Origin of the sequence: Rhodococcus sp. BP-261 (assembly GCF_019835205.1) — a bacterium.
Taxonomy (GTDB): domain Bacteria; phylum Actinomycetota; class Actinomycetes; order Mycobacteriales; family Mycobacteriaceae; genus Rhodococcoides; species Rhodococcoides kyotonensis_B.
Genome location: NZ_JABUCO010000001.1, coordinates 230,687 through 287,395 on the forward strand (window position 1 = coordinate 230,687; position 56,709 = coordinate 287,395).

Here is a 56,709-nt window from a genome sequence, read left to right on the forward strand (position 1 = left end):
GGAGTGGCGCATCCAGGGTCCGACGCTGGGGCGCGGCGGATTGAACATCGTCGTGCAGACGTGGGCGGCGCAGAGCGGCGCAATCAACGTTCAGGTGATCCAGGACCGTTCGATCGTCGACACCGTCACCATCGCCAATTGCCCCGAGGTGCGCGACGAAGCCATGCGTTCCCTCGACATCCCCGACCTCGCGTCGGGTCTGGTCGGGTTCTGACCGGTGACGCAGACGTACGCAACCGAGCTGTATCCGCCCATCGAACCGTACGACGCAGGCCACCTCGACGTCGGCGACAGTCAACGCATCTACTGGGAAACCAGCGGTAACCCGTCGGGCGCCCCGGTGGTCTTCGTCCACGGTGGTCCCGGCGGCGGCACCGGTCCGGCGCAGCGTCGATACTTCGACCCGGCGGTGTACCGGATCGTGCTGTTCGATCAGCGAGGATGCGGACAGTCGACGCCGCACATCGCCGACGGCGCGGACCTCTCGGTCAACACGACCGACCGCTTGATCGCCGACATCGAAACGCTGCGCACGCATCTCGGTGTCGAGCGGTGGCTCGTGTTCGGTGGTTCGTGGGGTTCGACGCTGTCGCTCGCATACGCGCAGAGCCACCGCGACCGCGTCGTCGGACTGATTCTCCGAGGCATCTTCCTGCTGCGGCGCAGTGAGATCGACTGGTACTACAACGGCGGCGCAGGCCACCTGTTCCCCGAGCAGTGGGAGAGGTTCCTCGCCCCGATTCCCGAGGCCGAGCGCGCCGGCGATCTGGTCGAGGTCTACCACCGGCTTCTGACGTCGGACGATCGTGACGTCGCGACGGCCGCGGCGGTCGCGTGGTCGTCCTGGGAGGCGGCGACGAGCTACCTGTTGCCTCGGCCGGAGCAGATCGCCGAGAACGAGGACCCACGGTTCGCCTCGGCGTTCGCCGGCATCGAGAACCACTACTTCGTCAACGGCGGATTCCTGCGGGAGAACCAGCTGTTGGACGACGCGCATCTGCTCGACGGCATCCCCGGCGTCATCGTTCAGGGCCGGTACGACGTGGTCTGTCCGGCGACGAGCGCATACGCCCTGCACAAGGCATGGCCCGGTGCCGAACTGATCGTCGTCGACGACGCCGGGCACTCGGCGAGCGAGCCCGGCATCGTCCACCACCTCGTGCAGGCCACGGACAGGTTCGCCTCGCTACGGTGATTCGTATCCGAACTGGATACGGCGGGAGTCGGTGTCGGCGACGGTGAGCCGTACCGTCACCTTCTCCCCCTCCGGTGGCTCACCGGTGCACTTGCCGATGACGATGGGATCGTCGAGGAACACTTCGGCATCGCGTTTGCCGTCCGCTCCCCGCAGCACGAGCGCCCCGAACTCCTCGCCGACGCGTCCGGCCAGCACCGTCGCCTCGGTCAGGTCGATGCAGGCGCGATCGACCTTCGACGCGGTCGAATCCGACGAACGCATCACGGCCGGCAGGTCCGGCAACGCCGTGCGTGCCCACACCGGAATCTCCGTGTCGCCTACGACGGCGAGACAGACCTCGGTGGCGTACCGATCCGACAGTCTCCGCAGCGGCGCGGTGACGTGCGCGTACGGCGCACCGATTCCCGCGTGCTCGGTCACGGGCGGCAACTCCCCGTCGAAGGCGGCGTAGTCCGCGCCCCGCAGCAGACCGGTCGCCTCGGTCATCATCGCCAGGGTCTCCGGTGCGTCACGCGGCAGACCCGCGAGAACTGCGCCTGCCGACGCACCCGCAGGCCACTCGATTCCGAGCGTGTCCGCGGTGGTCCGCAGGGTGGCCAGCGCGTCCTCCGACGCAGGCGGAAGCGTTCGCAACAACCCGACCCGCGCGTCGAGCATGATGCGTGCCGCGCACATCCCGGTCAGCAGCGACACCTCGGCGTTCCATGCGTCGACGTCGGTTCGGCCCTGCAGTTCGATACGCCAGGAATCGCCGTCGCGCACGACCTCCTGTTCGGGCAACGTGATGTCGATCGACCCACGCAGCACTGCCGCCTGAGCGCGCAGCGCCCCGAATTCCGCCAGCGCCGCGATCGACGGGTGTGGTGTGCCCGCGTCGAAATCCGCCTGCACACCGGCGTAGTCGAGTCGTGCGACCGACTTCACAAGAGCTCGGGAGACGGTCCACGCGACCGCCTCACCGTTCGAGTCCAGCTCGATGCGCCACAACGCGGCCGCCCGAGTTTCGTTCGGCAACAAGCTCGCCGATCCTTCCGAGAGCACCCTGGGGTGCAGCGGTACCGATTCGTCGGGCAAGTAGTACGTCTGGCCGCGCTCCCGCGTCTCGGCGTCCAGTGCCCCGCCGGGCGCGACGAGCGCACCGACGTCGGCGATCGCGTAATGAACCACGAATCCCGACGCCACTCTCTCGATGTGGACCGCCTGGTCGAGATCCATCGACCCTGGCGGGTCGATGGTCACCAGCGCGAGGTCGGTGCGATCGGCACGCTCGGCCGCGTGCCGATCGACGGGCGCAGCCGCCTCGGCCATGGCGTCGTCGGAGAACGCCTCTCGCAGATCGAACTCGGATCTGATTGCTCGGAAATCGAAGGTGGAGACGGGCAGTCGGATCGGAGCCACGTCGGTCAATTGTTCCAGTCGTCGTCGGCCTTGTCGGCCGCCTTGTTGCGCTCGGCCGCGATCTCGATGGCACGCTCGGCCGTCTGCCGATCGGGGTACGGTCCCATGCGGTCGAAGGCGCCTGCCTCTTTGCCCTGGGAGACGGTCTTGGTGCGGACGTCGTAGTACCAGGCTTCGTCGTCTGTGCTCATGGAACCAGTGTGCCGTACGGAGTGCGAACGAGTCGGCATGTAAGCCGGATCCTGTTTTCCCTCCCGCCGAAACGGGACGGAACGACGACCATCCATCTGGGCACACCGTCGCCGGGTACCTCGAGCAGTCCACCCGCAGGCTCGGGCGAGCAGCCCTCGAACACCTGCGCAGCCGCACCTAGAGAAGGTGCGGCCTTCGACCTTGCTCCGGGCGGGGTTTACCTAGCCACCTCAGTCACCTGAGGTGCTGGTGCGCTCTTACCGCACCGTTTCACCCTCACCCACGCACGACACCCGAGAGCGCCGCGTGTGGGCGGTCTGTTTTCTGTGGCACTGTCCCGCGAGTCACCTCGGGTTGCCGTTAGCAACCGCCCTGCTCTGTGGAGTCCGGACTTTCCTCGGCGCGAAGCTTGACGGAATCGCTCCGTCAGTTCTCCGTGCCGCAGCCGTCCAACCGACTCGTTCGCGAGAGCAGATTCTACCGGCAGTGTGGGATGGTCGTTCCGCCGGCTCCGGTCCTGTCATTACAGTTCACGTCATGGATCACGTCATTCTGCTGCGCGGAATCAACGTCGGCGGAATCAACATCAAGATGGCGGATCTGCGAGCCGCCCTGACGGAAGCCGGCTTCTCGGACGTACGGACCGTCCTGGCGACGGGCAACGTGCACCTGCGGTCCCCGATGCGAGGCGCCGAGCTGAAGTCGTCCGTGGAGAAGGTGCTGTCGGACCGCTTCGGCTACGAGGCATGGGTCATCGTGCTCGACGTGCCCACGCTGCGCGGCATCGTCGACGACTATCCGTTCGACGCCGAACGGGACGGCTGGCATCCGTACGTGATCTTCGGCAACGACGACACCCATCTCGCCGAGCTCGCGGCCATCGGCGACACCCTGGATCCCGCGCTCGAACGGATCGCGGCCGGACACGGCGTCGTGTACTGGGAGGTCGTCAAGGGCAGCACCACCGACAGCGTGGTCGGAAAGTTCACCGCGAAGGCCAAGTTCAAGCCGACCACGACGACGCGCAACCTGCGGACGCTCGCCAAGATGCTCGCGTGAGCGTCGTCGCTGCCGCACTCGTAGCGGCCGTGCTGATTTTCGCCATCGTTCGTCCGCGTGGTCTTCCGGAGATCGTGATCGCCCTCCCGGCGGCTGCGCTGACGCTTCTGCTCGGCTTGGTGTCGGTCTCGGCCGCGGCGGAGCAAGTGACCACACTGCTCCCGACGGTCGTGTTCCTGGCGTTCATCCTCGTTCTCGCTCATCTCGCCGACGCGCGCGGCGTCTTCACGTGGATGGCGTCGGCCATGGCCCGCAGCGCGCACGGCAGTCCGCATCGCTTGCTCGTGTCGGTGTTCGCGGCGGCCGCAGTGACCACCGCGATCCTGAGTCTCGACGCCACCGTCGTGCTGCTGACGCCCGCTGTCGTCGGTGCGGCCCGCGCACTGCGCATGTCCGCGAGACCGCACAGTTACGCCAGTGCGCACCTGTCCAATTCGGCGTCGACGCTCCTGCCCGTCTCCAACCTCACCAACCTTCTGGCGTTCTCGGCGACCGGGCTGACGTTCGTCCACTTCGCAGCGTTGATGGCATTGCCCTGGGTGGCGGCGGTGCTGATCGAGTTCGTGGTCTTCTGGGTGTTCTTTCGATCCGATCTGAAGCGGACCGAAGCAGTACCGCCACCCGAACGCGTCCCCGCTCCGGTCGGCACGTTGATCGTGCTCGGCGCCACGTTGGTCGGATTCGCCGTGGCCGGCTTCTTCCACGTCGAACCGTTCTGGGTCGCGGCCGCGGGCGCACTCGTGCTGGCCGTTCCGTCGCTACGCGACGGGTACACGTTCCCGACGCGTGTACTGCGGGCCGCCGACCTGACGTTCTGCGGCTTCGTCCTGTTGCTCGCGATCGTCGTCGCCGGCGTGACGGCAGGGCCCATCGGCCGGTGGCTCGCCGACATTCTGCCGACCGAACCGACCTTCGTCGGCCTGCTCGTCACCGCAGCCATCGCTGCAGTCGCATCCAACGTCGTCAACAACCTGCCCGCGACGCTGATGCTTCTCGCCGCGTTCGGCCCGTCGGCGCCACCCGGACTGTTGCTCGCGATGGTCATCGGGGTCAACCTGGGCCCCAACCTCACCTACGTCGGCTCGCTCGCGATCATGCTGTGGCGGCGGGTGGCAGCCTCGAACCACGAACCGGCCGACCTGAGGACGTTCACCGTTCTCGGTGTGATCACCACGCCGCTGACGATCGTCGGATCGGTTGCGGCGCTGTGGTTCTCGCTAGGAGCCCAGGTATGACGTCTCGTTGACCAGACGCACCGACGCTCCCCCGTCGGGATAGAACTCCGCGATGCTCAGCGATGCCAGATCGAGGTGCATGCGGTACAGAATCGACGGACCCACGTCGAGCGCCAACTGCAGCAGCATCTTGATCGGCGTCACGTGACTGACCACGACGATCGTCGAGCCCGCGTACGACGCGATCATCTTGTCCCGCGCCGCCTTGACGCGATCGAACACGACGTCGAAGCTTTCGCCGCCGGGCGCAGCGACGGACGTGTCGCCGCGCCACCGCTGGTGGATGTCCGGGTCTCGCTCCGCGGCCTCGAGGAAGGTCAGACCTTCCCAGTCGCCGAAGTCGGTCTCGGTGAGGTCGTCGAGAACGGACACCTGCAGCCCCGCCTTTCGGGCGTAGGCTTCCGCGGTCTGCTGGGCGCGACCGAGCGGACTCGACACGACGGCTGCGATGTCGTCGCGCCGCGCCAGGTAGTCCGCGGCCGCGGCGGCCTGACGCTCGCCCAACTCGGTGAGCGCCGGGTTGCCTCTGCCGGAGTATTTCCGGCCGACCGACAGCGGGGTCTGCCCGTGACGCAGCAGGAGCATCCGCGTCGGCTCACCCACGGCGCCGGTCCAGCCGGGCGCCGCGGGCTTCTCGGCGACTTCCTCGGCGGGTGCGAGGTCCTCGCCTGCGTCGGCCGCATCCATCGCCTCGTTGGCGAGGCGGTCGGCGTGCGAGTTCTGGTTACGCGGAATCCACTCGAAGCTCACCGAGTCGAAGCCGCGAACCAGTTCTGCGGCCTCCCGGTTGAGCGGAATCATGTCCGGGTGCTTGACCTTCCACCGCCCCGACATCTGCTCGACGACGAGTTTGGAATCCATGCGGACCTGCACGACACGTGCGCCGACGTCGGCAGCCGCCGTCAGCCCGGCGATCAAGCCGCGATATTCGGCGACGTTGTTGGTGGTGACACCGAGCGCCAGCCGTCGTTCTGCCAGCACCTCGGCTCGGTCCTCGGACAACACGACAGCGCCGTATCCGGCGGGACCCGGGTTGCCCCGCGAACCGCCGTCGGCCTCGACGATCACCCGCGTCGGTGCACTCACAGACCGGATTCCTTGGTACGCACCAGGATTGCGTTGCATTCCGAGCACCGGACGAGTTCGTCCGCGGGTTTGGCCGCGATACGCGAGATCTCACCGCGATCGAGTTCGATGCGGCACGCACCGCACCGACGGGCTTGGAGCAGTGCTGCGCCGCGACCGGTCAGGGCGCGCTGCTTCTCGTACAGAGCGAGCAGGTCCTCGGGGAACGTGGCAGCCAGCTCGGACCTACGGCCGGTGCTGCGCTGTTCGGCTGCGTCGATGTCGGCGACGGCATCGTCACGACGTCGGCCCGCATCGATCAGCTCTTCCTCGATCTGCGTCAGCTGTGCGCCCGCGTGGTTGTAGTCGCTTTCCGACGCCTCCCGCCGCTCCATGACCTCGAGCAATTCTTCTTCGAGGATGCTCTGACGACGCTCCAAACTGGTCAGTTCGTGCTGGATCTCGGACATCTGCTTGGCCGCGACCGTGCCGCTCTCGAGCAGCTTCTTGTCGCGGTCCTCGCGCTGGCGGACCGCGTCGACCTCGTTCTCGAGCTTCTTGATGTCGCGATCGAGGTCGTCCATCGAGATCTGGACGGCGACGGCCGCGTCCTTCCTGGCGATGCGCTCGGCTTCGAGTTTCTCGACCTCCGCCTGCTCAGGAAGGTTGGTGCGACGGTGCGCGATCTGAGTCAGTTCGGTGTCCACTGCGGCCAGTTCGAGAAGTGAGGCCTGTACTCGGGGATCGACGTTCACGCGTGATGGCTCCTGCGACTATGGAAGAAAGATTCGGTCAAGCCTACCGGCACTGTGTCAGGTGTCCGCGGCACCGAGGGTCCACGGGTCCGTTCTGGTCGTGCTCACTCGACTCTCCCACGCGTCGGTGCCCGAGAAAGCGGAATCGACGATCGCACGTGCCTGTGCGCACCACGGCCATTCCGACGCCCAGTGCGCGACGTCGATCACCGCAGGCCCCCCGGCGCGAAGATGCTCGTCGACGGGGTGATGGCGCAAGTCGGCGGTGACGTACACGTCGGCGCCGAGGGAGCCGACCGAGCTCAGGAACGAGTCTCCCGCGCCGCCGCACAGAGCGACCGTCCGGACGACGGCGTCCGGGTCGCCTGCCGTCCGCACTCCCCACGCGGTCTCCGGCAACCTGCTGCGTACGCGTTCGGCGAACGCACGCAGCGTGACGGCCTCGTCGAGCGTGCCGACGCGGCCCAGTCCCGTCGACGACGGACGCCGCACCTGCTCGAGAATGTCGAAGGCCGGCTCCTCGTAGGGATGGACCTGTCGAAGCCGTTCGAGCACCTGCGCGCGCAGCGACGCAGGCGCGACCATCTCGACGCGGTCCTCGGCCACCCGTTCGACGCGCCCGACGGTTCCGATCGCCGGATCCGCGCCCTCCTGGGGGTGGAACTGGCCCGTCCCCGCGACGGTCCAACTGCACTCGCGGTAGTCGCCGATCGCGCCAGCGCCTGCCTCGAACAGCGCGTCGCGCACGGCGTCGGACTGCTCGGTCGGCACGAACACGACCCACTTGTCGATGCGCGGTCCGTCGATCGGCTCGATCGGGCGGGTTTTCGTGACTTCCAGCAGATCCGCCAAGGCGTCGGAGACTCCCGGGTCGGCCGAGTCGGCGTTCGTGTGCGCGGTGAACAGCGCACATCCGGCCTTGACGAGGCGGTGGATCAGCGCACCCTTCGGGGTGTTCGCTGCGACGGTGTCGACGCCGCGCATCAACAGCGGATGATGCACGACCAGCAGGTCGGCGCCCCACTCGATGGCCTCGTCGACGACGCCTGCGGTGGCGTCGACAGAGAACACCACCTTGCGCACGCGGTCCACGGGATCACCCGTGACGAGCCCGACCGAGTCCCAACTCTCGGCGAGCCGGGGCGGATACGCACGGTCGAGGACGGCGATCACGTCGGCGAGGCTGACGTGGGGTTCGGACACGGATGTCTCCTTCTCTACAGAACGCGTCTCAGTGCGTCGACGAGGACGTCGACGTGCTCGGGACCACGGACGGCGACGCGCAGGTGGTGCGGCGGCAGTCCGGGGAACGTGTCGCATCGGCGCACAGCCACCCCCTCGGCGCGCAGCCGCTCGCGGACGTCGGCAGCCGACGGCACCTGGACCAGCAGGAACGGGGCATGCGCCGGCGTGTGCACGCCGACGCCCAGACCGGCCAATCGAGCGATCATCGCGTCCCGATTCTCGGCGATGCGCGACGCCTGCGTCGCCGCCAGATCGACCGCGGCCGGTTCGCTGCATGCGGTGATGGCTTCGAGCTGCAGGGTGCCGACCGGCCAGTGCGCGCGACCGTGCGCCAGCGACGCCAACAAGTCCGGCGGGCCGAGAACGTAGCCACACCGCAGGCCCGCGAGCGCCCAGGTCTTGGTCAAACTGCGCAACACCAGCACGTCCGGCAGTGCGTCACCCGCCAGCGACTGGGACTCACCCGGAACCGCGTCGGCGAACGCTTCGTCGACGACGACGATTCTCCCGGGGCGCCGCAGGGCGAGGACGGTCTCCCGTCGATGCAACACGGACGTCGGATTGGTCGGGTTGCCGACGACGACCATGTCGGCCGACGCCGGCACCAACGCCGGATCGAGCACGTACGGCGGCGGCAGGACGACCTGCACGACGTCGATGTCGGCCTCGCGCAGCGCAAGTTCGGGTTCGGTGAACGACGGATGCACGACGGCCGCCGAGCGTGGCTGCAGCCTCGGCAGCATCGCGAAGCCTTCGGCGCCTCCGGCGAGCAACAGCACCTCGTCGGGACTGCGGCCGTGCCTGCGGGCAACCGTCTCCCGCGCGCGCAGGTCCGCCGCCGCGGACGGATACGCGCCGAGTTCGCCGAGTTTGTCGGCCAGGCGGTCGCGAAGCCACAGCGGCGGGGCCACGCCTTGGACGTTGACCGCGAAATCGACGAGACCGTCGCCGACTTCGGCGTCGCCGTGATGGCGCAGCAGCGATCGTGAGAGCACTTCGAGCGGTCCTTTCGTTGCCAGTGAGCGTAGTCGGCGGCCTCACCGATATGGTTTTGTCATGACAAAGCCCCTGGAATCGACGAACGTGCAGGCCTCTGTCGTGCTGTTCGACCTGGACGGAACGCTGACCGACTCGGCGCCCGGCATTCTCGCCGGCTTCCGCCACGCTCTGGCGTCCGTCGGAGCACCCGAGCCGACCGAGAAGCAACTGGCACTGGTGATCGGACCGCCCCTCATCGACTCGTTCCGCACGATGGGCCTTGCCGAGGACGTGGCTCAGCGCGCGCTCGCCGCGTACTTCGAGCGGTACGACGCCCAGGGCTGGGCCGAGAACTCGGTGTTCGACGGCATCGAGCCGGTTCTGGCGGAGCTGCAGGCGCGTGGCATTCGGCTGGGTGTCGCGACGTCGAAGTCCGAGCGATTCGCGCACCGGATCCTCGACCACTTCGGTCTGTCGAAGTACTTCGAGTTCATCGGCGGCGCGAGCAGCGACGGCGTCCGACGCGCGAAGCCCGACGTCATCGCGCACTCGCTCCGCAATCTCGGTCTGATCCCGAAGGAGATCGCCGACGGCGGAACGCCGGGTGTGATCATGGTCGGCGACCGTGACCACGACGTGCACGGTGCCGCTCGATTCGGAATCCCCGCAGTCTACGTCGACTGGGGATACGGCATCGACGGCGAGAACGACGATGCCGCGTTCACCGTGACGACGATGGACGAGCTGACGAAGGTGCTCGGTGACAACACCGTTGCGTAAGCCCGACGTGCACATCGCCTTCGTCTGCACCGGCAACATCTGCCGCTCCCCGATGGCCGAGAAGATCTCCGCCCTGTTCCTGCTCGAAGCAGGTCTCGAGCAGAGCGTTCGGGTCTCGAGTGCAGGCATCGACGGCTGGCACGAAGGCGAGGGCGCCGATCCGCGTGCCGTCGCCGAGCTCGAGGCGCACGGATACGACGCCGACCATGTGGCAGCTCAGGTCGACGACGGCCATCTCGCGGCCGACCTCCTCGTCGCACTCGACTCGGGACATGCACGACAACTCCTGCAGTTGGGCGCGCCCGCGGACCGCATCGCACTGCTGCGGTCGTTCGACGACCACGCCGACTCGGAGTCCGTCGCCGACCCGTACTACTCGTCGGACAGCGCGTTCACGGAGGTTCGCGAGCAGATCGAAGCAGCGATGCCCGGTCTCGTGAGTTGGGCCGGCGAACGCGTCTCCGACGAGGCGTCGTAGATCACGTCGGACCAGCCGCTACGGTAGTGGTGTGCGAAGGCTGAAATTCCTGCTGCGACCGGGCTGGTTGGCGCTGGCGGTCGTCGTCGTGGCGTTCGCCTTCCTGTGCTTCTACGTGCTCGCGCCCTGGCAGCTCGGCAAGAACACCTCGACCTCACACCGCAACGACCTGATCGAGCAGTCGGTGAACGCCGATCCCGTGCCGATCTCGCAGGTCCTGAATGCCGACGGGTTCGCGCCGGACGACGAGTGGCGACGCGTCGTCGCCGAGGGGTCGTACATTCCCGACAAGGACGTGCTCGTCCGGCTTCGGGTCATCCGAGACCAGCCCGCGTACGAGGTCGTCACGCCGTTCCAGCTCCAGGACGGACCCGTCGTACTGGTGAATCGCGGGTACGTGCTGCCCGTCCAGGGCACCGCTCCCCCGGCCATCGAACCTGCGCCGACCGGGCCGATCACTCTCGACGCACGGCTTCGGGTGTCGGAAGGCAGTTCACGACAACCGATCGACGAGGCCGGGCACCTGCAGGTGTACAACATCGCTCCGGGCCAGATCGGTGAGGCCGTCGGTCTCTCACCGGTCGACGGCTACCTGCAGCTCGACGACGGACAGCCCGGCGGGCTCGGTCTCATCGACCTTCCGCAGACCGACGCGGGTCCGTACCTCTCGTACGGACTGCAGTGGCTCGCGTTCGGCATCATGGCACCGCTCGGGCTCGCGTATTTCGTGCGAGCGGAATGGCGAGAGCGCCGAAAGGCGAAGGGTCAGGACATCGTCGGCGACACGCCGCCCACCCCGACCGAGCCCGATACCGTCGACCGCGCCTCCGAGCCGGTCGCCGCAGAGCCCGAGTCGGCGGCTGTCGAACCGGAATTCACGCTGCCGACCCGCAAGGAACGTCGCGCCGCGAAGAAGGAGAAGGAACGGTCAGCCGAGCGCACGGCGAACGACGTGCGTCTGGCCGACCGCTACGGCAAGAACCGCTGACGCGAGGGTTGCGGCACCCTGCACGAGCGTCGACAAGCGCGCCGCCCGTCCGATGTCCGACGCCGTCGGCTCCCGGCCCGTTCCCAGCGTCGCGCGGATCTCGACGCCGTGGGCGTATTCCGTGCGCCCACCGAGGCGGACACCGAGCGCCCCTGCCGCTGTTGCTTCGGCGACGCCCGCATTCGGGCTCGGATGGCGAGACGCGTCGTGACGCCAGGCGCGGATCGCGTCGGGCGCCCGACCACCGACGGCGGGCGACAGGAGAACGGTCAGCGCACCGGTCAGCCGGGCGGGTGCGAGGTTGACGCCATCGTCGAGTCTCGCCGCGAACCAGCCGAAACGTCGGTACCTCGGCGACCTGTACCCGATCATCGCGTCCAGGGTATTGACGGCGCGATAGCCGAGAATGCCGGGCACGCCTGCGGTTGCACCCCAGAACAGCACGCCGACGGTGGCGTCCGAGGTGTTCTCCGCGACCGACTCCACCGACGCCCGCGCCAGACCCGCCTCGTCGAGCACGCTCGGGTCGCGACCACAGAGCGACGGCAGCAGAGCGCGCGCGGCGGCGACGTCACCGTCGTCGAGGCTCCGGGCCATCCGAGTTCCCGTCCGCGCGAGCGACGTTCCACCGAGTGCAGCCCACGTCGAGGCTGCCACGAGAGTGATCTCTCCGACCGCGCCCCATCGTCGGGCTGTCTCGGTCGCCGCGGCCCCGAGGCCGACGCAGCCACCGACGAGAACAGACGTGTGCACGACGCCGGCAACTCGGCTGTCTCGGTAGATCCACCGCTCGAGCCCCGCGGCGCATCGACCGAAACCGGCGACCGGGTGAAACCGACGGGGATCGCCGAGTGCTCGGTCGAGTGCGTATCCCAGCAGTAGGCCGGTGGCACGCGATCGATTGTGCCGCTTGTTCATACGCTCGAACATAGCGAACTCGTCCGATGGACCGATCGGGCGCGCGGCGCCCGCCCGATCGGCCCCGTCACGGCTGGGGAATCAGGTCCAGCGCGACCGGTAGGCGGCCGTCATCTGCCGGTTGTCGAAATTCAAGTCTCGACCCGAACCGAGCATGGCCATGGCCAAACCGACGAAGCCGACCGCTCCCATCAAGAACAGCGTCATGATGTACCCCCTGAGATCGCAGAAACACCCGCGTACGGGCTTGAACCGATCTTGATTGTTACCGACGGACACAGACAAAAGAACGCAGATGAGGGGGCCGTCACATGTGGCGACTGTCACCGAAATACCGAAGCTAGGATCGTGGTCATGACCGTCGACGGCACGTCCCCCGACAGCACGACATCCCGCAGGCCCGGCTGGGTCAACAAGGCCATCATGATCGCCATCGGAGTGGTGGCGCTGATCATCGCGTACTTCGCCCTCGCAGCGTTCGTGCCGCGGTGGTGGGGCATCCGCATGTCGCAGCTCGCGGATCAGTCCTTCGGCAAGGGCATTCTGTGGGGTCTCGTCTTCGGCCTCGTGTGCACTCTCGTTCCGCTGCTGCTGTTCTTCGTGGCCTGGTCGGTGCGGGGGCGCCGTGGCGGCAAGGTCACCGCGATCGTCGCGGCGCTACTCGCGGTCGTCGTCGCCGTGCCCAATCTGATGACGTTGTCGATCGTCGCGGGCAACGGCAACGCGGCGCTGGCCGCCGCTCAGAACATGAACACCGGTGCGCCGGGCTTCCGAGGCGCCACCGCAGTGGGCGCCGTCGTCGCCGCCGTGCTGTTCGCACTGTTGGTGTTCGTCATCGTGCGTGGTCGACGTCGGCGCGCCCGGAAGCGACTCGACGCCGCGGCGCCCCCGCCTGCAGTCTGACTCACTCGTACACGCGCGGGATTCCGACGACCTTCGTCGCGTCGACTGTCAGCCCGAGCCGAGAATCGAGACCCAGCGCGGGGACCTCGGGAATCGACTCGGGGTCGAGACTCACTGCGCCGATCACGTTCGATCCGGCGATGGCGAAGTCGGATATCGACCGTCGGACATGGTTCGCCGAGGTGGCCAGTACAACGCTCTGCGCTCCGATGTCCCGCAGCAGAGGTTGCGTCAGCACCGCATTCTGGGGTGTCGAGTTCGCACGGTTCTCGACGTGGATCCGTTCTGCCGCAACTCCGTTGTCGATCAGCCAGGTACGCATGGCATCCCCCTCCGCCACGCCGTTCCGGGGATTTCCACCCGTGACGACGACCGGTGACGTGGGTGACGCCGTCGCCGCGGCAGCAGCACCGGTCAACCTGTCGATCAGTTCGTCGCGCATCGAGCCGTCATCCGCCAGTCCGAAGCCGAGCACGACGATCGCGGTTCGTGCACCGTCGTAGACGGGCGCCCACTCGACGGGAGCTTCCGCCGAAGTGGCGATGATGTCGATCGCACGCTCGACTGCGGCATGCAGTTCGGGGTCCAGGCCACCGAGCCGTTCCAACGCTGCGTCCCGGCCGCGCGGGTCGTTGGCGGCGTTCCGGTAGAAGGCCTGCAGGGCGGGCACGTTGGAATCCTGCGGCGCCGCCAGCGCCAGCGCGTCCAGTGCCGCGAACCCGACGTCGTAGTTTCCCTTGACCAAATTGTCCTGCGCGGAGTTGTACAGAGCAGGGGTGGCAGGTGCTGCGATCGATTCGATGATCGCGCGCGCATCCGCCGGGGTGGGCGGTGCCGGTTCAGCGCTTGCGACACCACCCGAGGCGAGAACCGCTGCGGCGGACAGCGCGGCGGAGACACCGATCTTCGTGCGGGACAGGCTGATTCGCACAGCACGTCCTTCCTTCCGACGACGGAGGTCAGCCACAGGATAGCTCGAGTGTGACCGATGTGACCAGTGTTACGAAAGTGCAGGAAGTTACACCGTTGTAAGTCGTTCGTCGTCGAATGCCCACCGCGCGAACATGTTCGACGGTCAGGGAACGACCGGAGCCTTGCCGCCGTCGTACGGTTCGATGGTCACCTGCTCATCCGGTGCGAACTCGACGCCGACGATGTCGTCTCCTTCGGTGACCGTGACGACCACGGCGAGACCGTCCTGCGCAACGGCTTCGATGCGGCCGCGAGATTCGCCGTCGTCGCCGACGAGTTGGTAGTCACCGACCACGACCAACAGCTCCTCCGCCGAAATCGTTCGACGCCCACCGAAATCTTCTACAGTCATGCCCACCACCGTAGACGGATCGAACGTTTTCCGTCACGACACGCGCCTCGGAGTGATCTCGACCAGCACGTCGAAATCGAACTCACCCGCTTTGGCAAGGTAGATCGGTTGCGAGACATGGCCGTTGGTCATCTTCAGATGACCGCGTGCGCCGTCGTACGAGAAGTTCTGGGCGATCGACTCCAATGCCGTCACCTCGGCCGACCCCGCGCGGTCGACCATCTCCCCCAACATCGTGATTCCCTCGTAGCACGACTGACCGAGTGAACCGACTATCGGCGCGTCGACCCCGAAGCGGGACGAGAATCGGCCGGAGAAGTCGAGACTCTCCGACGTGCCGAGCGTCTCGAAATAGCCTGAGGAGACGTACAACTCGCGGGCGTTTTCCGATCCGGTCGCCAGCAGCATGTTCTCGTCCATCAGTGGGCTGAGCCGGACGCACCGACGGTCCAGTCCCGCGGACGCGAACGCCTGATGGAACGCGACGGCGTCGTCGCCCAGCAGCAGGACGACGACGCCGTCGCACCCGGATCTCTCGATGCCGGATACGGTCTGGGCGTAGTCGACGGTGCCGATCGGTGAGAAGTCACCGAACACCACCGACACGCCGATCGAGTGCAGGTACTCGGTGACGATGGCGGCCGTCTTGCGGGGCCATACGTAGTCGTTGCCGACCACAGCCCACCGCCTGCGGCCCAAGTCGTCGACCATGACGTCCAACGCCGGAATCAGCTGCGCCGATGGTGTTTCACCGGTGACGAACAGACCGGGGTACCGATCCCCACCCTCGTAGAGCGACGTGTAGACGTACGGAATTCTGTTGGCAGTGATGGGAATCAGCGCACGGCGCACCGCGGATGTATGCATCCCGGCGACCGCGTCGAGGGCTCCGACGTCGACGAGCCTACGTATCTCTCCCGCGACGACGGCCGGGTCGCGCCCCCCGTCGATCGGCACCAGTTCGACGCGTCTTCCGAGCACGCCGTCGTTGGCGTTGAGCTCCTCCTGTGCGAGTTGCGCGGACAATTCGCTCGACGGTCCGACGAGACCGAACGATCCGGACATGGGAAACACGATGCCGACGGTGAACGTCGCATCGCTGCGTGCCCGCGTCACATTCATTCGTCCGTTCACCTGCCGTCGCCTAGACTCCTCTGCGGAGAATCCCTTCATGATAGGAGTGCGATCGCGTGAGCCTTTCCGAACGGCCAGATCGTGCTCCGGGCACGGACCGACTGCTCGCGTCCGTCGATCGCTTGGTCGGCGAGCGTATGCGCACGCTGCTGGCACCGGCAGATCTGGACCTGGAGGAATGGCGCGTTCTCTGCCTGCTGTCCGACGGCGACGGTCACACGATGGCCGAAACGGCCGAGTTCGCACTGCTGCCGCCTCCGACTCTGACCAAGGTCGTGAACCGCCTTGTCGCGAACAATCTCGTCCACCGGCGATCGGGCACGGTCGACCGCCGTCAGGTGCTGATTCGCACTACCACTCGCGGACAACAGAAGTACGACGCGTTGGCGTCGGATGTCGAAGCTCTGCACCGCGAGCTCTTCGGCGCGGACTCCGACCGCGCACTACTCGAAGGCATGCTCGAGACACTGCACCGCAACGCGGCGGCCGACCGCGCGCCTGCCGATCACTGACCGGATTGCAGATGGGGCGCATCCGCGACGATCGACGTCAGGAGTTCGTCGACGGCTTTGACCCTTGCGAGCGACGTCAGCTCGCGTGGAACCGCGACCCAGTACGTGCGATCGATCGAGAACTGTTCCGGCAGAACGCGTTCGAGCGCACCATCCGGCTCGCCGATGTAACTGGGTAGCGGCGCGATGCCCAGGCTGTTCTTGGCCGCGAGCCAGTGCCCGGTGATGTTGTTGGTCTGAATCTGCGCACGCCCGTCCGCGAGGATCGAGTCCAGGATGCGCAACGGCGCCACGTCGAGCAGCGCCCCGACGTACCAGATCAGTGTGTGGTCTCGCAGATCGTCGATCTTCGAGATCGCGGCCGTCCTCGCCAGGTAGTCCCTCGTCGCGTACAGGTGCAGTGAGTACGTGGCCAGTTTGCGATACGAGACGAGCCGCGCCGACGGCTGCTCCAGCGTGATGGCGACGTCGAACTCGCGCGTGTTCAGAGAGTTGTGCTCGGTAGCGGTCACCAGCTCGACGTCGAGATCGGGGTGACGGCTCCGCAGCTTTGTCAGATTGGGCGTCAAGACGAATGCGCCGAACCCGTCCGGAGCCGCAATACGAACCGACCCCGTGAGCGATCCCATCGTCGACGTCTGATCCTCGAACGCGGCGATCAACGCCGATTCGACCGTCTCCGCGTAGCCGACCAGCCTGTCCCCCGCCTCCGTCAATCTCCACCCACTGGGTGTGCGATCGAAAAGCCGTTGTCCCGCAAGCTTTTCCAAACTCGTGATCCGACGACCGACAGTCGTGTGATCGACACCGAGCGCTTTCGACGCCTCGTTCAGGCGACCGTGACGGGACACCTCGAGGAAGAAGCGGAGATGGTCGGCGGTGAACATTTCGCCAGCGTATCAGCGCGTGCATTTTTGCACGCACAGGTGCGCGATTGGCCTTTGACAGGGGCATGTATGCCTACGAGACTGGTGTCACATCTCGAGCGAAGGAATATCTGTGACGACTATCGCGCACTGGCTGGACAACAAGGAATTCGCCGGCACCTCCGGTAACACCGCACCGGTCACCAACCCCGCTACCGGCGAGGTCACCGGACAACTGGCACTGGCCAACCTGGACGATGCCCGCACCGTCATCGACGCCGCCGCAGCCGCGTTCCCCGCCTGGCGCGACACCTCCCTCGCCAAGCGCGTACAGGTCCTGTTCAAATTCCGCGAACTCTTGAACGAACGCAAGGGCGAGTTGGCGGAAATCATCACCGCCGAACACGGCAAAGTACTCTCCGACGCATTGGGCGAAATCTCCCGCGGCCAGGAAGTCGTCGAATTCGCCTGCGGCATCCCCCACCTACTCAAGGGCGGGTTCACCGAGAACGCCTCCACCAAAGTCGACGTCTACTCCATCCGCCAACCCCTCGGCCCCGTCGGCATCATCTCCCCCTTCAACTTCCCCGCCATGGTCCCGATGTGGTTCTTCCCCGTCGCCATCGCCGCCGGCAACACCGTCGTACTCAAGCCGTCGGAAAAAGACCCCACCGCCTCCATCTGGATCGCGAACCTCTGGGCCGAAGCAGGCCTACCCGCAGGCGTGTTCAACGTCCTCCAAGGCGACAAGCTCGCCGTCGACGAACTCCTCGAGAACAAGAAGATCAAAGCGATCTCCTTCGTCGGCTCCACCCCCATCGCCCAATACGTGTACAGCGTCGGCACCGCGAACGGTAAACGCGTCCAAGCTTTGGGTGGCGCGAAGAACCACGCCATCGTCCTACCCGACGCCGACCTCGACCTCGCCGCCGACGCCATGGTCAACGCCGGCTTCGGCTCCGCAGGCGAACGCTGCATGGCCATCTCCGCACTCGTCGCCGTCGGCGACATCGCCGACGACCTCGTCGCGAAAATCGTCGAACGCACCACCCCCCTCGTCACCGGCGACGGCACCAAGAACTCCGACATGGGCCCGTTGGTGACGCAGGCCCACCGCGACAAAGTCGCCTCCTACGTCGACGCAGGCGAAGCAGCAGGCGCCACCATCGTCGTCGACGGCCGCCAAGTCCAGCCCGACGGCGGCAAGGACGGATTCTGGCTCGGACCGACCCTGATCGACAACGTCACCACCGACATGAGCATCTACACCGACGAAATCTTCGGACCCGTCCTGTCCGTCGTCCGCGTCGACAGCTACGACGAAGCCCTCCAACTGATCAACGACAACCCCTACGGCAACGGCACCGCCATCTTCACCAACGACGGCGGCGCAGCACGCAGGTTCCAAAACGAAGTCGAGGTCGGCATGGTCGGTATCAACGTCCCCATCCCCGTCCCCATGGCCTACTACAGCTTCGGCGGCTGGAAGAACAGCCTCTTCGGCGACACCCACGCCCACGGCACTGAAGGCATCCACTTTCTCACCCGCGGCAAAGCCATCACCAGCCGCTGGCTCGACCCCAGCCACGGCGGCATCAACCTCGGATTCCCCGAAAACAGCTGACACCCCCACGTGCGCGCGAATGTATAGCCCGCTATACATTCGCGCGCACGAGGCGTAGTTCTAACACGCACGAGGCGTAGCCCTAAGGAGTAGTGCATGGTTGCCAACATTTCGTTTCCGCGGTTTCTGAAACTCGGCTCGGGCGCAGTCGAGGAGTTGGGTTCGGTTCTGTCCGATCTCGACGTCGAGCGCCCCCTGCTCGTCACCGATGCGTTCATGGTGAGCAATGGATCTGCCGATCGGCTGCTGAAGATCATCGAGGCCGCGGGGAAGCAGGGCGCGGTGTTCTCCGAAACCGTTCCCGATCCGACCACGGAATCGCTGCAGGCCGGTCTCGACGCGGTACAGGCGCACGGCGCCGACGTCATCATCGGTTTCGGCGGCGGTAGCCCGATGGACACCGCGAAAGCCCTTGCCGTGCTGACGAAGCAGGGCGGTGAGATGCGTGATTTCAAGGCGCCGCGCGTGTACACGGGTCCGGCGCTGCCCATCGTCGCGATTCCGACGACGGCCGGAAGCGGTTCGGAAGCAACGCAGTTCACGATCATCACCGACGTCTCGACCGACGAGAAGATGCTGTGCCCCGGCTTGTCGTTCCTGCCGATCGCGTCGATCGTCGACTCCGATCTGACGATGTCGATGCCTGCTCGATTGACGGCCGATACCGGCGTCGACGCGCTGACTCACGCCATCGAGGCGTACGTCAGCAAGAAGGCGAACCCGATTTCCGACGGTTTGGCCCTGTCGGCGATGAAGACGATCGGCCGGTATCTGTTGCGGGCGTACAGAGATGGTTCGGATCGTGAGGCACGCGAGAACATGATGCACGCGTCGACGCAGGCAGGCATGGCGTTCTCCAACGCGAGCGTGTGTCTCGTGCACGGCATGAGCCGTCCGATCGGTGCGCACTTCCATGTCGCACACGGTCTTTCGAATGCGATGCTACTTCCTGCGGTCACCGCGTTCTCGATTCCGGGTGCGCGCGGACGCTACGCCGACTGCGCTCGCCAGCTGGGTGCGGCCGATCAACACGACAGCGACGATGTGGCGTCGTCGAAGTTGATCGAGTTCATCGACACGCTGTGCGCGGACGTGGAGGTTCCGTCCCCGAGCAAGTACGGCATCGACAAGGCGCGATGGGACGAACTGATCCCCTTGATGGCCGAGCAGGCCCTTGCGTCGGGCTCGCCGGGAAACAACCCGGTGGTTCCGACCGCCGACGAGATCGCCGAGCTGTATCGCACGATCTTCTGAGTTCACCAGCACTGTGGCCTCGTACCCGTCAAGGGTGCGGGGCCACAGGTGTTTCGGCCCGAAATGTACGAATCCAAGACCGTCTCGAGAAATTAACATAGTTCCTAGAAAAATAGTGTCTGTAGGAAGTATTCTTCTGGGAGCGCAGCATCGTGTCGACCATCACCGCTGGCTGCGCATCCCACCGACCACGGCGCCCCGCGCACCCGCGGACGGCCCATGAGCCACCGCGTCGATCGAGAAGAACTGGACACGCGTCATGAACATGAAGAAATATTTCGAGGGGCCGGCCACCAGCCTCGACGATCAGATCGAAAGTTATGCGACATCGCGCGTACCGGCGAGCCAGCGCTGGCCTAGGCCGGCAATTCTGCTGGTGTTGACGGGCAACGTCACCGCGATGTTCTGGTTCTCGCTCGGCGGCCAGATCGGCTTTCTCGTCGGTTGGCCGATGTTCCTCGTTCCGATCGCCTACATGGTCGTCGGTGCGACCCTGATCGGAAGCCTGATCATGCGGATCGCCAGCCAGGAGGGGCTTTCGCTCCCGCTTCTGACGCGCGGTCTCGGATTCGGAACGAAGGGCTCCGCGGTTGCCTCGCTTGTCTACGCGGTGAACTACGTCTTCTATTTCATCTTCGAAGGCAGCATCGTCTCACACGGCCTCAGCGAGTTCGCGGGCATCGACATAGACTCGTTCTGGGCGACGGTCGTGTTCGCTGTCGTCGCGCTCGTCGCGCTGTACTTCTCCTGGCGCGGAATGCATTCGATGAACGTCCTGCAGAAGTTCGGCATGCCGATCTTCCTCGTTCTGTTCGCGATCGGCATGTACATGCTCGCGAGCGGTTACGTTCTCGTGGGCCCCGGCGAATGGGAAGCGACGGGCGGCTTCTCGTCGACCGCGATGTGGCAGGCACTGAGCCTCGTCAACGGCCAGATCGTCTTCCAGGCACTCATCGCGACCGACTACGGCCGATTCGTCAAGAAGGAGGTCACCTACCGCGGCACTGCAGGTCTGATGCTGTCGGAGCTGCTGATGATCGTCGTCGTGATGATTCTCGGTGTCTTCCTCGGCTTCACGATGCTGCGTCACTTCGACGGCACAGCGACGCCCGAGCTGTCCGCCACCGACCCCGGCCTCTACTTCGCCGTCGTGATGGGTCTGCTCGGTGTCGTCTTCGCCATCGTCACCCAGGTTCGCATCAACGTCATGAACCTCTACTCCGGATCGCTCGCGCTCTCCAATGCATGGGATGCGTTGTCGCCCCGCAAGTTCGGACGTCAGTGGTGGATGGTGGCGCTTCTCGTCATCGGAATTGCTCTGTACCCCATCAACGTTCTGCAGTACACCGACAAGTTCCTCGCCGTCACCGGCATCATGACCAACACGTGGATCTTCATCCTGCTCGCCGACTACTTCGTCTGTCGCAAGTGGCTCGGGCTGGCACCGTCGTCGAACATCGAATTCCGCGACGGCTTCGTACGCACCTGGAATCCGTGCGGAATCACCGCGATGATGCTGGGAATCGTCATCGGCGCTCTGGGCGTCTTCGGCGTATACCCGTCGTACTACGCGTCGTTCATCGCGATGTTCGTCGGACCGATCGTCTACATTCCGCTGACGATCGCCACCCGCGGACGCTTCTACACACCCACCACCCTGCCCGCTGCGGAACAACACACCGATTTGCCCGACGCGACCCCGACGCACCGATAGGACCGACACGATGACTTCCGTAGCACCTTACGAAGCAGCAGCGATTCAGTACGAGCCGACGCTGTTCGACAAGTCCGGCAATGTCGCGGACCTTCTCGCGCTGGTCGGCGAAGCCGCCCGGCACGGCGCGAAGCTGATCACCACTCCGGAGATGGCGACGACCGGATACTGCCTGTACGACTACGACGAGGCAGCCACCGTCGTCGAAACCGTCCCCGGCCCGACGACGGATGCGTTCGCTGCCGTAGCGAGCGAACACGGCTGCTATGTCGTCGTCGGAATGCCAGAGGTCGACGCGGACACCGGCCTGTTCTACAACGCCGCCGTGCTTGTCGGTCCCGAGGGCGTGGTGGGCAAGCATCGAAAGACGCACTCGTACATCGCCGAACCGAAGTGGGCGGCACCGGGCAATCTCGGCCACCAGGTGTTCGATACCCCCATAGGCCGGATCTCTCTGCTGATCTGCATGGACATGCACTTCGTGGAGACCGCGCGCGTCGTGGCTCTCGACGGTGCGGACGTGATCTGCCACATCAGCAACTGGCTCGCCGAACGCACACCGGCTCCGTACTGGATCAGCCGCGCCTTCGAGAACCGGTGCTACGTTGTCGAGAGCAACCGCTGGGGCCTCGAGCGCACCGTGCAATTCAGCGGCGGGACGTGCATCATCGAGCCCGACGGCACCGTCGCGTCGTCGATCGACTCCGGAAACGGCATCGTGTACGCGCAGATCGACCCGGCGCGCGCCCGAGAGCAGAACCCGTGGGGCGATCGCAGGCCGGAGCTCTACCGCGAACTGCAGTCGAACACATTCCTCTGGAACCCGCTGGACTTCTTCTCCCTCTACGGACACCGCACGTTGCCCGACGGCGCTCGCACCGCGGTGACGGTCGTGCAGTCCACGCCCACCACCGATGTCGAAGCCAACGTCTCCGCCATCGAGAACATGATGTCGAAGGCGAACGGCGGTGAGCTGCTGGTCTTTCCGGAGCTGTCGATCACCGGACCGCTGTCGACGGATCGTCCGGCGTCCGCGGTGGCGGAATCGCTCGACGGGCCCTCCCTCGCACGGATCGCCGACGCGGCCGCGAGAACCTCCACGACGGTCGTCGTCGGCCTCGCAGAGTTCGCCGACGCGACGTTCTACAACACCGCCGTCGTCGTCGGTCCGTCCGGAATCCTGGGCAGCTATCGTCAGACCCATGTCGCGCCGGCCGACACGGAGTTCTTCGACGCAGGCGACAGCTGGGCCGTGCTCGACCTGCCTGCCGGACGCGTCGGAATCCTACTGGGCAACGACGTTCACTTCCCCGAGGCCGGACGTGTTCTCGCCCTTCGGGGATGCGACATCGTCGTCTGTCCCGCGGCGATGTCCGCACCGGTCGGCGGTCACGTCGGCACCACCATTCCGCACCAGGGCGCAATCCTGACCGATGCGGATCCTCTGCACTGGCACCACATGCGGGTGCGGGCGGGTGAGAACAACGTGTGGTTCGCCTTCGCGAACGCATTCGATCCGGACCGCGGATTCGACGGGCACAGCGGCGTTTTCGGTCCGGACACCTTCGCGTTTCCGCGTGGCGAGAGCGTCGTGACGACCGAAAGGGGCGCGGCAACGGCCGTCGTCGACACCACCAATCTCGACAGCGTGTATCCGACGAACGTCGTCCGACGCAAGGATCTGGTGTCGATGCGGCTGCCCCACCACTACCCCACCCTGAGCGCCGCGTCGAAGGTCGCTGTCGACGCGTGATCGCACGGGGTCGACGGCGACGACGAAACTCGTTCGCCGGACGGTTCGACTTTCGACTACCGTCGACCCCATGCGTTCAGGACCTCGTGTCATAGGTTTGCTCGGCGGAATGAGCTGGGAAAGTAGTGCCCTGTACTACCGCCTGATCAACGAAGGCGTCCGGGACCGCCTCGGCGGAATCCATTCGGCACGCTGCATTCTGGACTCGCTCGATTTCGCGGAGGTCGAGGCGCTGCAGGTTGCGGGCGACTGGGATTCCGCGGCAACCCTTCTCGCGGAGGAAGCCGTCAATCTGCAGCACGCCGGGGCCGAGATCGTCGTGCTGTGCACCAACACCATGCACAAGGTGGCCGACGCCATCGAGGCCGCGGTGTCGATTCCCGTCCTCCACATCGCCGACGCGACCGCGGCCGCCGTCAAGCGCACCGAGGTCACCACGGTCGGCCTTCTGGGCACCGCGTTCACGATGGAGCAGTCGTTCTACCGTGAGCGTCTCGAGAACAGTGGGCTCGGTGTCGTCGTGCCGTCGTCCGACGATCGCGCCGACGTCCACCGCATCATCTACGAGGAGCTGTGCCGCGGGATCATCACGGACTCGTCCAGGGAGGTGTACCGACGGGTCATCTCGTCGCTCGTTGCGGAGGGTGCCCAGGGAATCATCCTCGGCTGCACGGAGATCGAGCTGCTCGTCTCTTCCGAGGATTCCCCGGTTCCGGTGTTCCCGACGACGGCGATCCACGCCGACGCGGCCGTGGAATGGTCGATCGGGCGGTCACGCCGATGACGCGCTTCGACGCACCCGTCACGATCGTCGGCGCGGGCATTGCCGGGGCTGCCTGTGCCACCGTCCTCCGCGACGCCGGGGTTCCCTTTCGGCTCGTCGAACGCGGCCGCGCAGTGGGTGGCCGGATGGCATCACCCGAACTGCACGGCCGACGCGTCGACATCGGTGCCGGATACTTCACGGTGCGTGATCCCGAATTCGCCGCACTCGTGTCGCGTTGGGAGTCCGCAGGCCTCGCTCGGCCGTGGACCGACACGTTCGGTGTTCTGGCCCCCGACTCGGACCCCGAGACCAGCACCGGTCCGACGCGATGGCGTACCCTGGGAGGGCTCCGTTCGCTCGTCCGTTCCATGCTGGCCGACGTGCCTGTCGAGAGCGTCACGGTCGAGGGGCTCCCGGACGGCGACGTCGTTCTCGCGATGCCCGATCCGCAGGCTGCCCGTCTCACGACGGTTCCCGAACCCGTCGACTACCAGCCGGTTCTGACGGTCGTCGTCGGCTTCGACGAATTGAGACTGCCCTTTCGGGACGCGGCGTTCGTCAACGACCACCCGATCGTGGAGTTTCTTGCCGACGACGGCGCGCGACGGGGTGACGGTGCTCCGGTACTCGTCGCACACACGACGGCCGAGTTCGCGCGTGCACATCTCGGCGACCCCGACACGGCAGCAGACCCCGTCGTCACCGCACTCGTCGAACTGCTCGACACCGACCGGCCGTCGTGGACGCACGTACACCGCTGGAGCTTCGGTAAGCCCGAGTCGAGTCACGACGCATCCTTCGCGCTGATCGAATCCGATGGTCGCCGAACGGGATTCGCCGGCGACCAGTGGTGCCCGAACGGCGCGCCGCGCGTGGAGAGCGCCTGGCGTTCGGGTACCGATCTGGGCCGCGCCCTGTTGACGTAGCTATGCAACGGGAAGGTGAGTTGCCTCGGCTTCAGCGGCGTCGAGGTCGTCGTCCGACAGGGTGAGCAGCGCCGCGATCGGGGCGGCGAGGGCCAGCAGGCCGACGACGAACACCGGGAACAGAAATCCGAACACCTCGAGGCCCTGTGGGATCGGCAGGGCCGGGTCGACGGATACGCGCACGGCGGCCATGCCCGTGTAATGCATACCCACCACGGCGACGCCCATGGCGATTCCGGCCGCGAGCAGCAGCAGCGGCCTCTGCAGGACGAGCGTGAACCACAGCGACAGCGTGCCGGCGACGACGGCGATGACCACCGAGATCGCTACCAGCGTCGTGTCGTAGGACACCGATCCCTGGATGCGAATCGCGTTCATGCCGGTGTAGTGCATGACGTTCACGGCGACACCCATGATGACGCCACCGATGAGCAGCGTCCAGATGTTGACGCGACGTCCGATGATGATGAGACCGACCATCGTCGCAGCGATGGCAAGCAGTGCCGAGACCACGGTCCAGAACAGGTCGTACCGAATGACGCTGCCGGACACCGAGAATCCGAGCATTGCGATGAAGTGCATCAACCAGATGCCGATGCCGCCGATCGACACGGCCGCCATGGCGAGCCATCCGAGGCGGCTACGCTCGGTCGACGCCACCGCCGATCGACGCGTACACGCCAGTCCGACAACACATCCCACTACGGACACGATGTAGGCCAGGAACAGCAGCCACAGGCCCATCGAGAAGTGGTTCATCTCGTGCGCGTGATGCATGACGGTGTCTCCTTACGAGGCGGAGTGCACTCGATCGAGCGCGTACTCGGTGAGGGTGATCAGGGCGCGGCGGACCGATTCGGTGACTCGGGCGTCGACGGTGATGATGGGCACGTGCGGCGGGACGGCGAGCGCCTCGCGAATGTCGTCGACGGGATACGTCGGCGCACTGTCGAATTCGTTGACGGCGACGACGAAGGGCAACCCCTTCGCTTCGAAGTAATCGATGGCGGCGAAACAGTCGTCGAGCCGCCGGGTGTCGATGAGGACGATTGCGCCGATTGCACCACGCACCAGGTCGTCCCACATGAACCAGAAACGTCGCTGCCCCGGTGTACCGAACAGGTACAACACCAGGTCGTCCGCCAGCGTGATGCGGCCGAAGTCCATGGCCACCGTCGTCGTGGATTTCGTTGCGGTGTCGTCGAGTTCGTCGATGCCCTCGGAGGCGTCGGTGATCAACGCTTCGGTACGCAGCGGAACGATTTCCGAGATCGCACCGACGAGCGTCGTCTTGCCCGCTCCGAAGCCGCCTGCAACGACGATTTTCGTCGATGCCGCCCGGCCTCCGACGTCAGAGTGCGCGTAGTCCACGGAGGGTCCTTCCGATCAGTTCGCGGCGTTGGTCCGCGGTTGCGTCGTCTCCGAGCGTCATCGATACGCGGAGTGTCCCCGTGCCGACCAGGTCTCCGACGAGTACTCGCGCGACACCGAGTGGAATGTCGAGCCGCGCCGAGATCTCTGCCACCGAAGGACCGTCGATGCACAGCTGGACTATTCGAGAGCGAATGTCGCTGGCGGGCCACGGGTTCGGCGCCGTGTGGGACACGACGTGCACGGGGGCTTCCAGCGGCAGGTAGACCTCGGACGTGGTGCGTCCAGCGGTCAGCATGTACGGGCGAACCAGGCTCGGAGCAGGCTCCGGTGGGATCGCCTCTACGTCGGCAACGAATTCCGATGCAGCCGTCGCCGATTCGAGGTCGTTATCGGTCGTGTCCACGATTCATCACCGATCTCGCATCCGAGCGGACGGCTCGATCATGCTGCCGACACGGTCGACGAGCACTGCCATCTCGTATCCGACCTGGCCTATATCGCACGTCGACGCAGTGAGCGACGCGAGGTGCGAACCGTCGCCGACACTCATGAGCAGAAGGTAGCCGTTCTCCATCTCGACGATGGACTGCAAGACCGGGCCTCCGTCGAACAACCTGGCCGCGCCCGACGACAGACTCGCCAAACCCGAAGTGACCGCGGCCAATTGCTCGGCACGCTCTCGGGGCAGCTGTTCGCTGGCGGCCATGAGCAGACCGTCGGCCGATACCAACACCGCGTGCGCGACCCCCACGATATCCCGCGCGAAGTTCGAGACCAGCCAGTCGAGTGACCGGTCGGGCGTCGATGCGATGGGATGGTTCATTCGTCCTCTTCCGTTCTGTGTCGACCTGTGACGTCCTCGGCGCGGCCGGTGCGAACGCCCGTGAAGTGGCTGGTCAGCTTGTCGCGGACGGCCTCCGGTGATCGCGTCGGAATCCGGTCCTGCGGGCCGTGACCGTTCGAGCCGCCCTCGGGTGTTCGCCGATCGACCGCGCCGGGTACGAGTCGTGCTCCCGGTCGCCGCGCAGGCAGCCCGGCGTCCGTCCGCTGCCCGACGGCACTGTCGGTGGCGTGGCGTGCCGCTGCCCATCCCGAATCGGCAGGCGTCGTCCACGACCGCGAACGCCCATGCCCGGTCGCAGGATCCACCAGCCACTCGGAGACCATTCGCTGGTAGATCGGCATCTGCTGAGGCCGCGGCGACAAGGGATCCGGTGGTGGCGGAATCGGTGTGTCCGAATCGAGGTCGGCTCTGGCCGCGTGCACGGCCGGGCGGGCCCCGAAGAACGCGGCCGTATTCGACGGGCCCTGCGCGCGACGATCGGGTGCGTCGCCCGCATCCGACGACGCAGGCGACGTCTCCGCGTCGACTCCGCTGGCTCCTGGTCGACGCCTCGGCAGCTTCCCCGGCTGAAATTCGTGCGCCACTCCATTGACACGACCGGGCGCGGTCGGGGCGGGCGCAGTGCTTTCGAGGACCGATTCGTTTTGAGACTCCGGCAGGTCGTGTGTCTCCGGCGTCACCGCAACAGGCACCGACATCACCGACGACGTTCGCGGCGTGGGTCGTGCATGACGCTCGGAAGTCGGGAAGGAAGTCACGACCAGCCCGACGGGAATGTGCATGCTGACGGTCACGCCGGACGACCCGCCCTGCACCTGGGTGGGCCGCAACCGCACGGTGACGCCGTGCCGGTGGGCCAGCCGACCCACCACGAAAAGACCCATGCGACGGGCAGTTTCGGGTGTCACCTCGCCGCCGACTGCCAACCGGTTGTTGGTCTCCTCCAGATCTGCGGGTGGCATGCCGAGGCCACGATCGGCGACTTCGAGGAGGATTCCGCCTTCGATGGCGCGCGCACCGGTCACGGCGACTGCACTGTCCGGAGGTGAGTACCGCAGGGCGTTGTCGATCACTTCCGCGACGAGGTGGACGATGTCCGCTGCCGACGCGGCCGTGAGCGCGGCGTCGGGCACGTCGAGCATCTGCACGCGGCGGTAGTCCTCGACCTCGGACACTGCGGCGCTCAGCACCGCGTCCAGCGCTACCGGCTGGTCGCTGTGAGGCCGACGGGACTGAGTCCCGGCGAGAACCATCAGGTTGGCGCCGTTACGACGCATCCTCGTCGCGAGGTGATCGAGACGGAACAGGCTGTCCAGTCGACGCGGATCGTCTTCGTCGCGTTCGAGTTCCTCGATGAGCGCCAACTGCTGGTCCACGAGCGATCTGGACCGGCGGGACAGCGTCTCGAACATGTTTCCGACCTGAACCCGCAGCCGCGCCTGCTCGCCTGCCAGCTGCAGGGCCTCTTCGTGAATCGCGTCGACGGCCCGAGCGAGTTGCCCGATCTCCTCACCGGTGTGCACCGGAACGGGCGTGATGTCGGGCGTTCGGCCGCCGCCGCGAATCTGCTCGATCTCCTCCGGTAGCTCGCGGTGGGCGACGGACAGCGCACCGAGGCGCAGTCGCCGGAGGGGAGCCACGAGCGACCGCGCGACGAGCAACGCCAGAACCAACGCGATCAACACCGCGCCGAGAACGACCGCGGCGTCGCGCAGTGCGACCGAGCGCCTGTCGAGTGCCGCTGCGGACAACGACGATCCGAGAGTGTCGGAGAATTCGCCCAGTGCCGCCGTGTACAGCTCGGCAGAGCGGGCGGCCGACAGGAACGGATTGGTCGGCGCCCCGGCCGCAGCGGACCCGTACATCCGAATTCGGCTGTCGAGTTCGGCACGGAGTCCGGCGACGGTCGTCGCATCGTCGCCGAGAACCGCTGCGAGCGCGTCGATGTCGGCGGATTCGCGACCCGCTGTCCGGTTGGCCGACGCCAGTACGTCGGGATCGAGGATCGACACCAGCAACTGCTGTGTCTGCGCGGCTCGGCGCCCGGCCATGGCAACGGTGACGCCGTCGATCGCCGAACGCACCTCGGCGTTCTCGACGTCGAGCGCGGCGGAGACGACACCTGCCAGACCCGTCGTGACCGCGGTGGCGGCGTCCGCCCGTTCGATCGGCGGCACGAATTCCCCTACGAGCCGTTCCCGCATGGCGACGGCGGCCTCGATGGATCGGTCGAGACGTTGCTGCACGTCCGAACCGGAGCCGACCGTCGATTGCACGACCGACCTGACGGTGTCGACGGCACTGTCGAATCCGGCCGGGTCCAGCGCCCTACCTGCGACTGCGTCGGCACCGACCACGGCGTCGAGACGCAGGATCGGTTCGACGATCCGTGCGTTGTCGGCGGCCGCGGACAGGTCGGCTGCGGCAGCCAGTTCGGACTGCACGCGTACTGCACCGAAGCCCATGGCCAGCACCAACGGGAGTGCGACGACGGCTGCGACCTTGGCTCGGAGCGGCCACGCAGCAAGCGTTCGGCGTCGCACGGCCGCATCCCGGGAAGGGGGTTCCGTTACTGTTTCGACCACTGATCCGGACTCGCTTCGACTCGGAATGGGGACGACGGGCCTGAATTCTCGGACACCGCGCTGCCACGACGGTCACGCAGCATGTGAGGAACAACAAACCGCGTGGACTTCTTCTGTCACGAAGAACTTATACCAAAGACTTGTTTTTCGGAAGATTAACGACCTGAAGAATGTTTGATCGGCGTAGGACACGCTCTCATCAGGTCAAAGCCATGGACGCGGCCGCCTGGATGGCGGAAGTCAGGGCATCGAGGGCCTCCGTGCGCACACTCCATCGCTGCCAGTGAAGGGTGACGTCGACGCCCGTGCCCGGGGCCATGTCGATCAATTCTCCCGTTCGCTCGAGTCGGTCGCTCTGCTGTCTCGGCAGTACTGCCCAGCCGATGCCGAGCCGGACGGCTTCGACGAAGTCCGCGGACGCCGGCACGTGATGCCTCCGGTTGTCGATGCGCGTGTGCCCGTAGCGCTTCAGATAACGATCCTGCAGGTCGTCGGACCTGTCGAAGACGATCATCGGAGCACGGGCGATCCCGGCCGACGTCGATTCGTCGAACCACCTGTCCCGAAAGTCGGGCGAGCACATCGGGCGATACCGCATGATGCCGAGCGGCGAGACCGAACATCCCTGCACCGGTTCGCCCGACGTCGTGACTGCGGCCATGACAACGCCCTGCCGCAACGATTCCGCCGAGTGATCCTGGTCCTCGCGGCGCACGTCGAAGTCCATGCGGTCCGACAGTGTGGCAAGCGCAGGCAGCACCCAGGTGTTGAGAGAGTCGCCGTTGACGGCGATCGGAACGGTCGGGACCGCGGCGGCTTCGCCGAGCTCGTGCATGTCGGCGACGAGAGATCGAATCTGGCGTGCCAATCGCAGGTACGGCTGCCCCGCTTCGGTGATCCGAATCGGTTTGGAGCGCTGCACCAGGACGACTCCCGCCGCGGTCTCGAACGCCTTGACTCGCTGGCTGATGGCCGACGGTGTCACGTGCAGGCGTCGCGCGGCCGCGTCGAACGATCCCTCGTCCACGGCGGCAGCAAGGGCGTCCAGTTGCGGCAGATCGAAGGGCGACATAAGCAATGCTAACGCTGGGCCAGAAACATTCGCTGTACTGTTTCTCGAAGCTGCTCTAACGTCGACGCATGTCGTTTTCCGCCGCGCCCGTGTTCGCCGGTTTCGCTTTCGGGCTGTCGCTGATCGTGGCGATCGGAGCGCAGAATGCGTTCGTTCTCCGTCAGGGAATCGCTCGGGCACACGTCCTGCCGGTCGTGGCGGTGTGCGCGCTGTCCGACCTGGTGCTCATCGCCGCAGGCGTCGCGGGTGCGGGTGCTCTGCTGGACGCCGCCCCGGCGTGGGCGACCGTCGCCTACTGGGGCGGCGCCGCGTTCCTGCTCGCGTACGCACTGCTGTCCGTTCGCCGTGCGATACGGCCGGCGACGCTCGTCGCGGAGGCCGACGGGCACGCACCGCACATCTGGGCTGCAGTGGTCACCGCACTGGCGTTGACCTGGCTCAACCCGCACGTGTACCTGGACACACTCGTGCTGCTCGGTTCCATTGCATCGAGTTACGACACGGCTCGCCTGTGGTTCGGGGTCGGCGCCGCCGCTGCCAGCATCGTGTGGTTCGTCGGACTCGGGTACGGCGCTCGGATCCTGCGTCCCGTGTTCGCGAAGCCGGGTGCGTGGCGAGTGCTCGACGGCTCGATCGCCGCCGTGATGACCGCACTCGCCCTCTCCCTTGCGACACAGGCACTCGCGGGGTGAACGGCCGACGTCAGTCGGTGACTACGATGCGTTCCCCGACGTCGACGACCGCGCGGCTCAACGTCTTCGACGCGTGGCGCGACAACGGGCCCTCGTCCATGCGCAGCGCGTGAATGGTCATCAGGAGTTCGATCAGCGTGCGTATCGCCAGCGTGTGGGAGGCGTGTGCGACCGCGGCTCCCCGTTTCGTCGACGGGACCGCCGCGGGTAACAGGTAGTCGAAGGCTCGCTGCACGTGTATGCCCTCGAAGTCGCGTCGCAGCGTCGCCGTCTCGGCCGTCGCACCGGGTAGGTGGTAGTGCATGAGCCGAGATTCGTCGGGATGCGCTTCGACCCAGTGCCACACCGCGAGCGTGACTGCCTCCAACGAGGGAACGTCCTCGGGGTCTTCTTCGGACCGGACCTGATCGACGACCTCGTTGACCATGTCCATCACCCGTCGCATGGCGAGTTCGAACAGTTCGTCCTTACCGCTGAAGTGGTAGTAGACGGCGGACGGCACGACGTCGGCTTCGGCAGCGACGTCCTGAATGCTCGCCTCGGGGAAACTCTTCGCCGCGAAGACTCGGATCGCCGCATCGACGATGTCCTGCCGACGTGACGGCCGATGAGCCGACGGTTTCCCGTCCGCCGACCCGTTGCCGGCTCCGTTGCCCGATTCTTCCGTCACGCTCTTCGGTTTCGACTTCTTGATCTTCTGCGCGCTCACAGTCACAGCTTCCCCCACCCTTCGGTCGCCGAGCCTCTAGTCTTGCATGACCGAAATTCGAGGAGGGCGAATGTCGACAACACAGAGAAGACCAGCACACCGGCCGTCACGGCGCGGCGTCATCGTCGAGACCGCATTCGATCTGTTCGCGACCGGGGCTGTCACCGACGTGACGGTCGCCGACATCGCGAGCGCAGCAGGAATGACGTCGGCCGCTATCTACTACCACTACCCGTCTCGCGAAGAGATTCTCCTGGAGGGACTGCGTGAGTTCTCGGCGGCGTACATCGGCGAAGTCGGTCGCATCACCGCCGAGGAGAGCATTCCCCACGGTTCACTGGACACCCTGGTCCCGTCGCTGGGGCGCTGGTTGGAGGACAACCGAACCCGGGCAGTCGTGTATTTCGTGAGTGCGCGCGGGTCGAGCCTGCTCGTCGAGGCGCTTCGTCGAGAGAACACCGTCGCACTGATTCCGATCCTGTCGAGCGCTGCCCGCAAGATTCGCGGCAAGCTGTCGGCCGCCGAAGCCGGAGTGATCGCGGTCGCGCTGATCGCGCAGATCGAGGTGTTCGCGTCGTCGATGTTGTCGAAGGACTCGGTGTTCGAGACCCTCGGCCGGAAGAGATTCGTCGACACCGCCGCTCGGCTGTCCGAGCGGATCGCGGGCTCGACTGCGGGCTAGGTGTCTACAAGCCGGAAGCCACCACCTCGAGATGTGACTCGACGGTCCCGAACAGCAGTTCGTTCGTCTTCGCGCGCCGGAAATAGGTGTGCAGCGGATGCTCCCAGGTGAAGCCGATCCCGCCGTGGATCTGAATCGACTCCTCGGCCGCGAACACCGACGCCGTCGTTGCCAGGACCCGCGCCGTCGAGACGGCGGTGACGAACGCTGCGGTGTCTCGATCCGTGGCGGCGTCGGCAGCGTCCAGGACTGCGGCTTCCGCCAGTTCGATCGCGATCGACATGTCGGACAAACGATGTTTGATCGACTGGAACGACCCGATCGGACGGCCGAACTGCTGACGCGTCTTCGCGTAGTCGACGGACATGTCGAGACAGGCGCGCGCCGCTCCCACCTGTTCCGACGCGACAGCCGCCAGCGCGAGTGCCTGCGCTCGCTCGAGACCGGACCGCAGATCGCTCCCTCCGACCCGAGACGCCTCCACGTCCGCGAACTCCACGCGCGTCAGCGCGCGTGTGAAGTCCAACGCCTCCATGGGCGTTCGCGTCACTCCCGGTGCAGTCCCGTCGACCACGGCCAGCTCGGGACCAGCCTGTCCGTTCGCGACGACGACCAGAAGGTCTGCCTCCGCGCCGTCGACGACGAAGTCCTGACGTCCGTTCAGTGTCAACTGTCGCCCGTTCGCGTGCGCGTCGATGTTCGACACCGAGAACGGATAGCCGGTGACAAGCGCTGCGGTGGTCGATCCCGCCGCGATCGCCGGGACATACTCCGCACAGGCATCGTCGGTAGCGCATTCGAGCAACGTCGACCCGGCAAGCACGATCGACGACAGGTACGGCGCCACCGTCATTGCCCGGCCTAGTTCGGCGGTCACGACGGACAGATCCTTCGCGCCGTATCCCGCACCACCCATGCTCTCCGGGAAAGGAATTTCGGTCATGCCGAGATTCACCAGCGAAGCCCATGCGTCTCCTGGGCGCGCGAGCACCCCGCGCAGGCTGTCGCGAATTTCGTTCTGTTCGACGGTCATGTCGAGTGTCATGATGCGAGCCCCTACCGTGGTTCCCTGGGCAGTCCGAGCCCACGTTCGCCGATGATGTTGCGTTGAATTTCGTCGGATCCTCCGGCGATGCGATAGCCGGGTGCGCCGAGAAGATGCTCGGTCCACGCGAACGTGTCCGCTTCTCCGTTGTCCGCGAGGACTTTCGGTCCGAGGAAGCTCGCGGCCGCGTCGCCGATGCGTTTGAGGTTCTGTGTCCAGACCAGCTTGCCGATCGATCCTTCGACACCGGGGACATGACCCGCCAGTTCACGTTCGGCGTAGCGCGCGACCATCAGCGCCGACGCGCGTTCGTACACCGCGACATTCGCCAACTTCTGCCGAACCAGCGGGTCGCCGTCGATGCCAAGACGTCGCGCCAAGCGGAGCAGATCGGTTCCACTCCCACCGGCGCTGACGATTCCCGCACTCGAATTTCGTTCGAAGCCGAGCGTCGTCAGCGCAACGTTCCATCCCTGGCCGACGTCGCCCAGCCTCATGGAATCGGGCAGCTCGACACCGGTGAAGAACACCTCGTTGAACGTCGAGCCACCGGACATCTGCCGGATGGGTCGTACCTCGACTCCCGGCGCGTCCATCGGAACCAGGAATGCCGTCATACCACGGTGTTTCGCGACCGACGTGTCGCTGCGGGCAATCAACAGCCCCCACTCCGAGAACTGCGCCCCGGAACTCCATACCTTCTGGCCGTCGATGATCCAGCTGTCACCGGTGCGCACTGCCTTCGTCGACAAGCCGGCGAGATCCGACCCCGCTCCCGGTTCGGAGAACAACTGACAACACAGCTCGTCGGCACGGAGGAACGGCGTCACGAACCGTCGACGCTGATCCTCGGTACCGAGGAGGTGAACGGTGGGAGCCACCAGTTCGACTGTCACCAGGACGGTTTCGTGTCGCTCCGGCGCACGGAACTCACGCTCGCGGGACACGTAGATGCGTTCGTGGCTCGCCGAGAGACCAGGACCGCCCCATTCGGGAGACCACGTGATCGCGCCGAACCCGGCGTCGACGCGCGTCGACTGCCACGTCTTGGCCGCCTCGATGAGCGCGCGTTCCTCGGATTCGCTGTGGTTGTGGAAGATTGCGTAGGAGGGCTTTTCGGCGGTTTCGCTCGTTCTACGTTCGAGATGTTCGGAGAGCCACGCCGTGCACGTGGCGTCGAACTCGCCCAGTCCGATGTCGGTGTTCTCGATCGTCGACGTCATGTCCGCGCCTTTCCTGCCATCTGCGCCATTCTCGTTTCGACTGCAGTCTTCGAATCGGGGTGTTCCGATAGACGAACGGTGAACGTCTGTTCCAGTTCGTATCCGCGCTTGAGATCGAGCGGCTCGCAGCCGTTCAACGATTGCTTGGCCAGCGTGATCGCGTAGCGGCTCTTGGCGGCGATGGTTCGAGCACGCTGCATCGCGAGCTCGAAATACTCGTCGTGCGACGCGACCTCGATCGGAGCGCCCCATCGTTGCAGCGTCTCGGCATCGACGGACTCGGCAGTGAAGAACATGCGACGCATCGCTTGCTGCGGAAGCATTCTCGCCGTGAATCGGCCACCGCCCAACACGCCGACATTCATCTCCGGGAGTCCGAATGTCGCCTTCTCGGATGCGACGACAACGTCGCACGCTGCCGTCAGTCCGAACCCGCTACCCAACGCCGGTCCGTTGATCGCGCCGACGACGGGGATCGCGCAATCGATCATGTTGAAGAGCGCACGCCGCACCCGGCGCATCTGCACTTCACCACTCGTCGCGTCCATCACACGGAACTCGTTCAGATCGTTTCCCGCACAGAAGATTCGGCCGCGCCCGGTCAAGACGGCTACCTTCACTTCGGCGTCGTCCGACAGCGTGTCGAACACGTCTGCGATGGCGTCGTACATCGCGGAGTCGAGAGCGTTGACCTTTCCGTGCGCGAGTTCGACGACCGCGATACCCGGTTCGGGAACGGTGACGACTACTCCTTCTGCCACTTTCGACACCTCACTTCTCGTAACTCGCCGAGATGGTCACCCCGGCCATTTGTTTCGGAACGACGGATCTGTCGCGGGTCCAGTCGCGCAGCGCGAACTTCTGAATCTTGCCGCTGGCGGTCTTGGGCAGAGCGTCGACGACGAACACGCTTTCCGGAATCTTCTGCACCGCGACGTCACGACCGGAGAGGAATTCGTACACCTCCGTCAAGCTCAGATCGCGAGCATCGCGCGTCACGACGAACGCGCATCCTCGCTCGCCCGTCGTGGCATCGGGGCCTGCGACGACGGCGACCTCCACGACGGCAGGGTGCTCGCTCAGCAGGTTCTCGACGTCGTGCGTGCTGATCTTCTCACCGGACCGATTGATGATGTCCTTGATGCGTCCGACGATGTGCAGTCCACCGAACTCGTCGACTGTGGCGAGGTCGCCCGTGCGGAAGAAGCCGTCGGGCGTGAACGCCGCGTCGTTGAGCGACGAATCCAGATACCCGAGGAACGTGTCCGGTCCACGCCACAGCGCCTCCCCGACGACACCCGGTGACGCGACGCCACCGTTGCCGTCGGACACGATCACCTCGGTCGGCGCCATGGGCCTACCGTCCGTTCTCGTACGAAGCTCGACGGTGTCCCACCGATCCGTGCATGTCACCGACGGCCCTTCGGTCGCACCGAACATGCGCACGACCGTTCCGAGACGCTCGGTCGCTGCCGCGGTCAGCGAATCGGGGATGTCCGCACCACCGCAGATGATGTAGCGGATCGACGGTGTCGCCTGCTCGGAGGCGTCCGCGGCGTCGAGCAGTCCACGCAGGAACGGTGTCGAGAAGATCATGAAGCTGGCGCCCTCTCGGACGATCCGTTCCAATGCGACCGTCGGCTCCCACAGATCCTGCAGAACGACGGGCGCTCCCAACAGAAACGGAAGTGTCAGAGCACAATTGACGCCGGTCACGTGCGTCACCGGGGACGGGTTGAAGATCACGTCTCGCTCGTTGAGGCCGAACCAGTCGATCATCGACCGATTCTCGAAGACGACCGTGTTGTGGCTGTGCAGCGCACCTTTCGGGTCGGCGGTCGTGCCCGAGGTGTAGAGCAGCAGGCAGACGCCGTCCGGGTCGGGTTCCGAAAGGCCCTCCAGTGCATCCGGTCTCGCCTCGTTCAGCAGGTCGGACCAGGACGTGTCGCCGACGACGATGACATCGAGTCCGGGGACGCCGAGCGCGTCGTACATCGCCGCGTAGTCGAAGCCGCGGTACGACCCGAGTACGAACACCATGGCACTGCGCGCCTGACCGATGATGAACCCCACTTCGCGACCGCGATAGATCGGCACGATGGGGTTCGCGATCGCGCCCAGCTTCATGATGGCCTGGAACACGATGACTGCTTCCGCACAGTTCGGCAGCTGGAACGAGACGACGCTGTCCGTTCCGATTCCCCGGCCGTGCATGGCAGCAGCGAGACGGCAGGCCTCCCGGTCGATGTCGGCGAACGTGAACCGGCGATCGCCGTCGACGACGGCCACGGTATCCGGGAACTGCGACGCCGCCCGCGTCAGGAAATGACCGACCGGCTTGTCCTGCCAGTGACCACCGTCGCGAAACGACTGCGCGAGAGACGAATCCGGTAGCCGAGTCGGCAGCATGCGAACCTCCAGAAGAACCGCCCTGTGGTGGGATCGCCCTACAGTAACCAATCCCTGTCAAATATGTACAGGTTTTGGCCGTATTGCTTCGTTGGTAGCCGGTAAGGTGAATCAATTGCCGACACCACGTGAGGACTCGCAGATGACCACCGAAGACCATCGCCATCGAATGGGCCGCCCCCAGAAGATGTCCGAACGCGTGGCCAACGTGATCGCCGACGAGATTCTCGGCGGCGGTATCGTCGCCGGTCAACGCTTGCCCACCGAGAAGGAAATGGTGGCCGAATACGGGGTCGCGCGCACGACGGTGCGCGAAGCGCTCCGTCTGCTGGAAAGCCGCGATCTGGTCACCATCAAGGCCGGAATCGGCGGCGGCCCCGTCGCATGCAGGCCCAAGTTCGAGTCCCTCGGCAACACGATGAAGCTGTTTCTCCAACTCGAGGGTGCGAACATCAGCGACGTCATCGACGTCCGACTGACACTCGAACCGATCGTCGCTCGGCAGGCCACCTCCAGCATCACGGACGCACAACTCGACACGATGCAGGCCGCGCTCGACAGCATGCGTGAGGCGCCCGAGGACTACGAGAATTTCCAGGAGAAGAACGCGCTGTTCCAGACGTCGATCTACAAAGCCGCGGGTAACCCGGCGTTTCGCATCGTCATGGAAACGCTGTGGCTCCTCGTGCGCGACGCCGAACCCAACGAGCACCCCATCGCGACCCGTAAGGCCGCGACCGAGGCGCAGCAGGCCGTTCTCGACGCGATGCGCGAGCGCGACGCCGACGCCGCGGCGGCGGCGATGAGCGACTTCGTCCACGACACCGCGCGGTACTACCGAAAGCGCCTGTCCGCGATCATCTCTCAGCCGGTGCACTGGCAGCTCTGACGCACGGGCCGTGGTTGCTCACCACCGACTCCGGATGAACCCATCCGAATCCAAACATGTACACATTTGACAGGGTTTGGGGTTACAGTGTGATCGCGCACACCCGATTCGCCCGTAGCCGGCCGACGACACAGGACACCGGCGCCCGGTGAATGCGCGACCGATCTCCTTCACACAGAACCGGAGCCGTTCGTGGCAACCACACGCACCCTCGAGCAGACCCGACGCCGCGGTGTTCTCGCCGCCGCCGTCGGAACCATCGTCGAGTACTACGACCTGACCGTGTACGCCTACCTGGCGGTCGTGGTCAGCCCTCTGTTCTTCCCCGGCGACGATCCGACCGCGTCCCTGTTGGCCAGTCTCGCGGTGTTCGCGTCGGCGTATCTGATGCGACCGATCGGTGGCATCTTCTTCGGCAGGCTCGGAGATCGGCACGGCCGTAAGCGGGCACTGCTGTTCTCCGTCCTGCTGATGGGAGCGGGTAGTGCACTGATGGCGTTCCTGCCCACCTACGAGAACGCGGGAATTCTCGCACCCGTCCTGCTCGTCATTGCGCGTCTCGTGCAGGGCTTCTCGGCCGGCGGCGAACTCGGCGGTGCGCTGACCTACGTCTACGAGACGGTCGGCGAGAAGCGCAAGGGTCTCGGCGCGTCGTTCGTCGCGTTCGGCAGCAACAGCGGTTTCGCATTGGCCGCGATCGTGGTGGCGACGACGTCGGCGTTGACGTCCGATGCCCAGATGACGAGTTGGGGATGGCGCATCCCGTTCCTGCTCGGCGTCCCGCTCGTGCTGTTCTGCCTGTGGACCCGAACCCGCATCGAGGACTCCCCCGAATTCGAGAAGGTCGCCGCGAAGGATCAACTCGCGAAAGCGCCTCTCGGCGAACTGCTTCGCACACATCCGAAGCAGGTGCTGCAGGTGTTCGGTCTCGGCGTCGCACAGAACGCCACCGGCTACATGGTGCTCACCTACATCGGTATTCACCTCGTTCGCGAGGGTGGCTACAGCCAGACCGCGGTGACGTGGACGGCTGCGCTCGTCATCGTTCTGGTCGCGTTGTCGATGCCGGTCGCGGGACTGTTCGTCGACAGGTTCGGAAGCAAGAGGGTGTTGGTGGTCGGTCTCGTCGCGTCGGCTGTCATCGCCTACCCGGCGATGCTGATGATGGGCGAGCACGGATTGTTCGTCGCCGCCATCGCATTCGGCTTCTTCGCGTTCGGAACTCCGCTGATTCAGACGGCGACTGCCCCACTGTTCCCGTCGCTGTTCGATTCCCGCGTTCGCCTGACGGGTGTCGCCCTCGGGTTCAATCTCGCGACGATCGCGACGGGCGGCACGGCCGCGTACATCGCGACGTGGCTGATCGACCGCACGGGAAGCTCGGTCTCCCCCGCGTTCTTCGTCGTCGGGTCTTGCATCGTCGGCCTGATCACGCTTGCGACCGTTCGCCAGACGACGTACCTGGGTTCGCGCGCGGAGCGAAAGACACCGGCGGCGGTCTGACGCAACGGACTGCACAGAATCGGCCCGGTTCGACGGAATTCCGTCGAACCGGGCCGATTGTGTGCACTGAGTTGCGCCGAATGAGAAGAAGGGTGGGCGCAGAGGGGTTCGAACCCCCGACCGCTGGTGTGTAAAACCAGAGCTCTACCGCTGAGCTATACGCCCGAGTACCGGCGACCGAAGCCGCCGGAACGCATGGAAAAACTTAGCGCGTCCTGTCGCGATCTACAATTCCGCAGGTCAGACGCTGGCGAGCGCGTCGTCCCATACGGACTGATCGCGCGCTTCGCCGGGCTGCTTCATCTCGGAGAACCGGATGATGCCGTCCTTGTCGATGACGAAGGTGCCGCGATTGGCGAACCCGGCCTTGTCGTTGAACACGCCGTACGCCTGGGCTACTTCTCCGTGCGGCCAGAAATCGGACAGCAGAGGGAACGTGTACCCCTGCTCGGCCGCCCAGATCTTGTGCGTCGGTGGAGGTCCCACCGAAATGGCGAGAACGGCGGTGTCGTCGTTCTCGTACTTCGGCAGTTCGTCGCGCACCTTGCACAGTTCGCCCTGGCAGGTACCGGTGAACGCAAGCGGGTAGAACACCAGGAGCACGTTCTTGACGCCGCGATACGACGCCAGAGAAACTTCCTGGTTGTTCTGATCTTTCAGAGTGAAGTCAGGCGCCTGCGCGCCCACCTCGAGTGGCATCAGATCTGTTTCCTGTTCCGACGTGTCTAGCGCTTGCCTGCGCGCGACTTGGGCTGCACCAGGCGGCTTCCGATCCAATCGCCCAGGTTGGCCGCGGAGGTCTGAGTCAGACCCGCGGTCGGTGCCGACTCGGCGATCTCACTGGGTTCGACGTGTCCCGGCAGGCCGGTCTTGGGGCTGAGGACCCACACGAAACCGTCGTCCGACAGCGGACCGATCGCGTCCATGAGGGCGTCGACCAGGTCTCCGTCTCCATCGCGCCACCACAGCAGCACGACGTCGATCACCTCGTCCGAATCTTCGTCGAGGGTTTCACCACCGATGGCTTCCTCGACGTCGGCACGCAGATCGTCGTCTGTGTCCTCGTCCCAGCCCAGTTCCTGAACGACCAAGTCGCGGGTGATTCCAAGCTTCTGAGCGTAGTTCTGAGCGTCCGCCGCGGCGACCACGGTGGTGACCTCCTTGCATTGTGGGTGAAGTAGTGCAAGCGAACAGTGTTTTCGCCGCGTGCGCAAGCGGACCGCGCCGAAATTGCGTACATAAATTTCTACTCGCGGGTAGGGGGACTCCGTACCACCGCGGTGGAAGATGTGTAGGAGGATTGAGGTGGATCACCGGAAATGATGAACGTGTCTCGCCGTCACAGAGCGCGAGATACAGGGAACGGTCGCCGCACCGAGCGTCCGCCACACTGAGGAGTACACACGTTGTCCGAGTTGAACAAGGACGAACGGCAGACCACACATGCTGCCGGCAAGACCAGCGGGCCCACCGGCTCGGACGGCAGGGTTCGCGTCATCCGCGAGGGTGTCGCGTCGTACCTGCCCGATATCGACAGTTCGGAAACCGACGAGTGGATCGAGTCGTTCGACGGATTGCTCGAACGCTCCGGACCCGCCCGAGCCCGGTACCTGATGCTCCGGTTGCTCGAACGCGCCGGCGAGCGCCGCGTCGCGCTCCCGTCCTTGACGTCGACGGACTACGTCAACACCATCCCCACCGAGAACGAGCCGTGGTTCCCCGGTGACGAAGAAGTCGAGCGTCGCTACCGCGCCTGGATCCGCTGGAATGCCGCGATCATGGTGCACCGCGCCCAGCGTCCCGGCGTCGGCGTCGGCGGCCACATCTCCACCTACGCGTCGTCCGCCGCTCTCTACGAGGTCGGCTTCAACCACTTCTTCCGCGGCAAGGATCACCCGGGCGGCGGCGACCAGATCTTCATCCAGGGCCACGCCTCCCCCGGTATCTACGCGCGTGCGTTCCTCGAGGGCCGCATCCCCGCCGAGCGCATGGACGGGTTCCGGCAGGAGTACAGCCACAGCGATCAGGGAGGCGGTCTGCCGTCGTACCCGCACCCGCGCCTCATGCAGGACTTCTGGGAGTTCCCGACGGTGTCGATGGGCCTCGGCCCGATGAACGCCATCTATCAGGCTCGCTTCAACCACTACCTGCACGATCGCGGCATCAAGGACACCTCCGACCAGCACGTGTGGGCGTTCCTGGGCGACGGCGAGATGGACGAGCCGGAGTCGCGCGGCCTCGCGCACGTCGCGGCCACCGAAGGTCTCGACAACCTGACCTTCGTCGTCAACTGCAACCTGCAGCGCCTCGACGGCCCGGTCCGCGGAAACGGCAAGATCATCCAGGAGCTGGAGTCGTTCTTCCGCGGCGCCGGATGGAACGTCATCAAGGTCATCTGGGGACGCGAGTGGGACTCGCTGCTGCACGCCGACAAGGACGGCGCGCTGGTCAACCTCATGAACGTCACCCCCGACGGTGACTACCAGACCTACAAGGCCAACGACGGCGGCTACGTTCGCGACCACTTCTTCGGCCGCGACCCGCGGACGAAGGAGCTCGTCAAGGACCTGTCCGACGACGACATCTGGAACCTCAAGCGCGGTGGCCACGACTACCGCAAGGTCCACGCCGCCTACGCGGCCGCGATGGCCCACAAGGGACAGCCGACGGTCATCCTGGCCCACACCATCAAGGGCTACACGCTCGGCAAGAGCTTCGAGGGCCGCAACGCGACCCACCAGATGAAGAAGCTGACGCTGGACGACCTGAAGAAGTTCCGCGACCTGCAGCACATCCCGATCTCCGACGAGGAGCTCGAGAAGGATCCGTACCTGCCTCCGTACTACCACCCGGGCCCCGACGCGCCGGAGATCCAGTACATGCTCGAGCGGCGCAAGAACCTCGGCGGCTTCGTCCCCGAGCGTCGCACAAGCCCGAAGCCGCTGCCGCAGCCGAAGGACGACACCTACAAGACGTTGCTCAAGGGCTCCGGCAAGCAGGAAGTTGCCACCACCATGGCGCTCGTGCGTGTCATGAAGGAGCTGTTGCGCGACAAGGAGATCGGCCACCGCATCGTGCCGATCATCCCGGACGAGGCGCGCACGTTCGGGATGGACTCGTGGTTCCCGTCGCTGAAGATCTACAACCGCAACGGCCAGCTCTACACGTCCGTGGACTCCGAGCTCATGCTCGCCTACAAGGAGAACGCCACCGGCCAGATCCTGCACGAGGGCATCAACGAGGCCGGGTCGACGTCGTCGTTCACCGCCGTCGGTACGTCGTACGCGACGCACGGCGAGCCGATGATCCCGCTGTACATCTTCTACTCGATGTTCGGGTTCCAGCGCACCGGCGACGGCCTGTGGGCCGCGGCCGATCAGATGGCCCGCGGTTTCGTCCTCGGCGCGACGGCCGGCCGCACGACGCTCACCGGTGAGGGTCTGCAGCACGCCGACGGCCATTCGCTGCTTCTCGCCGCGACCAACCCGGCGGCAGTGGCCTACGACCCGGCGTTCTCGTACGAGATCGCGCACATCGTCAAGGACGGTCTGCGACGGATGTACGGCGGCACCGAAGGTACCGAGGGATTCGGTGGAGAGAACATCTTCTACTACATCACTCTCTACAACGAGCCGTACCAGCAGCCGGCTCAGCCCGAGGACCTCGACGTCGATGCTCTGCTGAAGGGCATCTACTTGTTCGAGAAGCCGCAGCAGGGCGACGGACCCGAGGCACAGATCCTGGCATCGGGTGTCGGCCTGGTCTCTGCACGCAAGGCCCGCCAACTCCTCGAGGACGAGTGGGGTGTGCGTTCCGGCGTCTGGTCGGTCACCTCGTGGAGCGAACTGCGTCGCGACGGCGTCGAGGCCGAGCAGGAAGCACTGCGCAACCCGGGTGCCGAGAAGCGGGTTCCGTTCGTCACGCAGGCTCTGTCCGCTGCGGCAGGACCCGTCGTCGCCGCGTCGGACTGGATGCGCGCCGTGCCGGACCAGATCCGTCAGTGGGTCCCGGGCGACTACGTCACCCTCGGCACCGACGGATTCGGATTCTCCGACACCCGTCCCGCAGCCCGTCGTGTGTTCAACGTCGACGCCGAATCCATCGTCGTGGCCGTGCTGACCGCGCTCGGTGAGTCCGGTGAGATCGACAAGTCGAAGGCGGTCGACGCTGCGGCCAAGTACCGCATCGACGACGTCCACGCTGCAGAGACGTCGTACGCCGACACCGGTTCCGCGTAGCCGCAACCGATATCCGACGCTCGCTCGCCCGTGTCCGTGTCACCGGACACCGGCGGGCGGGCGTAGGTTTTTCACATGGTCGACAGCAAGAAGCCCGCCGGAGCGCACGAACACACCAACGCCGGCGGCTACCCCGTCGAGTCCGACGGGATCGTCACCGAGAACGAGGTACACCTGCCGGTCAAGGCCTTGGCTCCGTCACGGCACAAGCGGGATCCCCTGCCCGACGCCCTCCTTCGGCGCGTCAAGCAGTTCTCGGGGCGTCTGTCCACCGAAGCAGTCACGACGATGCAGGACCAGCTCCCGTTCTTCGGGGGTCTCGACGCGGCCCAGCGGGCCAGCGTTCAGCTTCTGATCCAGACTGCCGTCGACAATTTTCTGGAGTGGCTGAAGAATCCGCAGAGCGACATCCGCTTCAGCCTCGACGCGTTCCAGGTGATCCCGCAGGATCTCGCGCGTCGACTCACTCTGCGCCAGACGGTCGACATGGTTCGCGTCGCGATGGAGTTCTTCGAGCAGTGGCTCCCCGCGCTGGCGAGAAACGATCAGCAGCTGGTGGCGCTCACCGAGGCGGTACTGCGATACGGGCGAGAACTGGGTTTCGCGGCCGCGTCCGTCTACGCGAGCGCCGCCGAATCACGCGGTGCATGGGACACCCGGCTCGAAGCTCTCGTCGTCGACGCGGTCGTCCGCGGGGACACCGGTTCGGACATGCTTTCGCGTGCCGCGACGCTGAACTGGGACGCGACGGCGCCTGCGACGGTCCTGGTCGGTACGCCGCCGGAGAACCAGGGTGTGTCCGTCGTCGGCACCGTGCACACCGTCGCACAGAAACATCATCGGGCCGCGTTGGCCGTCGTCCAGGGCACGCGGCTCGTCATGGTCGTCAGTGGCGAGCTGATCGACAGCCCGACGAGCAGCGCCTTTCTCGAGGACATGCTCGAGAACTTCTCCGACGGACCTGTCGTCATCGGCCCGACGACGCGGACGCTCGGTGCCGCGCATTCGAGCGCCGTCGAGGCGTTCGCGGGAATGCAGGCCGTCGCGGGATGGCGCGGGGCGCCGCGCCCGGTGCATGCCGGAGAGTTGCTACCCGAACGCGCGCTCCTCGGCGACGGGGCCGCGATCGCCGCGTTGAACGAGCAGGTGGTGCATCCGCTCGCCGCCGCGGGATCGGGTCTGGCGGACACTCTCGACGCCTACCTCGACTGTGGAGGTGCAGTCGAGACTTGTGCACGGCAGCTGTTTGTTCATCCAAATACTGTCCGGTATCGCCTGAAACGTATAGCGGAAGTCACAGGCCGAGATCCCACACAATCGCGTGATGCGTATGTATTACGTGTCGCCGCAACGGTCGGTCGTCTAGCCCAAATGCATCACGAACCGCAGTATCCCGCCCCACAGATCACACACGTAACATTCGGCGAAGTGGTGACGTAACGCCGAGGCAGGGTGTGGCGATGTCGCCGGACCACGTGCCGATTTGTTGGGTCCCTACAAATTGGATGCCGAAGGTTTGACGAGGGCGACATCGGCCAACGGGGCCGCCACAGTGTTCTCTAGACGATGTGATTGCGTTGCTTGCGCCCGGTCAGGGCTCTCAGACACCCGGCATGCTCCTGCCATGGCTCGAACTCCCCGGAGCTGCGGACCGGATTGCTCTCTGGTCCAAAGCGTCGGGACTCGATCTGGCTCGGCTCGGGACGACGGCAACCGCCGAGGAGATTACCGACACCTCGGTCACCCAGCCGCTCGTCGTCGCTGCTGCGCTCCTCGCGTTCGAAGAAGCCGACGGCCGCGGAATCGTTCCCGCGGACGCCATCGTTGCAGGTCACTCAGTCGGCGAGCTCGCTGCCGCCGCGGTGGCAGGCGTCATCACCTCCGACGAAGCCGTCGCTCTCGCTGCCGTCCGCGGCGCGGAGATGGCGAAGGCATGCGCCCTCGAGCCGACCGGAATGTCGGCGGTCCTCGGTGGTGACGAAGCAGCCGTGCTCGCTCGACTGGGCGAACTCGGCCTCGAACCCGCCAACATCAATGCTGCAGGTCAAATCGTTGCAGCAGGGTTGCACACCGCCCTCGAAGAACTCGCTGCGAACCCGCCGGAGAAGGCTCGCGTGCGTTCGCTTCCGGTTGCAGGCGCATTCCACACTCGTTTCATGGCGCCGGCGCAGGACGCCGTCGCTGCCGCCGCGTCGGCGATCACTCCGTCCGAGCCCACACGGACGCTGCTGTCGAATTCCGACGGCAAGCCCGTGACGTCCGGCGCCGACGCGCTCGCCAAGCTGGCCGCCCAGGTCACCAAGCCGGTCAGGTGGGATCTCTGCACGGCGACGCTGAAGGAGAACACCGTCTCTGCGGTCGCCGAGCTTCCCCCGGCAGGCACGCTCGTCGGCATCGCGAAGCGCGAGATGCGCGGAACGCCGAACCTCGGTCTGAAGACCCCCGAGGACATCGCCGCTCTGGCCGAACTGGCCTGATCGACACAGACCTCCCGTGGCGCGAACGCCGCGGGTACGGAAGAGGGCGTCATCTCGCGAGAGATGTGCGCCGTCAACGAGAACTTCGGTGCGGCGATTCCCGTCGCACCGACATCGAAAAGATCGATACCGACAAGAAGGGAGCCACAACAGTGGCCAGCCAGGAAGACCTCATCGCCGGACTTGCAGAGATCATCGAGGAGGTCACGGGTATCGAGCCCTCCGAGGTGACCATCGAGAAGTCGTTCGTCGACGACCTCGACATCGACTCGCTGTCCATGGTCGAGATCGCAGTCCAGACCGAGGACAAGTACGGCGTCAAGATCCCCGACGAGGATCTCGCCAGCCTGCGTACCGTCGGCGACGCCGTTGCGTACATCCAGAAGCTCGAGGCGGAGAACCCGGAAGCCGCTGAGGCGATCAAGGCCAAGCTCGACGACTCGGGCGAGTGAGTCGAACCGTGACCAACCCATCCACCAACAACGGGCGCTTCCCGAATGTCGTCGTCACCAGCCTCGCTGCGACCACGTCCATCGCGGGCGATGTCGATGCCACGTGGAAGGGTCTGCTGAACGGCGAGAGCGGGATCACTGCGCTCGAAGACGACTTCGTGAAGGAGTTCGACCTTCCCGTTCGCATCGGCGGCCACCTCGCGGTGAACCCGTCGACCCTCCTCAGCCGGGTCGAGGCTCGGCGACTGAGCTACGTGGAGCAGCTGTCCACGGTGCTCGGTCGTGAGGTGTGGAAGAACGCGGGCAGCCCCGAGGTCGATCCACTTCGTCTCGGAGTGTCGATCGGAACCGGCCTCGGTGGCGGTGACTCGCTCATCGACGCCAACGACAAGATGAAGGCCGGTGGCTACCGTAAGGTGTCGCCTCTCGCAGTTCAGATGGTCATGCCCAACGGACCGGCAGCGGTCGTGGGACTGGAACTGAAAGCACAAGCCGGCGTCATCACGCCGGTGTCGGCGTGCTCCTCGGGCTCCGAGGGCATCGCTCACGCATGGCGAATGATCGTCATGGGTGACGCCGACATGGTCGTCACCGGTGGCGTCGAGGGATACATCGACGCCGTGCCGATCGCGAGCTTCTCGATGATGCGCGCGATGAGCACCAGGAACGACGACCCCAAGGGCGCGTCGCGGCCGTTCGACAAGGACCGTGACGGATTCGTGTTCGGCGAGGCAGGTGCGCTCATGGTCATCGAGACCGAGGAGCACGCCAAGGCGCGCGGAGCGACGATTCACGCTCGCCTGCTCGGTGCCGGAATCACCTCCGACGGGTTCCATCTCGTGGCTCCCGATCCGGAAGGCACGGGCGCTGCTCGTGCGATGACGAAGGCCATCGAGAACGCAGGCCTGCAGAAGTCCGACATCAAGCACGTGAACGCGCACGCCACGGCCACACCGATCGGTGACACGGCCGAGGCGCTCGCGATCAACAAGGCCGTCGGAAATCACGCAGCGGTGTACGCACCGAAGTCCGCACTCGGACACTCGATCGGTGCCGTCGGCGCCCTCGAATCGGTGCTGACGGTGATGGCAGTGCGCGAGGGAATCATCCCTCCCACACTGAATTTGGAGAATCAGGATCCCGAAATCGATCTCGACGTCGTCAAGGGTGAAGCCCGCAGGACGCAGATCGACTACGCGATCAACAACTCGTTCGGATTCGGTGGGCACAACGTCGCGCTCGCCTTCGGTCGAGCTTGATTCGGTAGGGCTTCACTGCTCGACCGAGCTTGCTCAGCAGGTACTCGAACCCGGGTGGGACCTTCGTTCGAAGGTCCCACCCGGGCACCGCCCCCCTCGGGGCATGCAGAAGGAGAACGTGATGACCATTCTGTCCCCCGTCACCAGGTCCGGCAGTTCCACCGATCCCCGTGATCCCGTCGCTCGCCTCGAGAAGCTCTTCGACGCCGGGACGATGGTCCCTCTCCACGACCGTGACAAGTCCGGTCTTCTCGCCGCTTCCGGCGACATCGACGGTGTGCACACCGTCGCCTACTGCTCCGACGCCACCGTCATGGGTGGCGCAATGGGTGTCGACGGGTGTGCCCACATCGTCGACGCCATCGACACCGCGATCGACCGCGGCGCACCGATCGTCGGAATCTGGCATTCCGGTGGTGCCCGCCTCGCCGAGGGCGTCGAAGCGCTCCACGCCGTCGGACTCGTGTTCGAGGCCATGGTCCGCGCATCCGGCCTCGTCCCCCAGATTTCCGTCGTCCTCGGTTTCGCAGCCGGTGGCGCCGCGTACGGTCCCGCGCTGACCGACGTCGTCATCATGGCTCCCGAGGGACGCGTGTTCGTCACCGGTCCCGACGTCGTCCGCAGCGTCACCGGCGAGCAGGTCGACATGGCGTCGCTCGGCGGACCGGAGACCCACTACAAGAAGTCGGGCGTCTGCCACATCGTCGCCGACGACGAGCTCGACGCGCTCACCCGCGCTCGGCGCCTCGTCTCGATGTTCAGTGAGCAGGGCACGTTCGACATCGCCGCCGCCGAGCACGGGGACACCGACCTGCGCGCTCTGCTGCCGGAGTCGAACCGACGCGCCTACGACGTCCACCCGATCATCGACGAGTTGCTGGACAACGTCGAAGGCGAATCGACGTTCGAAGAATTCCAGGGCGGCTGGGCACGCAGCATCGTCACCGGTCTGGGTCGACTGTCCGGCCGCACCGTCGGCGTCATCGCGAACAACCCGATTCGTCTCGGCGGCTGCCTCAACTCCGAAAGTGCCGAGAAGTCGGCACGTTTCGTCCGGCTGTGCGACGCGTTCGGCATTCCGCTCGTGGTCGTCGTCGACGTTCCCGGCTACCTACCCGGTGTCAGCATGGAGTGGGAAGGCGTCGTGCGACGCGGAGCCAAGCTTCTACATGCGTTCGCCGAAGCGAAGGTTCCGCGTGTGACGCTGGTGACCCGCAAGATCTACGGCGGCGCCTACATCGCGATGAACGCACGCGCACTCGGCGCGACCGCTGTCTACGCGTGGCCCGGTTCCGAGGTCGCCGTCATGGGCGCCAAGGCCGCGGTCGGCATTCTGCACAAGAAGGCGCTGGCCGCCGCGCCCGAGTCCGAGCGCGAAGCCCTGCACGACCGCTTGACCGTCGAGCACGAGACCATCGCGGGAGGCGTCGACCGTGCCGTCTCCATCGGAGTCGTCGACGAGGTCATCGATCCGGCACGCACCCGTTCGATCATCGCGAAAGCGCTCGCGGCCGCTCCCGCTCTGCGCGGCGACCACAAGAACATCCCGCTGTAAGGACGTTCGAGTCAGGACTGTGCCCCGGTGATCACACCGGGGCACAGTCGTCCGTAGCGGTCGAGCACCGGCTGCGTCAGCCCTCGACCCAGTTGTGAGACCGTGCAATGCGGGTGACGACCTCGCGCACATCGAGAACCTGTTCGGCAGTGAGCCCGGGGTGCGAGTGCAGCAGAGCCTCGGTCAATTCGGCGGTGAAGGCAGGGATGGACAGGACGTCGCACTCGACGTCGTCGTAGCTGGTCTCGGCCGGCGGGACCACCGCGGGAACGGCCGCGCGGGTAACCGGTTTCGGTGATTCGATGACGCGGACCTGACCCGCCTTGGGCCCACGGTCGCCGTCCTCAGCGACGTATTCGACGCGCACACCGGGTGCCAGCAGTCGTTTGTCGAACGTCAGATCGTTGACGTGGATGAAGACGTCCTCACCCCCGGCGTCGGGCGCGACGAAGCCGTACCCCTTGTGTTCGTCGAAACGAATGATCTTGCCCGTCGAGAACATCGACACCACCCACATCGCCGGCTGTTGTGCACCACTTCTCGTGCCGCGGTGCGGATATTACAGGGGCGAGGTCAGCCCGCGGTGCGGCTCAACCACGTGACCTCGGAACCGCCACCGCCGGTGCGGTAGGGCTCGAGCGCGTCGTCCCACGCACTCCCCAGGGCGTGCTCGATCTCGGCAGCGAGGTTGCCGGAGTTGCCCTCGATCATCGACTTCAGGCGCATCTCCCCCAGGATGACGTCGCCGTTGGCGCTGGTCGAACCGCGCCAGAGCCCCAGTCCCGGCACGTGTGCGAAGCGTTCTCCGTCGACGCCCTCGCTCGCGTCCTCGGTCACCTCGAACCGCAGCATCTGCCACGCCCTGAGCACGCCGGCGAGCGCGGCGCCGGTGCCGACAGGACCGACCCAGTTGGTGGTGGCGCGCAGCTGACCGTCCGACGCAGGCTGAGCCGACCAACCGAGGTTCGCGCGGGAGTTCAGTGCATCGGACAGCGCCCATTCCACGTGCGGGCACAGCGCGGCAGGCGACGAGTGGATGTAGACCACACCCGACGTCGCGTCCGCGAATTGATTCAACGCGCGCATTCCACAACACCTCCAGCTTCGACGAGGGACGTCTTCCCCAACGACCTCGACACGGGCTGCAGATGCTCGGTGAGAACACGTGCGTGCACTAGTGTGCCCGGAGTTACCCCTGTTGCGCTAGTGCATTCGTGAATTCATGCGTGTCACCTGCGGTTGTTGTGCAGAATTTCGTCCGACAGCTCGGGCCACAGCGGCTTCGCCCACTCTCCGAACGCCAGATCGGTGAGCACCACGGTGGCAAGATTCGCGTCAGGGTCCACCCACAGGAATGTCCCCGACTGGCCGAAGTGACCGAAGGTCCGCGGAGAATTGTTCGCACCGGTCCAATGAGGGCTCTTGGAGTCGCGCAACTCGAAGCCGAGACCCCAGTCGTTGGGCTTCTGCATCCCGTAGCCCGGCAGAATGCCGGACAGCCCGTCGAACTGCACCGTGCGCGCTCGCCCGAGCATGTCGGGAGAGACGAGCTGCGGAGCGAGAAGTTCGGCCGCGAACGCCGACAGGTCACGGACCGTCGACTGCGCGCCATGCCCAGCCGAGCCTGTCAGCGTCGAATTTGTCATCCCGAGCGGTTGGAACACCGCCTCGTCGAGATAGGTCTCGAACGGGATACCGGACTCCGCCGCGATCTTGTCGGCGAGCACCTCGAAGCCTGCACTCGAATAGATGCGTTTGGCCCCCGGTGCGGCCTGCACCTTCTGCTCGCCGAACGCGAGACCCGACGTGTGCGCCAGCAGATGCCGAACCGTCGACCCCTCAGGACCTGCAGGTTGATCGAGTTCGACGGCCTCTTCCTCGATCGCGACGAGCGCCGCGTACGCAACCAGAAGCTTCGTCACCGACGCGAGTTCGAAGACGCGCTCGACGTCGCCGTACTCGTCGGTGACACCCGCAACCGAGACCACCCGGGCTGCAGCATTGTCGACGGGCCAACCGGCAATCAAATCCAGACTGTGCACGGCGACAACCCTATCGGGGGTCGTTCCTGCAGGCTCCACTCCCGGCCTTAATGGGGGTCGTTCCCTGTCACGGCATCGATGTCACACGAAAGCCGTCTATCGGATGCCACGGGCCATCGATGCGGCCCAGAGGGCCTGCCTACCGATCCGCGTCGGTGTATTCGATGACCCCGCGGATGTTCTTGCCGTCGAGCATGTCCTGGTAGCCAGTGTTGATGGTGTCGAGGGTGTATGTGTTGGTGATCATCCCGTCGAGGTCGAGTTGTCCGCTCTTGTACATCGACAGCAGCCGCGGAATGTCGTGTCGCGGATTTCCGCCGCCGAAAATGGCGCCCTGAAGGTCCTTCTGCAGCATCGTGAACAGGAACAAGTTCAGCTTGACGTCCATGTCCTCCATCCGACCCATTCCGGTGACGACGCACCGGCCCGCCTTGGCCGTGAGAAGCAGCGCGGCTTCGATGTCCTCACCCTTGATCTCGCCGACGGTGATGATCGTCTTCTCCGCCATCCGACCCTCTGTCAGTTCCATCAGCGGCATCAATGCCTCTGCGGCGCTGGGGAATACGTGGGTGGCACCGAACTTGAGGGCTTGATCCCGTTTGAACGGAACAGGATCCACGGCAACGACCTTCGACGCACCCGATCGCACGGCACCCTGCAACGCACTGATGCCCACTCCCCCGACGCCGATGACGACGACGGTGTCACCCGGTGCGACCTTCGCGACGTTGACGGCCGAGCCCCACCCCGTCGGCACGCCACAACCGACGAGTGAGGCGACGTCGAACGGTATGTCGTCGTCGATCTTGATCGCCGACGTCTCGTGCACCGTCATGTACGGAGAGAACGTTCCGAGCAGACACATCGCGATGACGTTCCGGCCCCGCGCCTGGATGCGAAATGTGCCGTCGCTGATGGCCATTCCGCTGAGCAAGCCCATGCCGAGGTCGCACAGATTCTGATGCCCGTTCGCGCACGCCGGACAGTGACCGCACGACGGAATGAACGACAGGACGACGTGATCGCCCTCCTGCAGAGTCTTCACCTCCGGCCCCACCTTGGTCACGACGCCCGCCCCCTCGTGCCCACCCATGACAGGGAACGACGGCATCGGCGTCGCACCGGTGACGATGTGGTGGTCCGAATGACACATACCGGCCGCTTCCATCCGGATCTGGACCTCGCCCGCCACCGGGTCACCGATCTCGATCTCCTCGACGGACCACGGCTCGTTCAAACCCCACAGCACAGCGCCCTTGGTTTTCATGACCCACTCGCCTTTCGCCCGCCGAATCGACCCGCCCGCCGGGCCGGTTTCACGTCCGACGATAACGCAGACACCGCCAGAATTGGAACACGTTCTAGGTTCGTTCTCGTTCGCCCGAACGCGGCAGCGCTAGGCTCTCGGCAGACGAAGGGGTGGTCGATGACTAAGAAGTACGGATCCTGCAACCTGTGCGAAGCCGTCTGCGGACTCGAGTTCACGGTCGAGGACAACACCGTCACGTCGATTCGCGGCGACAAGGACGATCCACTGTCGCGCGGACACATATGCCCGAAGGCCCTGTCGCTGATCGACCTGCACGAGGACCCAGATCGGTTGATCAAACCGGTGCGACGCGTCGGCGACGGCTGGGAGGAAATCGACTGGGACGTCGCTTACGACCTCGTCGTCGACGGCCTCGTGTCGACGCGTGAGCGGTACGGGCCGAGCGCCGTCGGCATCTACCAGGGAAATCCGAGCGTGCACAGTCTGGGATCGATGACGCACGGCATTCCGTTCACGTCGATGCTGCGCACCAGGAACCGGTACTCGGCGACGTCTCTCGATCAGCTGCCACACCAGCTGGTGAACCACCTGCTCTACGGCCACCAACTTGCCCTGCCGATCCCCGACATCGACCGCACCGACTTCTTCCTCGTCCTCGGCGGCAATCCGATGGCGTCGAACGGCTCAATGATGACCGTGCCGGACTTCGCCAATCGCGTCCGAGCATTGAAGGCACGGGGCGGAACGCTCGTCGTCGTCGATCCGCGCCGGACCGAAACCGCCGACGTCGCCGACGAACACCACTTCGTCCGCCCTGGAACCGACGCCCTGCTGCTGATGGCGTTGATCCATGTCGTCGTCGAGTCCGGCAGGACGCGCGTCGCCGAGTACGTCGACGGCGTCGACCAGGTCGCTCGGATCGCCGCCGACTTCACACCGGAAGCGGTTGCTCCCGCCGTCGGGATGTCACCGGAGGACATCGTCTCGCTCGCAACACGTTTCGCATCCGCGGAAGCCGCCGTCGCGTACGGAAGAATGGGCGTCTCGACACAACGCTTCGGCACCGTCTGCCAGTGGGCCATCCAGGTGCTCAACATCCTGACCGGAAATCTGGATCGGATCGGCGGCGCATTGATGACCGACCCTGCGATCGACCTGGTCGGCAGATCGATCGTCGGCCGAGGCCATTTCGACAAGTGGCGCAGTCGAGTTCGCGATCTCCCCGAATTCGCGGGCGAATTCCCCGCCTCGACGTTGGTCGACGAAATGACGACCCCCGGCGGCGGGCAGATTCGTGCCATGGCCGTCCTGTCGGGCAACCCGGTGCTGTCGGTGCCCGGCGGCCGTAAGCTCGACGACGCGTTCGCCCATCTCGATTTCATGGTCTCGTTCGACTTCTACATCAACGAGACCTCACGACACGCGAATGTCATCCTGCCGCCGACGATGTCGCTCGAACGAGATCATTACGACCTGATATTCCAGGCGTTCGGCGTGCGCAACACCGCCAAATTCTCCCCTGCCGTCGTGACGAAGAAGCCCGGCGCGAAGGCCGAGTGGGAAATCTACCGTGACCTCGCAGTGCGGTATCAGTCCGCGCTGTCGCGCTCTCGTACGGACCGCGTGCGCCGACGCCTGACCCCGAAGTCACTGAAAACCGAAGCACGCTTGCGACTTTCACCGCGCCGTACCGTCGACCTGCTGCTGCGAACGGCACGCAGAGGCTTGTCGGTGTCCACACTGACGGCGTCGCCCCACGGGATCGATCTCGGACCGCTCGAACCTGGCCTGCCCGCGAAACTGCACACCCGGAACAGACGGATTCACTTGATACACGACGTCGTCGTCGCCGAGCTCCCGGCACTGCACGACGTCCTGCACCACGCACCCGTCACCACGGGTGAGGAACTGCTGATGATCGGTCGACGACATCTGCGCAGCAACAACTCGTGGATGCACAACGCACCCCGCTTGACGAAGGGTCGGCCGAGACACCACCTGTGGGCACATCCCGACGATCTCGCCGCTCGCGGAATCGACGACGGTTCCGTCGTGTCGGTGACTTCGGCAGCCGGGACGGTTCGCATCGAAGTGCACGCCAGCGACCGGATGATGCCGGGCGTGGTCAGCATGCCGCACGGTTTCGGCCACCAGCGCGACGGCGTCGCGTTGTCCGTGGCGACGACCGTGGTCGGCGCGAGCGCCAACGACGTCACCGACTCCCAGCAGGTCGACGCGGTGTCCGCGAACGCGATCCTCAACGGCGTCCCAGTGACGATCTCGCGGACGTGATCCAGTAGCATTCTGACCGCTCGCTGTGCGAGATGGGGCGGTAGCTCAGTCGGTTAGAGCCGTGGACTCATAATCCATTGGTCGCGGGTTCGAGCCCCGCCCGCCCCACATTTTCCTCGCCCGACGTCGGTCAGGGAACCACCGTCACCGGCCAGCGTCCGGCTTTGACCAGGCGCACCGCGACGGACCCGAACATTCTGTGCCCCGCTCGCTCGGATGCGCCGACGACGATGGCGTCGGCGCGCAGTTCGTCCGCGACGGCGACGAGCCCGTTGAACGGATCTCCCTGTGCCGTACGGAATTCCCAACGGATCGAGTCGACGTGCTTGGCTTCCTTCTCGATGTAGGCCAGCAGCTCGGCTGCGATCTGCTCTCCGGTCTCGACGAGCGAGATCCCAGCCTGACCCCACGCCGCGGTCGCGATCGGTTGCACGTAGACGAGCACGAGCAGCGAACCCTGGCGTCTGGCGAGCCCGGCCGCGTAGGCAGCAGCCCGCCAGGCCGAGTCGGAGCCGTCGATGCCGGCGAGAATGACCTTCGGCCCGTCGACGCCGTACTCGAACACGTGCTTGTCGAAACCCTGTGCATCGAAGCCCTGTGCTTCCGGAGTCTCTCCCACGACTGCAGGGTACTGATCGAGGACCGGTGATCGCCGTTACCCACCCGGACGAGTGGACACGGCCCTACTCTGAATGGGCTGAACCCCGGATGAGAGTGGGACCCATGCCGAAGTACTTCCGCCCGGTCGTCGTCGTCTCCTGCCTGGCAGTGGCAGCTTTCTCCCCCGCCGTCGCGGGCGCCACGCCGCCGTCGGGCGTCACCGCCGACACTCTCGCCCACGTCTCGTTCCCGCTCCTGCCCGGCAGCGCAGAGATCGCAGGCACCGACGTCACGGTCAGGAAGATCACCATCGCTCCCGGCGGCACCACCGGGTGGCATTTCCACGACGGCCCGGTCTACGCATACGTCGACACCGGGGTCCTGACGCGCACCCTGCACGACTGTTCGCGCGTGACCACACCAGCCGGACAG

Annotated in this window: 57 protein-coding genes, 2 tRNA genes and 1 other RNA gene (2 of these 60 only partly in view); 28 read left to right on the plus strand and 32 right to left on the minus strand. The window is 65.7% G+C overall.

Features of this window, described 5'->3' with window-relative positions:
- Both HQ354_RS01035 and pip read left to right on the plus strand, forming a co-directional pair.
- On the plus strand, positions 1-214 hold the 3' end of the coding sequence (locus HQ354_RS01035) for a hypothetical protein (RefSeq protein ID WP_167678276.1). Its footprint begins 239 nt before the window's first position; the window shows 214 of its 453 coding nt (coding positions 240-453); its start codon lies beyond the left edge, outside the window; its stop codon occupies positions 212-214.
- Between the two features lie 3 nt (positions 215-217).
- A complete protein-coding gene (gene pip / locus HQ354_RS01040; RefSeq protein WP_167678274.1) occupies positions 218-1,195 on the plus strand; it encodes a prolyl aminopeptidase in 978 nt (325 codons plus the stop codon).
- On the opposite strand, the gene HQ354_RS01045 is transcribed toward pip, so the two are convergent.
- The 3 genes from HQ354_RS01045 to rnpB form a co-directional block, all read right to left on the minus strand.
- Positions 1,187-2,605, minus strand: coding sequence for an RNB domain-containing ribonuclease (locus tag HQ354_RS01045; protein ID WP_374107328.1), 1,419 nt, complete (start codon positions 2,603-2,605; stop codon positions 1,187-1,189). The genes pip and HQ354_RS01045 overlap by 9 nt on opposite strands.
- On the minus strand, positions 2,602-2,787 hold the full coding sequence (locus tag HQ354_RS01050) for a hypothetical protein (protein WP_068420555.1): 186 nt from the start codon (positions 2,785-2,787) through the stop codon (positions 2,602-2,604). The genes HQ354_RS01045 and HQ354_RS01050 overlap by 4 nt, the downstream gene beginning before the upstream one ends.
- Positions 2,788-2,811: 24 nt before the next feature.
- Positions 2,812-3,249, minus strand: an RNA gene (gene rnpB / locus HQ354_RS01055) — RNase P RNA component class A.
- A 76-nt stretch (positions 3,250-3,325) separates the two neighbouring features.
- On the opposite strand from rnpB, the gene HQ354_RS01060 reads away from it, so the two are divergent.
- Positions 3,326-3,847 carry a DUF1697 domain-containing protein gene (locus HQ354_RS01060; RefSeq protein ID WP_114330529.1) on the plus strand — a complete coding sequence of 174 codons (522 nt, stop codon included), beginning with the start codon at positions 3,326-3,328 and terminating at the stop codon, positions 3,845-3,847.
- Positions 3,844-5,082: an SLC13 family permease gene (locus HQ354_RS01065; RefSeq protein ID WP_222634017.1), complete on the plus strand. Its 1,239-nt coding sequence runs from the start codon at positions 3,844-3,846 to the stop codon at positions 5,080-5,082. Before HQ354_RS01060 ends, HQ354_RS01065 begins: the two co-directional genes overlap by 4 nt.
- Here the strand turns inward: HQ354_RS01065 and HQ354_RS01070 are convergent.
- The 4 genes from HQ354_RS01070 to cobC are packed head-to-tail and all read right to left on the minus strand — an operon-like array spanning position 5,065 to position 9,142.
- Entirely contained in the window at positions 5,065-6,207 is a 1,143-nt protein-coding gene (locus HQ354_RS01070) for a bifunctional RNase H/acid phosphatase (RefSeq protein WP_068420548.1), read from the minus strand. The two genes, HQ354_RS01065 and HQ354_RS01070, sit on opposite strands and share 18 nt — an antisense overlap.
- Positions 6,165-6,902 (minus strand): zinc ribbon domain-containing protein, encoded by a 738-nt coding sequence (locus tag HQ354_RS01075; protein ID WP_068420546.1) that lies wholly within the window; start codon positions 6,900-6,902, stop codon positions 6,165-6,167. The genes HQ354_RS01070 and HQ354_RS01075 overlap by 43 nt, the downstream gene beginning before the upstream one ends.
- 57 nt (positions 6,903-6,959) lie before the next feature.
- Positions 6,960-8,105, minus strand: a complete 1,146-nt coding sequence (locus HQ354_RS01080; RefSeq protein ID WP_308115160.1) for a Nif3-like dinuclear metal center hexameric protein — start codon at positions 8,103-8,105, stop codon at positions 6,960-6,962.
- Between the two features lie 14 nt (positions 8,106-8,119).
- A complete protein-coding gene (gene cobC / locus HQ354_RS01085) occupies positions 8,120-9,142 on the minus strand; it encodes an Rv2231c family pyridoxal phosphate-dependent protein CobC (RefSeq protein ID WP_222634019.1) in 1,023 nt (340 codons plus the stop codon).
- A gap of 61 nt (positions 9,143-9,203) precedes the next feature.
- Between cobC and HQ354_RS01090 the strand changes: the two genes are divergently transcribed.
- From HQ354_RS01090 to HQ354_RS01100, 3 genes are read left to right on the plus strand one after another with little or no spacing between them, the layout of a single operon-like run.
- On the plus strand, positions 9,204-9,905 hold the full coding sequence (locus HQ354_RS01090) for an HAD-IA family hydrolase (protein WP_222634020.1): 702 nt from the start codon (positions 9,204-9,206) through the stop codon (positions 9,903-9,905).
- Positions 9,886-10,383, plus strand: coding sequence for a low molecular weight protein-tyrosine-phosphatase (locus HQ354_RS01095; protein WP_308115161.1), 498 nt, complete (start codon positions 9,886-9,888; stop codon positions 10,381-10,383). The genes HQ354_RS01090 and HQ354_RS01095 overlap by 20 nt, the downstream gene beginning before the upstream one ends.
- Positions 10,384-10,414: 31 nt before the next feature.
- Positions 10,415-11,371 carry an SURF1 family protein gene (locus HQ354_RS01100; RefSeq protein WP_222634021.1) on the plus strand — a complete coding sequence of 319 codons (957 nt, stop codon included), beginning with the start codon at positions 10,415-10,417 and terminating at the stop codon, positions 11,369-11,371.
- Here HQ354_RS01100 and HQ354_RS01105 read toward each other — a convergent pair.
- Entirely contained in the window at positions 11,312-12,289 is a 978-nt protein-coding gene (locus HQ354_RS01105; protein ID WP_222634022.1) for a cobalamin biosynthesis protein, read from the minus strand. The two genes, HQ354_RS01100 and HQ354_RS01105, sit on opposite strands and share 60 nt — an antisense overlap.
- Before the next feature lie 81 nt (positions 12,290-12,370).
- A complete protein-coding gene (locus HQ354_RS25440) occupies positions 12,371-12,496 on the minus strand; it encodes a hypothetical protein (protein WP_261768632.1) in 126 nt (41 codons plus the stop codon).
- 147 nt (positions 12,497-12,643) lie between these two features.
- Here HQ354_RS25440 and HQ354_RS01110 point away from each other — a divergent pair, with 147 nt between their 5' ends.
- Positions 12,644-13,192, plus strand: a complete 549-nt coding sequence (locus HQ354_RS01110) for a permease (protein WP_068420538.1) — start codon at positions 12,644-12,646, stop codon at positions 13,190-13,192.
- Position 13,193: 1 nt separating this feature from the next.
- On the opposite strand, the gene HQ354_RS01115 is transcribed toward HQ354_RS01110, so the two are convergent.
- From HQ354_RS01115 to HQ354_RS01125, 3 genes are all read right to left on the minus strand, one after another.
- Positions 13,194-14,123 (minus strand): YdcF family protein, encoded by a 930-nt coding sequence (locus HQ354_RS01115; protein ID WP_157105189.1) that lies wholly within the window; start codon positions 14,121-14,123, stop codon positions 13,194-13,196.
- 144 nt (positions 14,124-14,267) lie between these two features.
- Positions 14,268-14,516 (minus strand): hypothetical protein, encoded by a 249-nt coding sequence (locus HQ354_RS01120; RefSeq protein WP_114330520.1) that lies wholly within the window; start codon positions 14,514-14,516, stop codon positions 14,268-14,270.
- 33 nt (positions 14,517-14,549) lie between these two features.
- Positions 14,550-15,638 carry a substrate-binding domain-containing protein gene (locus HQ354_RS01125; protein ID WP_068420534.1) on the minus strand — a complete coding sequence of 363 codons (1,089 nt, stop codon included), beginning with the start codon at positions 15,636-15,638 and terminating at the stop codon, positions 14,550-14,552.
- A 68-nt stretch (positions 15,639-15,706) separates the two neighbouring features.
- Between HQ354_RS01125 and HQ354_RS01130 the strand changes: the two genes are divergently transcribed.
- Positions 15,707-16,162: a MarR family winged helix-turn-helix transcriptional regulator gene (locus HQ354_RS01130; RefSeq protein WP_068420531.1), complete on the plus strand. Its 456-nt coding sequence runs from the start codon at positions 15,707-15,709 to the stop codon at positions 16,160-16,162.
- Here the strand turns inward: HQ354_RS01130 and HQ354_RS01135 are convergent.
- Complete coding sequence (locus tag HQ354_RS01135; protein ID WP_068420530.1) at positions 16,156-17,049, minus strand: LysR family transcriptional regulator; 894 nt, start codon at positions 17,047-17,049, stop codon at positions 16,156-16,158. The two genes, HQ354_RS01130 and HQ354_RS01135, sit on opposite strands and share 7 nt — an antisense overlap.
- Positions 17,050-17,161: 112 nt before the next feature.
- Between HQ354_RS01135 and HQ354_RS01140 the strand changes: the two genes are divergently transcribed.
- The 6 genes from HQ354_RS01140 to HQ354_RS01165 all read left to right on the plus strand — a co-directional run bounded on the left by HQ354_RS01140 (position 17,162) and on the right by HQ354_RS01165 (position 25,065).
- The gene (locus HQ354_RS01140) at positions 17,162-18,652 is read left to right on the plus strand and encodes a CoA-acylating methylmalonate-semialdehyde dehydrogenase (protein ID WP_157105188.1); all 1,491 of its coding nucleotides are present in this window, start codon (positions 17,162-17,164) and stop codon (positions 18,650-18,652) included.
- A gap of 96 nt (positions 18,653-18,748) precedes the next feature.
- Entirely contained in the window at positions 18,749-19,906 is a 1,158-nt protein-coding gene (locus HQ354_RS01145) for an iron-containing alcohol dehydrogenase (protein ID WP_068420527.1), read from the plus strand.
- A 259-nt stretch (positions 19,907-20,165) separates the two neighbouring features.
- Entirely contained in the window at positions 20,166-21,620 is a 1,455-nt protein-coding gene (locus HQ354_RS01150) for a cytosine permease (protein ID WP_068420525.1), read from the plus strand.
- A gap of 10 nt (positions 21,621-21,630) precedes the next feature.
- Complete coding sequence (locus HQ354_RS01155; protein ID WP_068420524.1) at positions 21,631-23,373, plus strand: nitrilase-related carbon-nitrogen hydrolase; 1,743 nt, start codon at positions 21,631-21,633, stop codon at positions 23,371-23,373.
- Positions 23,374-23,443: 70 nt separating this feature from the next.
- Entirely contained in the window at positions 23,444-24,157 is a 714-nt protein-coding gene (locus HQ354_RS01160; RefSeq protein ID WP_068420521.1) for an aspartate/glutamate racemase family protein, read from the plus strand.
- Positions 24,154-25,065, plus strand: coding sequence for an NAD(P)/FAD-dependent oxidoreductase (locus tag HQ354_RS01165; protein WP_068420925.1), 912 nt, complete (start codon positions 24,154-24,156; stop codon positions 25,063-25,065). Before HQ354_RS01160 ends, HQ354_RS01165 begins: the two co-directional genes overlap by 4 nt.
- Here HQ354_RS01165 and HQ354_RS01170 read toward each other — a convergent pair whose 3' ends face one another.
- The 6 genes from HQ354_RS01170 to HQ354_RS01195 form a co-directional block, all read right to left on the minus strand.
- A complete protein-coding gene (locus HQ354_RS01170) occupies positions 25,066-25,842 on the minus strand; it encodes an MHYT domain-containing protein (protein WP_068420519.1) in 777 nt (258 codons plus the stop codon). It abuts the gene before it with no gap.
- Between the two features lie 12 nt (positions 25,843-25,854).
- The gene (locus HQ354_RS01175; protein ID WP_068420516.1) at positions 25,855-26,436 is read right to left on the minus strand and encodes an ATP/GTP-binding protein; all 582 of its coding nucleotides are present in this window, start codon (positions 26,434-26,436) and stop codon (positions 25,855-25,857) included.
- Positions 26,417-26,734 (minus strand): DUF742 domain-containing protein, encoded by a 318-nt coding sequence (locus HQ354_RS01180; protein ID WP_068420924.1) that lies wholly within the window; start codon positions 26,732-26,734, stop codon positions 26,417-26,419. The genes HQ354_RS01175 and HQ354_RS01180 overlap by 20 nt, the downstream gene beginning before the upstream one ends.
- 114 nt (positions 26,735-26,848) lie before the next feature.
- Entirely contained in the window at positions 26,849-27,262 is a 414-nt protein-coding gene (locus HQ354_RS01185) for a roadblock/LC7 domain-containing protein (RefSeq protein ID WP_068420515.1), read from the minus strand.
- Entirely contained in the window at positions 27,259-29,826 is a 2,568-nt protein-coding gene (locus tag HQ354_RS01190; RefSeq protein ID WP_308115261.1) for an ATP-binding protein, read from the minus strand. The genes HQ354_RS01185 and HQ354_RS01190 overlap by 4 nt, the downstream gene beginning before the upstream one ends.
- A 241-nt stretch (positions 29,827-30,067) precedes the next feature.
- Entirely contained in the window at positions 30,068-30,940 is an 873-nt protein-coding gene (locus HQ354_RS01195) for a LysR family transcriptional regulator ArgP (protein ID WP_068420512.1), read from the minus strand.
- 68 nt (positions 30,941-31,008) lie between these two features.
- Here HQ354_RS01195 and HQ354_RS01200 point away from each other — a divergent pair, with 68 nt between their 5' ends.
- The gene (locus HQ354_RS01200) at positions 31,009-31,632 is read left to right on the plus strand and encodes a LysE/ArgO family amino acid transporter (protein WP_068420510.1); all 624 of its coding nucleotides are present in this window, start codon (positions 31,009-31,011) and stop codon (positions 31,630-31,632) included.
- A gap of 10 nt (positions 31,633-31,642) precedes the next feature.
- Here HQ354_RS01200 and HQ354_RS01205 read toward each other — a convergent pair whose 3' ends face one another.
- On the minus strand, positions 31,643-32,341 hold the full coding sequence (locus HQ354_RS01205) for a TetR/AcrR family transcriptional regulator (RefSeq protein WP_308115260.1): 699 nt from the start codon (positions 32,339-32,341) through the stop codon (positions 31,643-31,645).
- A 70-nt stretch (positions 32,342-32,411) separates the two neighbouring features.
- Here HQ354_RS01205 and HQ354_RS01210 point away from each other — a divergent pair, with 70 nt between their 5' ends.
- Positions 32,412-33,023, plus strand: coding sequence for a TetR/AcrR family transcriptional regulator (locus HQ354_RS01210; RefSeq protein WP_068420509.1), 612 nt, complete (start codon positions 32,412-32,414; stop codon positions 33,021-33,023).
- 4 nt (positions 33,024-33,027) lie between these two features.
- Here the strand turns inward: HQ354_RS01210 and HQ354_RS01215 are convergent, their stop codons facing one another.
- Genes HQ354_RS01215 through HQ354_RS01230 form a run of 4 tightly spaced genes read right to left on the minus strand, consistent with a single transcriptional unit; the run spans position 33,028 to position 37,700 of the window.
- Entirely contained in the window at positions 33,028-34,068 is a 1,041-nt protein-coding gene (locus HQ354_RS01215) for an acyl-CoA dehydrogenase family protein (protein ID WP_068420508.1), read from the minus strand.
- A gap of 11 nt (positions 34,069-34,079) precedes the next feature.
- Entirely contained in the window at positions 34,080-35,291 is a 1,212-nt protein-coding gene (locus HQ354_RS01220; RefSeq protein ID WP_068420507.1) for an acyl-CoA dehydrogenase family protein, read from the minus strand.
- Entirely contained in the window at positions 35,288-36,052 is a 765-nt protein-coding gene (locus tag HQ354_RS01225) for an enoyl-CoA hydratase-related protein (protein WP_068420505.1), read from the minus strand. The genes HQ354_RS01220 and HQ354_RS01225 overlap by 4 nt, the downstream gene beginning before the upstream one ends.
- 10 nt (positions 36,053-36,062) lie before the next feature.
- Positions 36,063-37,700, minus strand: a complete 1,638-nt coding sequence (locus HQ354_RS01230) for an AMP-binding protein (RefSeq protein WP_068420503.1) — start codon at positions 37,698-37,700, stop codon at positions 36,063-36,065.
- 142 nt (positions 37,701-37,842) lie between these two features.
- On the opposite strand from HQ354_RS01230, the gene HQ354_RS01235 reads away from it, so the two are divergent.
- Entirely contained in the window at positions 37,843-38,589 is a 747-nt protein-coding gene (locus HQ354_RS01235) for a FadR/GntR family transcriptional regulator (RefSeq protein WP_068420922.1), read from the plus strand.
- 192 nt (positions 38,590-38,781) lie between these two features.
- The gene (locus HQ354_RS01240; protein ID WP_068420501.1) at positions 38,782-40,092 is read left to right on the plus strand and encodes an MFS transporter; all 1,311 of its coding nucleotides are present in this window, start codon (positions 38,782-38,784) and stop codon (positions 40,090-40,092) included.
- Between the two features lie 93 nt (positions 40,093-40,185).
- Here HQ354_RS01240 and HQ354_RS01245 read toward each other — a convergent pair.
- From HQ354_RS01245 to HQ354_RS01255, 3 genes are all read right to left on the minus strand, one after another.
- Positions 40,186-40,257 (minus strand) — tRNA-Val (locus HQ354_RS01245).
- 75 nt (positions 40,258-40,332) lie between these two features.
- Entirely contained in the window at positions 40,333-40,791 is a 459-nt protein-coding gene (locus HQ354_RS01250; protein ID WP_068420500.1) for a peroxiredoxin, read from the minus strand.
- Positions 40,792-40,817: 26 nt separating this feature from the next.
- Positions 40,818-41,240, minus strand: a complete 423-nt coding sequence (locus tag HQ354_RS01255) for a DUF3052 domain-containing protein (RefSeq protein ID WP_068420499.1) — start codon at positions 41,238-41,240, stop codon at positions 40,818-40,820.
- Positions 41,241-41,498: 258 nt separating this feature from the next.
- Between HQ354_RS01255 and aceE the strand changes: the two genes are divergently transcribed.
- From aceE to HQ354_RS01285, 6 genes are all read left to right on the plus strand, one after another.
- Entirely contained in the window at positions 41,499-44,330 is a 2,832-nt protein-coding gene (gene aceE / locus HQ354_RS01260) for a pyruvate dehydrogenase (acetyl-transferring), homodimeric type (protein ID WP_068420497.1), read from the plus strand.
- Positions 44,331-44,405: 75 nt separating this feature from the next.
- On the plus strand, positions 44,406-45,770 hold the full coding sequence (locus HQ354_RS01265) for a CdaR family transcriptional regulator (RefSeq protein WP_068420496.1): 1,365 nt from the start codon (positions 44,406-44,408) through the stop codon (positions 45,768-45,770).
- Between the two features lie 128 nt (positions 45,771-45,898).
- Complete coding sequence (locus HQ354_RS01270) at positions 45,899-46,807, plus strand: ACP S-malonyltransferase (RefSeq protein ID WP_068420493.1); 909 nt, start codon at positions 45,899-45,901, stop codon at positions 46,805-46,807.
- 152 nt (positions 46,808-46,959) lie between these two features.
- Entirely contained in the window at positions 46,960-47,259 is a 300-nt protein-coding gene (acpM, locus tag HQ354_RS01275; RefSeq protein WP_068420919.1) for a meromycolate extension acyl carrier protein AcpM, read from the plus strand.
- A gap of 8 nt (positions 47,260-47,267) precedes the next feature.
- Positions 47,268-48,518 (plus strand): KasA/KasB family beta-ketoacyl-ACP synthase, encoded by a 1,251-nt coding sequence (locus HQ354_RS01280; RefSeq protein WP_068420921.1) that lies wholly within the window; start codon positions 47,268-47,270, stop codon positions 48,516-48,518.
- A gap of 121 nt (positions 48,519-48,639) precedes the next feature.
- Positions 48,640-50,073: an acyl-CoA carboxylase subunit beta gene (locus HQ354_RS01285; RefSeq protein WP_068420917.1), complete on the plus strand. Its 1,434-nt coding sequence runs from the start codon at positions 48,640-48,642 to the stop codon at positions 50,071-50,073.
- A 76-nt stretch (positions 50,074-50,149) separates the two neighbouring features.
- Here HQ354_RS01285 and HQ354_RS01290 read toward each other — a convergent pair whose 3' ends face one another.
- The 4 genes from HQ354_RS01290 to HQ354_RS01305 all read right to left on the minus strand — a co-directional run bounded on the left by HQ354_RS01290 (position 50,150) and on the right by HQ354_RS01305 (position 53,382).
- The gene (locus tag HQ354_RS01290) at positions 50,150-50,575 is read right to left on the minus strand and encodes a cold-shock protein (RefSeq protein WP_222634023.1); all 426 of its coding nucleotides are present in this window, start codon (positions 50,573-50,575) and stop codon (positions 50,150-50,152) included.
- 71 nt (positions 50,576-50,646) lie between these two features.
- Positions 50,647-51,159: a DUF3145 domain-containing protein gene (locus HQ354_RS01295; protein ID WP_068420492.1), complete on the minus strand. Its 513-nt coding sequence runs from the start codon at positions 51,157-51,159 to the stop codon at positions 50,647-50,649.
- A 143-nt stretch (positions 51,160-51,302) separates the two neighbouring features.
- Positions 51,303-52,115: a serine hydrolase gene (locus HQ354_RS01300; RefSeq protein ID WP_167678248.1), complete on the minus strand. Its 813-nt coding sequence runs from the start codon at positions 52,113-52,115 to the stop codon at positions 51,303-51,305.
- 139 nt (positions 52,116-52,254) lie between these two features.
- Positions 52,255-53,382, minus strand: a complete 1,128-nt coding sequence (locus tag HQ354_RS01305; protein WP_222634024.1) for an NDMA-dependent alcohol dehydrogenase — start codon at positions 53,380-53,382, stop codon at positions 52,255-52,257.
- A gap of 159 nt (positions 53,383-53,541) precedes the next feature.
- Between HQ354_RS01305 and HQ354_RS01310 the strand changes: the two genes are divergently transcribed.
- Together HQ354_RS01310 and HQ354_RS01315 are read left to right on the plus strand one after the other, a co-directional pair.
- On the plus strand, positions 53,542-55,677 hold the full coding sequence (locus HQ354_RS01310) for a molybdopterin-dependent oxidoreductase (protein WP_068420490.1): 2,136 nt from the start codon (positions 53,542-53,544) through the stop codon (positions 55,675-55,677).
- A gap of 34 nt (positions 55,678-55,711) precedes the next feature.
- Positions 55,712-55,785: transfer RNA gene (locus HQ354_RS01315), tRNA-Ile, on the plus strand.
- 22 nt (positions 55,786-55,807) lie between these two features.
- Here HQ354_RS01315 and HQ354_RS01320 read toward each other — a convergent pair.
- Entirely contained in the window at positions 55,808-56,296 is a 489-nt protein-coding gene (locus HQ354_RS01320) for a universal stress protein (RefSeq protein WP_068420488.1), read from the minus strand.
- Between the two features lie 104 nt (positions 56,297-56,400).
- Here HQ354_RS01320 and HQ354_RS01325 point away from each other — a divergent pair, with 104 nt between their 5' ends.
- Positions 56,401-56,709 carry the 5' portion of a cupin domain-containing protein gene (locus tag HQ354_RS01325; RefSeq protein ID WP_222634025.1) on the plus strand. Its footprint extends 141 nt past the window's final position, so only the first 309 of its 450 coding nucleotides appear in the window; the start codon lies at positions 56,401-56,403; its stop codon lies beyond the right edge, outside the window.

Bases quoted from the DNA above. Each gene is read 5' to 3' on its own strand.
- HQ354_RS01265 (WP_068420496.1), top strand. From the start codon at position 44,406: ATGGTCGACAGCAAGAAGCCCGCCGGAGCGCACGAACACACCAACGCC.
- HQ354_RS01145 (WP_068420527.1), top strand. From the start codon at position 18,749: ATGGTTGCCAACATTTCGTTTCCGCGGTTTCTGAAACTCGGCTCGGGC.
- HQ354_RS01295 (WP_068420492.1), bottom strand. From the start codon at position 51,159: ATGCGCGCGTTGAATCAATTCGCGGACGCGACGTCGGGTGTGGTCTAC.
- HQ354_RS01070 (WP_068420548.1), bottom strand. From the start codon at position 6,207: ATGCAACGCAATCCTGGTGCGTACCAAGGAATCCGGTCTGTGAGTGCA.
- HQ354_RS01170 (WP_068420519.1), bottom strand. From the start codon at position 25,842: ATGCATCACGCGCACGAGATGAACCACTTCTCGATGGGCCTGTGGCTG.
- HQ354_RS01290 (WP_222634023.1), bottom strand. From the start codon at position 50,575: ATGTTCTCGACGGGCAAGATCATTCGTTTCGACGAACACAAGGGGTAC.
- HQ354_RS01165 (WP_068420925.1), top strand. From the start codon at position 24,154: ATGACGCGCTTCGACGCACCCGTCACGATCGTCGGCGCGGGCATTGCC.
- HQ354_RS25440 (WP_261768632.1), bottom strand. From the start codon at position 12,496: ATGACGCTGTTCTTGATGGGAGCGGTCGGCTTCGTCGGTTTGGCCATG.
- HQ354_RS01110 (WP_068420538.1), top strand. From the start codon at position 12,644: ATGACCGTCGACGGCACGTCCCCCGACAGCACGACATCCCGCAGGCCC.
- HQ354_RS01195 (WP_068420512.1), bottom strand. From the start codon at position 30,940: ATGTCGCCCTTCGATCTGCCGCAACTGGACGCCCTTGCTGCCGCCGTG.
- HQ354_RS01050 (WP_068420555.1), bottom strand. From the start codon at position 2,787: ATGAGCACAGACGACGAAGCCTGGTACTACGACGTCCGCACCAAGACC.
- HQ354_RS01200 (WP_068420510.1), top strand. From the start codon at position 31,009: ATGTCGTTTTCCGCCGCGCCCGTGTTCGCCGGTTTCGCTTTCGGGCTG.
- HQ354_RS01105 (WP_222634022.1), bottom strand. From the start codon at position 12,289: ATGAACAAGCGGCACAATCGATCGCGTGCCACCGGCCTACTGCTGGGA.
- HQ354_RS01185 (WP_068420515.1), bottom strand. From the start codon at position 27,262: ATGAACCATCCCATCGCATCGACGCCCGACCGGTCACTCGACTGGCTG.
- HQ354_RS01125 (WP_068420534.1), bottom strand. From the start codon at position 15,638: ATGAATGTGACGCGGGCACGCAGCGATGCGACGTTCACCGTCGGCATC.
- HQ354_RS01235 (WP_068420922.1), top strand. From the start codon at position 37,843: ATGACCACCGAAGACCATCGCCATCGAATGGGCCGCCCCCAGAAGATG.
- HQ354_RS01285 (WP_068420917.1), top strand. From the start codon at position 48,640: ATGACCATTCTGTCCCCCGTCACCAGGTCCGGCAGTTCCACCGATCCC.
- HQ354_RS01250 (WP_068420500.1), bottom strand. From the start codon at position 40,791: ATGCCACTCGAGGTGGGCGCGCAGGCGCCTGACTTCACTCTGAAAGAT.
- HQ354_RS01305 (WP_222634024.1), bottom strand. From the start codon at position 53,382: ATGAAAACCAAGGGCGCTGTGCTGTGGGGTTTGAACGAGCCGTGGTCC.
- HQ354_RS01210 (WP_068420509.1), top strand. From the start codon at position 32,412: ATGTCGACAACACAGAGAAGACCAGCACACCGGCCGTCACGGCGCGGC.
- HQ354_RS01230 (WP_068420503.1), bottom strand. From the start codon at position 37,700: ATGCTGCCGACTCGGCTACCGGATTCGTCTCTCGCGCAGTCGTTTCGC.
- HQ354_RS01310 (WP_068420490.1), top strand. From the start codon at position 53,542: ATGACTAAGAAGTACGGATCCTGCAACCTGTGCGAAGCCGTCTGCGGA.
- HQ354_RS01090 (WP_222634020.1), top strand. From the start codon at position 9,204: ATGACAAAGCCCCTGGAATCGACGAACGTGCAGGCCTCTGTCGTGCTG.
- HQ354_RS01160 (WP_068420521.1), top strand. From the start codon at position 23,444: ATGCGTTCAGGACCTCGTGTCATAGGTTTGCTCGGCGGAATGAGCTGG.
- HQ354_RS01220 (WP_068420507.1), bottom strand. From the start codon at position 35,291: ATGACGTCGACGATCGAGAACACCGACATCGGACTGGGCGAGTTCGAC.
- HQ354_RS01150 (WP_068420525.1), top strand. From the start codon at position 20,166: ATGAACATGAAGAAATATTTCGAGGGGCCGGCCACCAGCCTCGACGAT.
- HQ354_RS01120 (WP_114330520.1), bottom strand. From the start codon at position 14,516: ATGACTGTAGAAGATTTCGGTGGGCGTCGAACGATTTCGGCGGAGGAG.
- HQ354_RS01180 (WP_068420924.1), bottom strand. From the start codon at position 26,734: ATGCTGACCGCTGGACGCACCACGTCCGAGGTCTACCTGCCGCTGGAA.
- HQ354_RS01215 (WP_068420508.1), bottom strand. From the start codon at position 34,068: ATGACACTCGACATGACCGTCGAACAGAACGAAATTCGCGACAGCCTG.
- HQ354_RS01135 (WP_068420530.1), bottom strand. From the start codon at position 17,049: ATGTTCACCGCCGACCATCTCCGCTTCTTCCTCGAGGTGTCCCGTCAC.
- HQ354_RS01155 (WP_068420524.1), top strand. From the start codon at position 21,631: ATGACTTCCGTAGCACCTTACGAAGCAGCAGCGATTCAGTACGAGCCG.
- HQ354_RS01060 (WP_114330529.1), top strand. From the start codon at position 3,326: ATGGATCACGTCATTCTGCTGCGCGGAATCAACGTCGGCGGAATCAAC.